We start from the raw sequence: 56,038 nt of genomic DNA, 5'->3' as shown, positions 1-56,038 counted from the left end.
TCTCCGGCAACGAGTTCGACAAGGGCCGCGTGCGGCAGCACGAGGTCGTCATCGACGCCGCCAAGGCGGCCGACGTCACCCTGCTCGCCTACACCAGCGCCCTCGGCAGCCTGACCGCCGCTCTCGCCGACGACCACCGCGCCACCGAGGAGGCCATCGTGTCCTCCGGCGTGCCGTACGTGCTGCTGCGCAACGGCTGGTACCACGAGAACTACACCGAGAACCTCGCCCCCGTCCTGGAGCACAACGCGGTCGTAGCCGCCGCGGGTGAGGGCCGGGTCTCCTCCGCCTCCCGGGCCGACTACGCCGCTGCCGCCGTCGCCGTACTGACCGGCGAGGGGCACGAGAACGCGACGTACGAGCTGGGCGGCGACACGGCGTGGAGCTTCGCCGAGTACGCGGCCGAGCTGAGTCGGCAGACCGGCAGGGACATCGCCTACAACGTCGTCACGCCCGAGGTGCTCACCGGCATCCTGACCGGCGCCGGGCTGCCCGAGCCGCTGGCCGCGATCCTCGCGGGCGTGGACGTCTCCATCGAGAAGGGCGAGCTGGCCACCTTCACCGGCGACCTGAACCGTCTGATCGGCCGTCCGACCACGCCGCTCTCCGAGGCCATCACCACCGCGCTCAAGGGCTGAACTCCCCCCGGCGGGCCCTGAGCGCACCCACCCCCGCCTGTCACGACCGTATAGCGATACGGGCATGACAGGCGGGGGTGCTCGGCGTTACCGTCATGCACGCGTGTCGGACGTGCGAAGGAGGGGCCGTGACCGGGAAGCCGAGAGGTGAACGGCACATAGGACTGCTGAACGGCTTCGCGGCCTACGGGATGTGGGGGCTCGTGCCGTTGTTCTGGCCGCTGCTGAAGCCGGCGGGGGCGGTGGAGATCCTGGCCCACCGGATGGTGTGGTCGCTGGCCTTCGTGGGGGCCGCCCTGCTGGTGCTGCGACGCTGGGCCTGGACCGGCGAGCTGCTGCGGCAGCCGCGCAGGCTCGGGCTGATCACGGTCGCCGCGGCGGTCATCACCGTCAACTGGGGCGTCTACATCTGGGCCGTGAACTCCGGCCACGTCGTCGAGGCCTCGCTCGGCTACTTCATCAACCCGCTGGTCACCATCGCGATGGGTGTGCTGCTGCTGAAGGAGCGGCTGCGGCCCGTGCAGTGGGCGGCGGTCGGGATCGCCTTCTCGGCCGTGCTCGTACTGACCGTCGGGTACGGGAGGCCGCCGTGGATCTCGCTCTGCCTCGCCTTCTCCTTCGCCACGTACGGGCTGGTGAAGAAGAAGGTGGGCCTCGGCGGCATCGAGTCGCTGGCCGCCGAGACCGCGATCCAGTTCCTGCCCGCGCTGGGCTATCTGCTGTGGCTGAGCGCCGGCGGGGGCGCCACCTTCGCCGCCGAGGGACCGGGGCACGCGGCGCTGCTCGCCGCGACCGGGATCGTCACCGCGCTCCCGCTGGTCTGCTTCGGCGCGGCCGCGATCCGCGTGCCCCTGTCCACGCTGGGACTGCTGCAGTACCTGGCCCCGGTCTTCCAGTTCCTGCTCGGCGTCCTCTACTTCGACGAGGCCATGCCGCCCGAGCGCTGGGCCGGTTTCGCGCTGGTGTGGCTGGCGCTGACACTGCTCACCCTGGACGCGTGGCGCTCCGCGCGGAGGCCGAGGATCGAGATCAGCGCGCCCAGGACCACCATGGCGACGGGCACCGTCAGCGCCGTACGGAACGCGGAGAGCGTGTCCGCCGGGCCCGAGCCGGATCCGGCCGACGCCAGGCCGTAGACCGCGGTCACCGCCGAGATGCCGAGCGCCGAGCCGAACTGGATCGAGGTGTGCAGCAGCCCGCCCGCCAGGCCCTGCTCCGACTCGGCGACCCCCTCGGTCCCCGCGATCGTCAGCGGCCCGTACGCCAGCGCGAAGGCGGTGCCCGCGAGGAACAGCGTCGGGAGCATCGCCAGGTACGGCCAGTCGAGGCCGACCGGCAGGTACAGCCCGTAGGCGACGACGGCGAGCAGGAAGCCGCCGACGATGACGCGGGCGTGGCCGTAGCGGGCGACCAGCTTCGGGGTCAGTGTGGGCGCGAGCACGGCGTCGCAGCCCATGACGACCAGCGCGAGCGCGGTCTCCAGCGACGACCAGCCCCGCAGCTCCTGCAGGTACAGCGTCACCACGAACTGGAAGCCGAAGAAGGCCCCGACGAACAGCAGCGCCCCCACGTCGGCCCGTACGACCGCCCCCTCCCGCAGGATGCCGAGCCTGACGAGCGGGGCGGCGCTGCGTCGCTCTACCGCGACGAAGGCGGTGGCCAGCAGCAGCGCCGCCAGGACCGAGAGGGCCGTGAGCGGCCAGCCGTGCAGGCCGTGCTCCAGCCGTACGACGGCGAAGGCGGCCAGCAGCATCGCGCCGGCGGCGGTGATCGCGCCGGGCAGGTCGAACCCGCGGCGGTCGAACGCCGGGGTGTCCTGCCGCGGAATCAGCCGCCAGGCCGCGAGCAGCAGCGCGGCGGCCAGCAGCACCGGCGCGAAGAACACCCAGCGCCAGCCCAGCTGGGTCAGCAGACCGCCGATGACCAGGCCGAGGGAGAAGCCTCCGGCTCCCGTGCCGGCGAAGACCAGCAGCGCCTTGTCACGCTTCGGGCCCTCCTCGTACGACGTCGTGATCAGGGAGAGCGCGGCCGGCGTCATGAACGCGGCGGCGACCCCCGTGACGAAACGGGCCACGACCAGCATCCAGCCCTCGGTCGCGAAGCCGCCGAGCCCCGAGAAGGCGAGGAAGACGGTCAGCCAGACCAGGAACATGCGACGTCGGCCGAGCAGGTCGGCGGCCCGGCCGCCGAGCAGGGTGAAGCCGGCGTAGCCGAGGACGTAGGCGCTCATCACCCAGGCCGCGGTCCCCGTGGCGAGGCCCAGGTCGGAGCGGACGGTGGGGATCGCCACCGCCATCATGGCGACGTCGATGCCCTCCAGGAAGATCGTGCCGCACAGCACGAGCAGCAGCGCCCAGGCACGGGTGCCCATGGAAACACTCCTCAGGTCGGGGGTGGGGATCGGTTACGCGACTGAGGGGCTGTTACGCGGCCGCTGGTCAGTTCCCTCTTGTAACAGGGTCCAGCCTGCGGCAGCATCGGTGGGTATGGAAGAAGGCACTTCGAAGTCACCGAGTAACTGCGCGGGCACCGTGGACTACGGCGACGCCGATCCCTTCCAGTGGGACACCCGGGAGGACTGCGAGGTCCGGCAGATCCTCGACCGGGTCGCCGACAAGTGGTCGCTGCTGGTCATCGCCCTGCTGGACAAACGGCGGCTGCGCTTCACGGAGCTGCGGCGGGAGATCGACGGCATCAGCCAGCGCATGCTGACGGTCACGCTGCGGCAGCTGGAGCGGGACGGGCTCGTGAAGCGGACGGTGCACCCTGTGGTGCCGCCGCGCGTCGAGTACGAGCTCACCTCGCTGGGCCAGACGCTGCACGCGACGATCCAGTCGCTGGTGACCTGGACCGAGGAGCACCAGCAGGAGATCGCGGCGGCCCGGGCGGCGTACGACGCGCGGGAGGCGGAGGCCTCTTGAGGCCTCCTGGCGGAGTCCTCTTGGCGGATGCCTCTTGGCGGATGCCTCTTGGCGGATGCCTCTTGGCGAAGGCCTCTCAGCGGCGCCCGGGCAGGCGGTGCGGCGCGCAGGCCGGCTCCTCCCCCGCGGGTCCCGCTCACGGCACAGTGGAGGCATGAACGCAGACGACAAGAACCCTCTGGCCCGGGCACGGGTGGCGACCAGGCTTCCCGCCCAGGACCTGGAGCGGGCGCGGCGTTTCTACGCCGAGCAGCTCGGTCTGGAGCCCGTCGACGAACGGCCCGGTGGGCTGCTGTACCGGTGCGCGGGCACGGAGTTCGCCCTGTTCGAGTCGGCGGGGGCCTCGCCCGGCACCTTCACTCAGATGAGCTGGGAGGTCGACGACATCGACAGCACCGTCTCGGAGCTCGAGCGGCGCGGCGTGGTGTTCGAAGAGGTCGACCTGCCCGGGTTCCGGACCAGGGACGGGATCGCCGAGATCGCCGGGAACTACCCGAGCAAGGGCGCCCGGGGTGAACGCGCCGCCTGGTTCCGGGACAGCGAGGGGAACATGCTCGGCATCGGCGAGCCGGTCGTCTGAGCGGGCCGCCGCCCTGGTCACGCCTGGTCACGTCTGGGCGCCCTGCGCGCCCGGTGCGCGCGTACCTTCTCCCGGTTTCCGCAGTGCTCCATCGCGCACCAGCGGCGGCGGCCCGGCCGTGAGGTGTCGACGAAGAGCAGGTAGCAGTCGTGGGCGCCGCACTCGCGGATGCGGTCGGCGTACGGGCCGGTGAACAGGTCGATCGCGTCGCGGGCGACGGTCGACAGCAGCCCGGTGCCCGTGGCGCCCGGGGCCCAGCGGCGGGTGCCGTCCGGCTCGATGCGGGCGACGAGCGGGGGCTTGGCGGCGGCCGCGTTGACGACGTCCAGGTGGCGCGGTTGGAGGGGGCGGCCGTGGGCACGGTCGGCGGTGAGCAGGAAGAGCGCGTCGCGGAAGGCGCGGGCCTGCTCCAACTCAGGCTCGTGGACCGTGAGTTCGAGTCCTCCCGGCAGGCTGCTACGGCGGGCCCAGGCCACCAGGTCGGCGGGCTCGTGCAGCACTTCGTAGCGGGCGAAGGCGCCGGGCCCGCCCGTCACCAGCAGCTCCAGGCACAGCGCGCCCGGGTCGAAACGGAAGGACTTCCCGTCGTACGAGGTCAGCGTCAGGCCGGGGATGCGTCCCGGCGTTTCCGTTGCCCACTCACTCACGTAACCAGTATAAGTGGTTACATGACTCAGGCACCCGCACCCCTGCACTGGAAGCTCGTCATCGACGCGGGCGACCCGCACGCGCAGGCCGACTTCTGGGCCGGCGCGCTGCACTACGAGGTCGAGGACAACAGCGCGCTCATCGAGAAACTGCTCGGCTTCGGTGCCGTACCCGCCGACCTCACCGTCGAGTTCCACGGCCGGCCCGCCTGGCGGGACCTGGTCGCCGTACGGCATCCCGACCATCCGGTCGACGTGGAGAGCGGCACGGGACTGGGGCGACGGCTGCTGTTCCAGCGGGTGCCGGAGGCGAAGACCGTCAAGAACCGGCTCCACATCGACGTGCACTCGGCCCCGGGGCAGCGGGACGACGAGGTCGCGCGGCTGGAGAGACTGGGGGCGAGCGTGCTGCGGCGGGTGAAGGAGCAGGGCGGGGAGTGGGTCGTGATGGCGGATCCGGAGGGGAACGAGTTCTGCGTGCACTAGGGCGGCGACCCGGGGGCTGTAGCGCGAAGTCAGTGGCCAAATAGCAGTCTTGACGGAGAGTCAGCACCAGCTTCACCATCCAGGGACCCCATTCACTGTGGACTCCCTGTGACCACCTCACAGGGTCTCCCTGGACGTCGGAGCCCCCCACATGAAGCTCTCCGTCTCCGGGCGCGCGGTGGCGGCCGGTGCCGTCGCGGTCGCCATGCTGGTCACCGGCGGATCCATCGCCGACGCCTCGCCCGCTCCCCGGCGCGCGGCGGCCGCGCCCGACATACCCGTGGCAGGCGTCAAGGCCCACCTGACCCAGCTGCAGTCCATCGCCACCGCCAACGGCGGCAACCGCGCGCACGGCCGGGCCGGCTACCGGGCCTCACTCGACTACGTGAAGGCCAAGCTGGACGCGGCCGGATACACCACCACCGTCCAGCAGTTCACCGCCTCCGGCCGCACCGGCTACAACCTCATCGCCGACTGGCCGGGCGGCGACACCGACCAGGTCCTGATGGCGGGTTCGCACCTCGACAGCGTCTCCTCCGGACCCGGCATCAACGACAACGGCTCCGGCTCGGCCGCCGTCCTGGAGACCGCGCTGGCCGTGGCGCGGGCACAGTACAAGCCCACCAAGCACCTGCGGTTCGCCTGGTGGGGCGCGGAGGAGCTGGGCCTGGTCGGCTCCCGCCACTACGTCAACAACCTGTCCCCGGCGAACCGTTCACGCATCAGCGGTTACCTGAACTTCGACATGATCGGCTCGCCCAACCCCGGCTACTTCGTCTACGACGACGACCCCGCCATCGAGAAGACCTTCAAGGACTACTTCACCGGCATCGGCGTCCCGACCGAGATCGAGACCGAGGGCGACGGCCGCTCCGACCACGCGCCGTTCAAGAGCGCGGGCGTCCCGGTCGGCGGGCTCTTCACCGGCGCGAGCCGGACGAAGACCTCCGCCCAGGCCGCGAAGTGGGGCGGTACGGCGGGCCGGGCCTTCGACCGCTGCTACCACTCCTCCTGCGACACCACCGCCAACATCGACGACACGGCACTGGACCGCAACAGCGACGCACTCGCGTACGCGGTGTGGGAGCTGTCGGAGTAGCGCCGCTGGTCGGCACCTACGGGGTGCGGGCGCGGGCGGTGAGGCGGCCCATGCGGGCCCGGGCGGACTCCAGTTGCCCGATGTCGTCGGCGGCCGGGCCGTCCTCGGCGCTGAGCTCGGTCCACAGGCCGATGAGCTCGCCGCCCAGCTCCAGCCCGAGCAGCGGGTCGCGCACCGCGCGCCAGGCGGTGGCCGCGCTCTGCACGTTGCCGTACGCGGCCTCCGCGTCTCCCGCGCGGCGGCGGATCCCCGCCAGGTCGAGGGAGAGCCGGAAGGCGCGGACCGGGTCGCCCGCCAAGTAGGCGACGTACGCGCTGAGTTCACCCAGCCGGAGCACCTCGGGGTGCTCCGGCCCCAGCGTCCCCGACGCCTCCGCCACGGTCTCCTCCGCCAGCCGCGTCGCCGTCTCGATCCGCCCCGCCTTGACGGCCTCGCTGATCCGCGCGACCGGCTCCGCGAGGAGCGCGGGGGTGTCCCCGGGGGCGGTGAGGGGTTCGTCGCCGAGTACCGCTTCGGCCACGGCGTCGAAGCCGCGGACGGGGGTGGGCTTCGGGTCGGGATCGAGGTCGGGATCGAGGTCGGGGGTGAGGTGCGGGTGTGATGGCCGTACGGCCTCGGGGGCCGGGGCCGACGGGGTGGCCATGGGATCCCTGCGCTCCTTGGGCTCCACGGGCCGCATGGGCGAGGGCGGAGCGTCCATCGGTGGAGGCGGGCCGAACTCCCCCGTCGGCGGCGCGACCGTGCCCGGGGGCGTGTCCTGCGCCCACTCGGGCACGGCCCGCAGCTGGAACGTCGGGAGGGGCTGCTCCGCGGGCGCCTGCGGCTCGGGCACGGCCCCCAGGGGGAACGTCGGGACGGCGTCCCGCACGGGTTCCGGTGCCGCCGGGCGCAGGACGTGGGTGGGCTGGTCGTGCTGGGGCCGGACGGGGTCGGGCGCGGTGGGCTCGGTCTCCGCCGGCCCCGTGCGGACCGGCTCCGCGGTGAAGTGGCTTGAGCCGTCCGGGTCGACCTGGAGGGGGACGACGTAGCCGATGCGCTCGTCGTGGACCGTGGCGTGGACGGTGTGGCCGGTGGCGAGGGCGATGCGGTGGAGGCGGTTCAGGACGGCCTGCTGGATCTCCTGGCCGGGTTCGGCGAACACCGGGACGCCGCCGACCGACGCCCCGCCCGCACCCGTTCCGGAGGCGGGGACCCGGACGTCGATCGGGACCGCCGCCGAGGTCGCCGCGTGCGCGGCCTGCTTCTGTTCCCGCTTGTTCTCGCGGCTGAGTCGGGACATCGTCCCCTCTCTCGACGTCGTACACCTACCGTCGAGTCTGTCCGCTCGCCCGCCGTTCTCACGTCACCGCGGTGTCACAGGCTCGTCCCAAGGGCCGCGGGGCCGGCCCCGGAACGCGCCGGCGAGGCAGGAGAGGAGGCATGCGGACAAGCATGCGAGAGGGACCGGAGATCTGGATCCGCGGGCCGGTGGCCGTACCGGAGCCGGGGCCGCCGGAGCCCGCCCACGCCTCGGCCACGGCACGGCGTTTCTCCTGGGTCGGCACCCACGGCGGCGCGGGTGTCTCCACGCTCGCCGCCGTCTACGGCGGTCAGGACTGCGGCCGCGCCTGGCCGGGCCCGGCCGATCCGCGGTCGGTGCTGCTCGTCGCCCGGACGCACGCGGCCGGGCTGGAGGCCGTGGCCCAGGCGGTGGAGGTGTTCCGGCGCGGGGCGGCCCCACCGGGGCTCGACCTGGACGCGGTGGTGCTCGTCGCGGACGCGCCGGGGCGGCTGCCGCGCCCGCTCGCCCAGCGGATCCGGCCGCTCGAGTCGGCCATCGACGTGTACCGCGTGCCGTGGGTGCCGGCCTGGCGGCTCGGCGACCTCGGCGGGCGCCCGCCGCGCGAGACGCAGACGCTGGCCCGGCTGACGGGGGCGGTGCGCTGACGGCCGTGAGCCCCGGGGCGGCGTCCCTGTCGGCGGAGGAGATCGCCGCGGGCGTACGGTCCCGGACGGTGCGGGCCGTCGAGGTCGTCGCGGCGGCGCTCGACCGGATCGAGCGGGCCGATCCGGACCTGTGCGCGTTCGTCGAGGTGTGGGGCGAGGCGGCGCTGCGGCGGGCGGGTGAGGTGGATGCGCGGGTGGCGGCGGGTGAGCGGCTGCCGCTGGCCGGGGTGCCGGTCGCCGTGAAGGGCCGCCAGGGGCTGCGTACGGCCGGTCCGTTGCTCGCGGCCGGGTGTGTCGCCGTGGGCGCGACCTCCGTGCCCGGGCCCGGAACCCCCTGGCAGACCTGGGGGCTTGGCGCGCACGGCCGTACCGTCAACCCGTGGCGGGCGGACCGTACGCCGGGCGGCTCCTCGGCCGGGTCGGCGGCGGCGGTGGCGGCCGGGCTGGTGCCGCTGGCGACCGGGAGCGACGGGGCCGGGTCGGTACGCATCCCGGCGGCGTGGTGCGGGGTCGTCGGGCTCAAGGTCACGAACGGCCGGTTGCCGTCGAGCGACCGTACGGGGCTCATGGCCCCCGGTGTCCTGGCCCGCTCGGCGTCGGACGCGGCGGCCTGGTGGCGGGTGGTGTCGCGGGAGGCGGGCTCCGCGCCCGCGCCGCGTCCCGGCGCCGCCGTCCGGCCGGCCTCCGCGGCCGTGGCGCGGGCCGGAGGCGCCGATCGGTGCGGCGACGCCGCCGAGCACCCGCCACGCCCCGTCACCGCCGTCTGGTCCCCCGACCTCGGCTTCGCCGCGCCCGACCCGGAGCCCGTCGCCCTCGCGCGAGCGGCGGTCGAGCGGCTCGTGGCGGCCGGTGCCGTACGGCTCGTACGGCCGCGGGTGCCGGTGCGGCTCGCGGACCCGGCGCCCGCCTGGCTCGCCCTGCGCACCCCCGGCGCCGACGCGGCCGACCTGGCCGCGGCCCACCGGATCCGGGCGGCCAACGACCGGCGGCTGGCCCGGCTCTTCGCCGACGCGGAGCTGCTGCTGACGCCGACGACCCCCAACGCCCCGCATGGCCACGACGGCCCGGGCGACCGCTACTCCACCGCCCTCACCTGGGCGTTCAACCTGAGCGGACACCCGGCGCTGAGCGTTCCGGCAGGGCTCGGCGGCGACGGCTGCCCGGCCGGGCTGCAGGTGGTGGCGCCGCACGGGCGGGAGGAGTCGCTGCTGGCCGTGGCGAGAAACATCCCTTGGACATTTGATTGCATGCACATATGATGCATGAGCCTGTAATTGATGCACGCCGACTTTCTGGGGGACCGCCATGAGCCGCCGCTTCCTGTTCGTCCTGGGCAGCGCCCGCCGCGAGGGCAACACCGAGCTGCTGGCCCGCCGGGCCGCCGAACAGCTGCCCGCGGACGTGGAGCAGCAGTGGATCGACCTCGCCGACCATCCGCTGCCCGACTTCGAGGACCTGCGCCATGACAGCGACCACGTCCGCCCGAGGGAGGGCAACGTGGCCCTGTTGCTCGACGCGACCCTCGCGGCGACGGACGTCGTGATCGCCTCGCCGCTGTACTGGTACTCGGTGTCCAGCCTCACCAAGCGCTACCTCGACTACTGGTCGGGCTGGCTGCGCACGCCGGGCCTCGACTTCAAGGCGACGATGGCCGGGCGCACCCTGTGGGGCGTCACCGCGCTCGCGCACGAGGAGCGGGAGGTCGCCGACCCGCTGGTCGGCACGCTCAACAACTCGGCCGCGTACATGGGGATGCGCTTCGGCGGGGTGCTGCTCGGCAACGGCAGCAAGCCCGGTGACGTCCTCAGGGACGAGGAGGCACTCACCCGCGCCAAGACGTTCTTCGCCCAGGAGGCACCGTACGCCCGCTTCCCGTACGAAACCGCGTGAGGGCTAGGCCGTGACGTCCTTCGCCGTGAACCGCGCCCAGGCCGCCGAGCCGAACACCGCCGCGTACAGGGCCTGCAGGCCGAGGTTCCTCAGCAGGTCGTCCCAGTAGACCGGCTCGCGCATGAGGTCGGCGAAGGACAGCCAGTAGTGGGAGAAGAAGTAGGGGTGGAGCGCGTCGAGTTGGGGGATCCGGTCGAGGATCTGGACGGTGATCAGCAGGCCGACGGTCGTCGCCATCGCCGCGATGCCGCTGTTGGTCAGGGTCGACACGAACAGGCCCAGGGCGGCCACGCCGATCAGTGACGCGGCGACGACCAGGGCGATCAGCAGGGCCCGGCCGAGGCCCTCGGCGAAGCCGATGGTGGTGCCGGAGATCGTCGTCAGGTCGCCCAGCGGGAAGAGCAGTGCCCCGACCGTCAGCGCCGACACCGCGACCACGAGCGTGGCCACCAGGCAGAAGGCCAGCACGGTCGCGTACTTGGTGAGGAGGAGCCGGGTGCGCCCCGCGGGGGCGACCAGGAGGTAGCGGAGCGTGCCGGCGTTCGCCTCGCCGGCGATCGCGTCGCCCGCGATGACACCGATCGCCATCGGCAGGAAGAACGGCAGGGTCGCGGCGAGCGCGGTGAAGACCAGGAACAGGCCGTTGTTGGTGATCTGCGAGATGAACGCCGGGCCCTCGCCGCCCCCGCCGCCGGGCGACGAGCCGTCGCTCGTCTCGATCTTCACCGCGATCCCGACCAGGACCGGCACCGCCGCCAGCACGCCCAGCAGGGCGAGGGTGCGCCAGCGCCGGAACGTGGTCAGCAGCTCGTTGCGCAGCAGACCGAAGGTCCACAGCACACTCGGCGTCCGCGCGGTCTCAGCCCGCGACATCGAAGCCCTCCCCCGTCAGCGCGACGAACGCGTCCTCCAGCGAGGGCCGTTCGACCGTGAAGCCGCGCACCCGCACTCCCGCCGTCACCAACGCGGCGTTCACCTCGGCGAGATCGCGGTCGGGCGGTTCCCCGGTCACCCGGTCGTCGGCGACGACGATGTCGCCGGCCCCCTGCTCCTTCAGCACCCGGGCCGCGTCCGACGGGTCCGGTGTGGTCACCACCAGCCGACCGCGCGTCCCGGCGGCCAGCTCGGCGACCGTGCCCTGCCTGATCAGCCGGCCCTGCGCCATCACCGCCGCGTGCGTGCACACCTGCTCGATCTCGTCGAGCAGATGGGAGGAGAGGAAGACGGCCGTGCCGTCGGAGGCCAACTCCCGGATCAGCGCGCGGATCTCGCGCATGCCCTGCGGGTCGAGGCCGTTGGTCGGCTCGTCGAGCACGAGGAGGCTGCGCGGCTGGAGCAGCGCGGCCGCGAGACCGAGGCGCTGCTTCATCCCGAGGGAGTACGCCTTCGCCTTCTTGCCCGCGGCGGCCGTCAGGCCCACCCGGTCCAGGGCCGCCGCGACCCGCGCGCGCCGGGTGCGCGGATCGGCGGCCGGGTCGGCGGCGTCGTACCTCAGGAGGTTGTCGCGGCCGGAGAGGAAGCCGTACAGGGCCGGGCCCTCGATGAGGGCGCCGACCTGAGGCAGTACGGTGCGCGCGGCGCGCGGCATGGGCCGCCCCAGGACGTGCGCCGTGCCGGAGGTCGGCTCGATGAGTCCCATCAGCATGCGGATGGTGGTGGTCTTGCCGGAGCCGTTGGGACCGAGGAAGCCGAAGACGCTGCCCGCCGGGACGGTCAGGTCCAGACCGTCGACGGCGAGCTGTCCGCCGCGGTAGCGCTTGGTGAGCGCACGGGTGGCGATGACACTGCCCCCGGCGTCTCCCGTGTCCGGCTCCGTGGCGGACGGTTCGCCCATCGGCTCCCTCGATTCGTCGTGCCTGGAGGAGTGCTCGCGAAGTACTCGAGAAGTACCCGTGGAGACTCGTGGAGTGCTCGTAGCGGTACCCGCAGGGGGTTGGGGTCTTACTTCCCCGCGTCGGCCGCCTTCACGAGCGCGTCCTTGGTGACGGCGCCCACGTAGACCTTGCCGTCCTCCGTGATCAGGGCGTTGACCAGGCGCGTGCTGAAGACCGTGCCCGAGCCGAACTTGCCGCTCACCTTGTCGCCGAGCGAGTCCAGGAAGCCGCCGAGGTCGCCGCCGGCCCCGGCCGTGGGCAGGCCCTCGCCGCCGGTGTCGAAGGTGGCGATGGTGTTCCAGCCCTCGCCGATGGTCTTCAGGCCCTCCAGACCGTCGAGTTCCTTGGCGAGGTCGCCCTCGGACTTCGGCGCGCGCCGCGGCGCCTCGGCCGCCTTGCCGGCCTCGTGGTCCTCGGTGACCTTCGCGCCCTTGGGCGGGGTGAAGTCGAAGGTCGACGCGGCCGGCTTGGCGAAGCTGACCTGGGTGAAGCCCGCGTCCACGACGGCGGCGCCGCCGCTCGCCGGGGTCAGCGTGAACTTCAGCGGCATGCCGGTCTTCGCGTCCACCGCCACGCTGATCGCCCCGACCGTGGAGCCGGACTGCTTCGGCTTGATGACCAGCTTGTACGCGTCCCGGCCGGCGACCTGCGCGGTGCCGTCGACGGTCACGGAGGTCGTGTCGTCGACCGCCTTCAGGGCCTCCTCGGCGAAGTCCTTGGGCGTGGCCGGAGGCTGCGCCTTCTTGTGCTCGGCGGTGTCGTCGACGGTGCCGTGGTAGACCTCGTTCGACGCGCTGTCGTAGCCCCAGACGTCCTCGCCGTTGTGGATCAGGCTGTACTCGGCTGCGTTCTCCAGCAGCGACAGCTTCTGCCGGTCGGGGCCGTCGGCCGCGACGCGCAGCGTGTGCGTGCCGGTGGCCAGTTCCGTGAGCTTGGCCGACGGGTCGGCGGAGGAACCGCCCTCGCCGTCCGGCCGCGCGGCACCGGACATCAGGCCGCTCTCCAGCCCACCGAGGTCCGGCAGACCGAGATCCGTGCTGATCTTCACCGTGCCGGACAGTTGCTGTACGTCCGACTTCGCGATCTTCTCTATGAGCTGCTGGGCGGTGATGTCCGGGAGGTCGGGGTCACCGGAGTCGGCGATCGCGGGGACGAGCCCGATCGTCGCGGCCGCCACCCCCATCACCGCCACCGGGACCACGTACCGCGCGGCCTTGCGCCGGCCCGCGCGCAGGTCGTCGGCCTCCCCTGCGGTCGTGTTGTCGTCGGATGCGTACGGTGCCATGTGTGCCCTACCTCCGTGTCGGCGGCGGCTGTCCGTCTCGTCTCGCGTTGCGCGACCTCGCACTCTCCCGCAAGCTCTCGACTGCGCTCGAGCAGGGGGACCCCCACTCCCCTGAGCCGCCATTCTCACCCGAATCGGTGAGGAGTGGTGTTTTCCGTGGTGTCCATCTGACCAAATCGGCCGGGGAGATACGTCAGACCCCGGGCTCAACTCCGTGTACTGCTGCGGTATGACACGGCAGGGCGGCGCCTCCCCCGACCCGTAGGGGTCGTACGGGAGACGCCGCCGAGGGTGTTGAGCCGCAGGGTCGGGTTTCCGGGCCGCGCCGCTTCACGGAGACCGGCACGCTTCCGCATCTTGTGGGTCGCGTCACATGCGCGGGGACGGAGTCCCCGGCGGGCGGCAGGGGGCGGAACCTACCCGGCCCGGTGCACCACCGCGTCGCACAGTTCCACCAGTGCCGCCTTCGCCGCGCACTCCGGCAACGGCGCCAGCGCCGCCCGGGCCTCCTCCGCGTACCGCACCGTGTCCCGCCGCGCCTGCTCCAGCGCCGGGTGGGCGCGGAGCCGGCGCAGGGCCTCCGCGTGCCGGGCGTCGTCCGTCAGGTCGGAGTCCAGCAGCTCGCACAGGGCGACGTCCTCGGCCAGCCCCAGCCGGGCCGCCCGCTCCCGCAGCCGCAGCACCGGCAGCGTGGGGATGCCCTCGCGCAGGTCCGTGCCCGGCGTCTTGCCGGACTCGTGGGAGTCGGAGGCGATGTCCAGGACGTCGTCGGCGAGCTGGAAGGCGACGCCGAGCCGCTCGCCGTACTGGGTCAGCACGTCCACGACCGTCTCGTCGGCCCCGGACATCATCGCGCCGAACCGGCACGACACCGCCACCAGCGAACCGGTCTTGCCGCCCAGCACGTCCAGGTAGTGGTCGACCGGGTCCCGCCCGTCCTGCGGGCCGGCGGTCTCCAGGATCTGCCCGGTGACCAGCCGCTCGAACGCGACGGCCTGCACCCGGACCGCCTCCGGCCCGAGGTCGGCGAGGATCTGCGAGGCACGCGCGAAGAGGAAGTCGCCGGTGAGGACCGCGACGGAGTTGCCCCAGCGCGTGTTCGCGCTCGGCACCCCGCGCCGCACGGCCGCCTCGTCCATCACGTCGTCGTGGTACAGCGTGGCGAGGTGGGTGAGCTCCACGACGACGGCCGACGGCACGATCCCGGGCGCGTACGGGTCGCCGAACCGCGCGGAGAGCATCACCAGCAGTGGCCGGAACCGCTTGCCACCGGCCCGCACCAGGTGCTGGGCGGCCTCCGTGATGAAGGGCACCTCACTCTTGGTGGCTTCGAGCAGCCCTTCCTCGACAGCCGCCAATCCGGCCTGGACATCGGCTTCCAGAGCCTGGTCCCGCACGCTCAGCCCGAACGGCCCGACGACGGTCACGAGGGGTCTCCTGTCTGCTGGTGTCTACTGGCGATTACACGGTTTGTCGATAGGTCGCTGCCATCACTCAAGTCAGCGTATCCGGTCACGTTTCGATCACCGCGAGCGCCCGGGGTTACAGGCCGGGCCATATCGGATCACGCCCGTCATGTTTCTGATCAGCTGATAAGAACAGTCATTGATCGCCTTGCCGGGAAGCAGCGATCCACACCCCGGGCCACACCTCGACATGCGGGCCATCCTGCCCGCGCCGCCCGATTTGCCGCAAATAGCAAGCGAATTCCCCTTGAGGGGAAAATGCTCGCCGGGCTCGTGATCAGTGAAGTAAGTCACTTTCGCCTCACGCGCCTCACCGCGCCACACCTCACCGTTTCGCCTTCCCGGGAACGCCAGTTGGGCTTGGCGACCGCAAAGGATCAAGCACCCCATATGCCTCACGGCAAGATCAACCGGCATGTTCTGTGATTCCGGCACTTGTTCCCGGCATGTGCTCTCGCATACGTTCCGGGCCTGCCGGGCGGACGCCGAATCCTGCCGCCGCCCGTGCCCCAATGACCACTTCACTCACGCACGGCAGGAGCGGGGGACCCAGGTAAGTCGCCGTTCCAGGCATGCCCGGAACGGCTAGGGGTGAAGCCGCGCCCGCGGCCGGGCACCTCCCGCCCGAACCCGACAGCTCACCTCGCAGGCGTCGGAGAGGAACTTCAGCATGCCTGGACGAGCTAAGCACCGCCGCCCCAGAACCAACCTGCTCACCCGAGGTGTCGTCGCCGCCGGCACCGGCGGCGCGGCGCTCTCGCTCCCCCTCATGGGCGCCACGACCGCGAACGCCGCCCAGCCGCCCCAGATCGCCCCCGTCGCCGCCCAGGTGGCGCCCCAGGCCGCGCAGGCGGCCAAGTCCCTCACGTACACCGTGGTCAAGGGCGACACCCTCTACCGGATCGCCGACAGGTACGACGTGAGCGGCGGATGGCGTCAGCTCTACAAGGACAACCGCGCGACCGTCGGCGGCGACCCGCAGCTGATCCGCCCGGGTCAGAAGCTGAAGGTGACGACGACGAAGGCGGACGCCGCCAAGAAGGCGAGCGCGGCGGACAAGGCGACCAAGTCGTCCACGGCCGCCAAGCCGGCCACGCAGGCCGCCGGATCCGTCGCCAAGGCCACCCCGGCCGCCGCGAAGACCTACGCGAACAACCTCGACGGCTGGATCCGCGAAGCCCTGGACATCATGGCGCAGAAGGGAATTCCCGGGACGTACGACGGTATTTACCGCAACATCATGCGGGAGTCGTCCGGCAACCCCCTGGCCATCAACAACTGGGACTCCAACGCCGCCGCCGGCACCCCGTCCAAGGGCCTCCTGCAGGTCATCGACCCGACCTTCCAGGCCTACCACGTGCCCGGCACGTCCTGGGACCCGTACGACCCGGTCGCGAACATCACCGCGGCCTGCAACTACGCGGCCCAGCGGTACGGCTCGATCGACAACGTCTTCGGCCCGTACTAGGCCCTACCCGTCGGGAAACAGTCGCTCGAGGACGACGGCGATGCCGTCGTCCTCGTTCGACAGGGTGATCTCGTCCGCCCTCGCCTTGAGTTCCGGGTGGGCGTTGGCCATGGCGACGCCGTGGGCGGCCCAGTCGAACATGGGGATGTCGTTGGGCATGTCGCCGAAGGCGATGGTCCCCGCCGGGCCCAGCCCCAGGTGCTCGGCGGCCAGCGCGAGACCGGTCGCCTTGGTGATGCCGCACGGCTGGAGTTCGACGGTCCCCGGCCCCGACATGGTGACCGTCGCGAGCGACCCCACCACCGAACGCGCCGTCGCCGCCAACTCGTCGTCGGACAGGCGGGGATGGCGCAGCAGCACCTTGCTGATCGGCGCGCACCACAGGTCCTCGCGCCGCCCGACCCGCAGCGCGGGCAGGGTCGGGTGCGGCATCAGATAGCCCGGCTCGATGAGCGTGAGCCCGTCGACCCCGTCCTGGTCGACCGCGGCGTACACCTCCCCCACCTCGGCCTCGATCTTCTCCAGCGCGGTCTCGGCCAGCTCCCGGTCCAGGGTGACGGACCACAGCAGACGGTCCGCGCCGGCGTCGTACACCTGCGCGCCCTGCCCGCACACCGCGAGCCCCCCGCAGCCGAGGTCGTCGAGGAGCGGCCGCACTCTCGGTGCCGGGCGTCCCGTCACCACGAGGTGCTGGGCACCGGCCCGCGCCACCCGCGCGAGCGCGGCGAGGGACCGGTCGGAGAGGGTGTCGTCGCCGCGCAGCAGCGTTCCGTCCAGGTCGGTGGCGATGAGTGAATACGCGGTGGGAGCGGCCATGATCAGAGAATACGGACAACGCGCCCGCCCGACTCACCGCGCACCGGCCCCCGGACGCCCGCCAGTCACGCGCCCACAGGGCGGTTTCCGGCATAGCCGACTACCGTCCGGTTGAAGGTCTCTGCACCAGTTGGCATCAACATGCTCCGCTACCTACCGTCAGGGCGGTCTCGGGCGGTACCTTCCATGTGTCCAGGGGGGACTTGATCGGGGGGTCGGGTTGAGCAGTGGACCCAGTGGCCGCATGCGCGTGCTGAGGCCCGAAGAGCTCGGCGAGGGGGAAAGGGAGCGCTGGCGGGAGCTGCGCGCCGGCTCACAGGCGCCGCGCAACCCGTTCATGGAACCGGAGTTCACCGACGCCGTGGGCCGCGTACGGCCGCAGGCCCGGGTCGCGGTGCTGTACGAGGGACTGGAGCCGGTCGGCTTCCTGCCGTACGAGCGGGGCCCGTTGGGGCAGGGCCGGGCGATCGGGCTCGGGGTGTCGGACAGCCAGGGCGCGGTGCTGCGGCCCGGCCTGCGCGTGGACACCGGCGCACTGCTGCGGGCCTGCTCGGTGTCGAGCTACGCCTTCGACAACCTGGAGGCCGAGCAGCGCCTGTTCGTGCCGTACGCGGCCGAGGAGCACGCCACGTACGTCATCGACGTGGAGAAGGGCTACGAGACCTACGAGTCCGTGCTGCGCGCCCAGTCGCCGAAGTTCCTGAAGACCACCCTCGCCAAGGAGCGCAGGCTGGGCCGCCAGGTCGGCGAGCTGCGGTTCGTCTTCGACGAACGCGACCCGGCGGCGCTGCGCACGCTCATGGGGTGGAAGTCGGCGCAGTACCGCAGGACGGGCCGCCGGGACCGGTTCGCGCAGGAGTGGATCACCCGTCTCGTGGCCCGGCTCGCCGGGACCCGGGCGCCGGAGTGCACGGGCACGCTGTCCGTGCTGTACGCCGCCGGCCGTCCGGTCGCCGCGCACTTCGGGCTGTGCTCGGCCTCGGTGCTGGCCTGCTGGTTCCCGGCGTACGACCCGGAGTTCGCGAGGTACTCGCCGGGGCTGGTGCTGCATCTGCGGATGGCCGAGGCGGCCGCCGGGCAGGGCATCGGCATGCTCGACCTGGGGCGCGGCGCGGCCGAGTACAAGGACGCGCTGAAGACGGGCGAACTGCCCGTGTACGAAGGGGCGGTGACGCGCCCGGGGGTGGGCGCAGCGCTGCACTGGCTGAGCCGCGAGCCCGCGCGCCGCGCGCACAGCTTCGTCCGCGGCCGGCCGCGTCTGGCGTCGCTGGCCACGCGGACCCTGAAGGGCGCGGCACGGCTGCGCCGGTCATGAACAAGGGGGAGGGTGTATGTCTCGCACCACGCGTGCGCAGGAGGAGATACGGCGGTTCCTGAGCATCAGACCGGTGCAGGTCGCCGAACTGGATCTGGACACCGGCACCCTGCGGCCCGGCCCGGGCAGCCCGCCCGTCACGCCCGGCGAGGTGTTCGTCCTGGTCAGGCGGGACGGACGGCCGGTCGGCACCCTGCTCGGGCGGGTACCGGAGGGGGCGGACCCGAAGGGCGTCCTGACGGTGCTCGCCCGCAAGGAGGGTGCGGAGGGTGCGGAGGGTGCGGACACGGCGGCACCCGCACCGCCGGAGACGCGGGTCGCCGCACCGCCGGAGACGGAACGCACCGCACCACCGGAAACGCCGGTCACCGCGCCGCCGTTCACCACCGTCGTCGTCGCCACCCGGGAGCGCGCCGCTCAGCTCGCCCGCGCGCTGGACTCGCTGCTCGCGCAGGACCACCCGCGCTTCGAGATCGTCGTCGTGGACAACGCGCCCGTGACGGGGGAGACGCGGGAGCTGGTCGAGCGGAAGTACGGCGAGCGGGTGCGGTACGTGGGCGAGCCGGTCCCCGGTCTCGCGCTCGCGCACAACACGGGGCTCGGCGCCGCCCGGGGCGAGGTGGTCGCCTTCACCGACGACGACGTCGTCGCCGACCCACGCTGGCTCACCGAACTGACCGCGCCCTTCGCCGCCGACCCCGAACTGGGCTGCGCCACCGGGCTGATCCTGCCCGCGCGGCTGCGCACCCCGGCCCAGGTGCTGTTGGAAAGTCATGGCGGCTTCGCCAAAGGCTTCACTCCAAGGACGTACGACCCGAAGGACCCGCCCGTGGACGAGCCGCTGTTCCCGTTCACGGCGGGCCGGTTCGGTTCGGGCGCCAACATGGCCTTCCGTACGGACGTGTTGCGGGCCGTCGGCGGCTTCGACCCGGCCACCGGCGCCGGAACGGCCGCCCGGGGCGGCGACGACCTCTACGGCTTCGTCCGCGTCCTCGCCCAGGGGCACCGGCTGCGCTACACGCCGTCGGCGCTGGTGTGGCACCACCACCGGGAGACCTGGCGGGACCTGGAGACCCAGGCCTACGGTTACGGCGCGGGCCTCACCGCCTACCTCACCGCGATCCTGGTCAACCGCCCCGCGCTGCTGCCGGCGTTCCTCGCGAGGCTGCCCCGCGGTCTGGCCCACGCCCGCGCGCTGACCGCCGTACGCGAAACGGACGGGGGCGGGACGCCGGGCGGGCACGACGACCGGGCGCATCCGTGGCCACGGCGGCTGTCGCGGCTGCAGCGCAGGGGGATGCTGTACGGGCCCGTGGGCTATGTGCGGGCCCGGCGTGCCCTGCGGACCGCCGGGGGATCGAGATGAGGACGTCGCAGGGGGGTCGTCGGGGCGAGGGGCCGACAGGCCGCGAGGGAAGAGAGTCCGGGCAGGCCGGGAGAACCGGCGCGAGCAGGCCCGTCACGCCGGCCGTCCCCACCGCGACCCCGGCCATCCCCGTGTTCCTGTACCACGCCGTGATGGAGGACCCGCCCGCCTGGATCGCCGAGTTCACCGTCACGCCACGGCAGTTCGCCGCCCACCTCGACGCCATCGTCGCCAGCGGGCGGACGCCCGTCACGATCGGCACGGTCGCCGATCACCTCGCCGGGCGCGCGCCTCTTCCGCCCCGGCCCGTGCTGCTCACCTTCGACGACGGCTTCGCCGACCTGCCCGGCCCCACCGCCGAGGCGCTGGCCGAGCGGGCCCTGCCCGCCACCGCCTACCTCACCACCGGCGCCATCGCCCCGGGCGGCCGCAGCCTGCTGCCGCCCGCCCCGATGATGCCTCTGGCCCGGGCGGCGGAGCTGGAACGTTACGGCATGGAGATCGGCAGCCACACCGTCACGCACGCCCAGCTGGACACCCTGCCCACCCGGCGGCTGGCGTACGAACTGCGTACGTCCAAGGCCGTGCTGGAGGACGCCCTCGGTCATCCGGTGCGGCATCTCGCCTATCCGCACGGCTACAACAGCCCGCGGGTGCGGGCCATGGCGGCGCGGACCGGCTACGAGACGGCGACCGCCGTACGGCACGCGCTCAGCTCCGACCGGGACGAGCGCTACCGCATCGCCCGGCTCATCGTGCGGCGCGGTCACACGATCGCCGACGTCGAGGGCTGGCTGGCGGGCGGCGGCGCGCGGATCGCCCCCTACCGCGACGGCCCGAGGACGATCGCCTGGCGCTGGTACCGACGGGCCCGCGCGGTGGTGCACGGGCCCGAGTTCGCGGGCTGACCCGCGGAAGGGGTCACAGGGAGCCGGGGACCAGGGATCAGGGACTACTTCAGCGGCTGGTTGAGGTAGGGGTCCGCGACCGCCTCACGCAGGCTGTCCCAGGCCGCCTCGTTCGCCAGCGCCAGGTTGCAGTGCGGCCCCGGATCGCGGAAGTTCCACTGGAGCGCGGCCTTGACGCCCTCCAGGCGCTTCAGCACGCGGGGCACCTCCGCGTACCACTGGGCCTGCCGCTCCGGTCGGGCCGCGTCGACGGCGGTGCCGAACTCGGAGAGCATCAGCGGTTTGTCGTCGGAGATGTTCTGGCGGATCCAGGTGTGCGTGGCGGTCTGGGTCTGCGCGAAGGTCAGCCAGTCCGTGTCGTGGCAGCGGTAGTAGTTGTACTGGTTGTAGCCGATCCAGTCGACGTACGCGTCGCCCGGGTACATGCGCTTGATGAGGTCGGCGTGGTCCAGGTACCCGGTGGTGATCCAGGTCCACACGACGTTGTCGACACCCAGTGCGCGGAACCGGTCGTGGATGTGCCGGTACGCCCTGACGAACTCGGCCGGGGTGCCGTTGTCGGGGGTGCGGGTGTCCATCTCCAGGTCGAAGGAGAGGAAGACCTTCCTTCCGTAGTCCTTGATACGCCGGGCCTGGACGTCGATGACCGACGCGTCGAGCTTGCCGTCCGCGATCTGCTTCCAGGTCGGCTGCTGCTTCTTCGTACCGCCCCACCACTTGCTCTCCCAGGACAGCAGCAGAAGATGGTCCTCGCCGACACGCTGTTCCTCGTCGGTGAGCAGCTGGCCCTCCCGGCGGGCGCCCTCCGCCAGGGACATGTCGTGGTACGTGTACACGATGTCGAGCTTGCGGCCCACGCGTTGCTCGTAGGCGCGCACCTTCTCCCCCAGGTCGTCCCGCTCGTGCGGCACGAAGGCGCCGAACCAGGCGCCGCAGGGCGGTTCGAGGAGAGCCGTGGGGCGGCACTTCTCGCCCTGTGCGGAGGGTACGGACCCCGCGGTGTCGCGCTCCTCCGGTCCGGAGGCTTCCCGGAGGGCGAGGGCGGCGACCATGACCGCGGTGACGACCGTGGCGGACGTGATCAGCACGCGGCGCCGGCCCGACGGTGGCGGGCCGGCCTCCCGTCCCCCCTGCTCGCGGGGGGTCGGCCTGCGGTGCTGTCCGGCCGGGGCGGACGTACGGCGCACAGCGGCGGGGATGCGGCGCACGGCCGCGGGGATACGGCGAAAGGGACGGGCGAACCTCACTGAGCGGAACCCTTCAATGTACTCGGCGCGGTCCCCGGGGCCGTCCTCGGCGACGGGGAGGCGCGCAGCCGCGGGCAGAACGCGGCGAGCGTGGTCAGCAGTGCCAGCGTCAGCAGGACGCGCTGCGCGCTGAAGGTGTGCGTGGCGATCAGCACCGTCGCGACGATCATCACGGCGCCCATGCTCAGGAAGACGGCCAGCATCAGCCGCTCCAGCAGGTCGGAGTGGCGTGCGAACTGCGGGTCCCGGCGCTCGACGGGCCGTTCGGCGGGCCGCGCCCGCAGCGCGGGACCGCAGACTCTGACCACGGCCGCGCCCGGACCCGCCGTCAGGAAGGCGACGACCGCCGCGCCGCGCAGCGGCGATCCGCCGGGCAGCGCGAGCGCGGCGAGCGCCAGCCAGCCGCCGAACGGCGGCAGCATCCGGACCACGAGTTCCTGCGGGGTCATCGCTCCGCGTTCCTGCGGGGTCATCGCTGCGCGTTCGTGCGAGGTCATCGCTCCGCTCCCCTCGCTGGTTTCAGTACGTAGACGGCCCCGGCGCTGTTCTCCGCCAGGAGCTGGAACCGCGGCGACGCGGCGACGGACTTCTGGATGCGGTCCAACTGAGCCTGTGTGAGCTGGCCGTTCATCTCGGAGTTAGCCAACTGCCCTCGCGTGAACAGGAGGTAGGCGCGGGCCGGGCGCTCCACCCCGGCCATGTCACTGGCGAGGGTGGCGGCCGGGTTCTTCACGATCTGGTCGACGTGGCGCCGGTCGTCGTCGAGGAACCAGTAGTGGTCGACGCTCCAGTAGGAGTCGTACGCGAACGGGTAGTTCCGGTTGGCGGCGACGACGAGGTCGCCCTCGGCGGCCCGGTCGAACAGCTGCCGTACGAGGGCCACTTCCTGCGGCGGGAAGTAGTTGATGCGGTCCTTGCCCGCGTAGCTGGGGACGAACGCGAGGGTTCCGCCGAGCAGCGCCAGCAGTGGCACCCAGGTGCCGTACGACCGCCGACGCGGGGCAGAGGCGGCCGGTGCCTCCGGTGCGGTGGCCTCGGCGGCCAGTGTGCGGACCTTCGGCAGCAGCGCCGCGGCGGCGAAGAAGGCAGCGCCGGGCAGCAGGAACATCAGCACCCGGAAGATCATCTCGCTGCCGTAGCTGTTCGCCCCGAGCATCGGCAGCGGGATCGCCGCGAGCAGCAGCAGCGGCAGCGCGCGGTGGCGCAGCACCGGCTGACGCAGCACACCGGCCACCGCGAGCAGCAGAACGGAGCCCGACAGCAGCCGGGCCGCCCAGGAGGTCGCCACCGCTCCGGTGCCGGTCGGGGTGGCGCCGTACCCGGTGGAGACGTTGCTGCCGACGTCGCCGACGGAGCGGATCATGTCGGGCAGCGCGGCGGACAGGAAGGGCAGCGCGGCCGTCATGCACCAGGCCAGGAAGATCACCACCGTGGTGACCAGCGGGACCCAGTCGCGGTAGCGGCGGGTCAGGCACAGGGCGAGCAGCGAGACGGCCAGCATGCCCGGGGTGAGCTGGTGCGAGATGACGATCGCCACGACCAGCACGGTGATCACGACCGTCCAGACCGCCGAACGCTGCGCCCCTCCCAGCCCACCGGAACGGCCGTACCGGCGCAGGACGACGGCCAGGACACCCAGGTGCAGGGCGAAGGCCACGGACTGCGGGGAGAAGTAGTCCTGCCCCACCCAGTTGGCGACGAAGAAGAGCCACACCGCGGTCCAGATCAGCCGCCGGTCCTCGGTGAAGGTGCGGTAGATCAGCAGCAGCGGGAGCAGCAGCATCAGGCTGGAGACCAGCGGCCACCACGCCATGTACATCGCCGCGTTGTCCACGCCCAGCATCCGCACCAGCGCGGCCTGGGCGGCGAAGAAGCCCGGCCACTGGTCGTACACCGCCATGTCGCCGACCTGGTCGGCGGTCTGCAGCCGGCCGGCCGTCAGCAGGTGGTCGATGACCGCGTCGTGCTTCCACGCCCAGGCATACAGCGGGGTCGGGTAGAGCACGGCCTGGGTGGCCCGCTCCATCACCAGCAGCCCGAGGACGTACGCCGCCGACCAGGCCTGCGGCCTGTGCGGATCGCGGACCGTGAACCAGAAACCGGCCGTGAGCACCACGAGGCCGAGCCAGAAGGCGGGATGCAGCGCGGTGACCAGTCCGAAGTCGCCGAGCCGGGAGACGTCGGTGTGCCGCACCGCGTAGACCCAGAGCCCGAGCGCCGCGAGCAGCGGACCGCCCGGCCACACGGCCGTACGGCGCCCGGGCCACGCGGGGGGCAGGTCGGAGAGATCCGTCACGGGCTCATGGGCCGGGCTCGATGCCTCCGAGGACGAGGAAGACGAAGACGTGGGAGAGGAGGACGAGGCAGAAAGGGACGAGGCAGAGGAGGACTGGTCAGGCCCGGCCGTTTCCGGCTCCGGCTCCGGCTGTGTCCGGTCCGTGGTCGGGGGCGCGTCCTGAGGGCTGGGCGCCGACGCGGGCTCTGGCGTGGATCTCTCCCGTGGAGTGGTTGGCGGACGCACGGCGGTTCCCCCCTGGCGGTTCTCGGCTCCGGAGCTTGATCAGTCGCTGGATCGGCCGTTGGCTTGTCTACGGTGCGGGAGCCCCATCGCCGATGCGGCGCGGCGGAGCAGCAGGAGCAGGACGAGCACGACGAGCACGACGAGCAGAAGCGGCGCGATGGGCGCGAGCTCCTCCCGCCACACCCAGCAGCCCACCGCGGTGAGATACAGAACCCCCCAGCGCCCCGGCCACGTCAGCCGTCCGCCCGCGCTCGCGAGCAGCGACCCCAGCGGTACGAGGCACAGCAGCTGGCAGACCGGCGGCGCCCACCGCAGCAGCGGTTCGGGCCCGTCGAGCCCCGTCACGTCCGCGAGGAAACCAGCCGTCTTCGAGTACAACGCCCCGTCGACCGGCCGTGGTTCCCAGCCGAGCGCCACGGGTGCGGCGTACAGGGCGAGCAGCGCCGCGGCCAGCGCGGCCGCGGGCAGCCACGGCTCGCGCCGGGCACACAGCGTCACCGAGGCCACGAACACGACGAGCAGCAGAGCGCCCGCGACGAACGCGGGGACCGGGAGGCCCTCCAGCAGCCGACGTCCTGTCAGTGCCGCTTCCGTGGTGCCGCCGAACCAGGGCAGGTCGCGCAGTGACGCCCAGAAAAACACGGTGGCGAGGCCCAGCAAGGACCACAGGGCGCCTCTGAGACGCCGCTCCTGGTCCCGGGGCGCCCCCTCCTGCGGGACTGCCTCCCCGTCCTGACGCGGCCCCTCCCCCTCCTCCGCTCCGGCACGCTCATCGCCCCTGTCGGACCCCTGGGCGGCGTCCGCAGGGCGCGGCGCATCCGGGTCGTGGAAGGCGTCCCCCTGCGGGGCGTCCGAGTGGTGCGGCCGCACGATCAGCGCCAGCGTGTCCGCCTGCAACGCCTCCCGTTCGTATCCGGGACGCCCTATGAACAGGGTGACCGTGTCCCCGTCGTCCCCGTCGTCCCCGTCGGCGTCCTTGGGCTCGTACGCCGCCCGGCGGGCCCAGCTCGTGCCGTACCCGGCGGTGGCGTTCAGCCGGGCCCAGCGGGTGCCGTAGGAGGACGTGGCGGAGTTCCGCTCCTTGGGCAGGTCGTCGCGGCGCAGCGCCGAGCGCAGCCCGACGACGGAGACGACAGCGATCAGCGTCATGCTGAGCAGCACCGCCCAGCCGGCGCCCGCGATCCCGGCCGGGGTGAGCAGCACGGCCGCGCTGCCCAGCACCAGCGTGCACATGGCGCCCTGGAGCGCGGCCAGCACCCCGGTGCGGCCCTGCACGCGCAGCACGCCGATGTACAGCTCCACCACGACCCTCGGCAGCGCGCCGAGGGCGAGGAGCCGCAGCACCGTGGACCCGTGCTCGGCGTAGTCCGGGCTGAAGGGGGCGAGGATCTGCGGCGCGAAGAGCACCAGCACCAGCACCACCGGCACGAGCAGCAGCGTCATGCGTCGCAGCGCCCCGCGGACGCCCTCGGCCAGCTGCCGCGGGTCGTGCGAGGCGTGGGCGGTGAGGGAGGAGGCCATGTTGATGGCCATGAACTCCATCGTGCCGCCGACGGTGTACGCGACGTAGAAGTAGCCGTTCTCCGCGGCGCTGAAGCGGATCGCGACCATCACCGGCAGCAGGTTGATCATCGCCAGGCTGAACAGCGCGCCGAGCGAGTCCCCGGCCAGGAAGCGGCCCATGTCCCGGACCTTGGGCGGCTCCAGGTCGCGGTCGGCCGCCGCCTGGCGCGGGATGAGTCTGCGGAAGATCAGCCAGCCCAGCGGCAGGGTGGAGAAGACGATGGCCACGGCCCAGGACACGAAGATGCCGAGCACGGGCAGGGTGCCGGCGAAGACGACCAGCAGGATCAGTTTGCCGACCGAGAACACCGCGTTCCCGGCCGGCACCCACTCGGCCTTGCGCAGCCCCGTGAGCACCCCGTCCTGCAGCGTGAGCAGCGCCCAGGCCACGCACGCGGCGACGAACACCGCGCCCGCGGCGGGTGTGCCGAGCGGCGCGTACGACGCTCCCCACTGGTCGAGCGTGAGCAGGAAGACGGCGGCGGCCAGGGCGACGACCAGCGAACTCGCCACGTACGTGCCCCACACCAGCCGTCCGGTCCGGCGGCCCGCGCGGGGCACGAAACGGACCACGGCGCCGATCATCGTCGTCGCCGTGATGCTGGCGAGCAGCCGCATCGCGGCGATCGCTGCGGAGCCCTGCCCGACGGCGTCCTCCGAGTAGTACCGCGCGGCCACCACCCAGAAGCCGAGGCCGAGCACGGCGGAGACGCCGGTGCTGAGCATCAGGAAGTAGGCGTTCTTGAACAGCGAGTCGGAGCCGTGCCCGCCGGCGCTGGGCCGCGGCCCGCCGGCGGCGGGTGCCTCGGCGTGCTCGTGCACCTGGACCTCAGCCACGGGCCGGACCCGGCCCTTCGGCTGCCGGCCCGGGCCGCGCCCGTCCTCCCGGCACCTGGACCGGCCGCGCCCCGGATGTCTCCAGCACCTCGACGACGTCCCGGGCCCGCAGCGGATCCACGGGCAGCGCGTGGCGCGCGAACCAGCGGGCCGCCTCCGGGTCGGGCGAGGGGTCGGTGAACTCGGCGCCCGCGTAGTCGTCAAGGGGCGGGTCGTAGAGATACCCGACGACGATGCCCCGCCGCGCCAGCGCCGCGATCGCCGCGTCCCGGTCCGCCACGAACAACGGCACCCGGAACAACGGCTGCCCGTCCCCGGTCGGCTTGGCCCACTTCGTCGACAGCAGCAGCTCCGTGCCCGCCCGGCAGGGTGCCAGCACCTCGTCCAGCCGCTCCAGCTTCCGCGCGATGCGCCGCAGCCGCAGCCGACCGGGCGTCAGGCGGTAGTCGTGCATGTCGACCCGTACCCAGGGATCGTGCGCGTCGAGCCCCGGCGCCGAGTGCGCGGCGCGGGCCAGGGCGTCGGGGCGCAGCGGCATCCGGATGTCCTCGCGCTCCGTCAGCCCCAGCAGCCGCATCGCGGCCCAGGCGGCGCCGCGCAGCCGCAGGCCCCGTACGGCCGCCTCCGCGTACGGCCGGACGGCGTAGGCGAGTTCGGCCGTCGTCCGCCGCGGCAGGAGCAGCTGCGCGCAGGTCCGCTCCACCGCCGCGCGCAGGCCCGGATCGGCGAGGGCGAGCAAGCCGCCCGCCTTGGCGTCGGCATGCTTGGAGAGGCTGAAGACGGAGGCGTCCCCCCACGCTCCGACCGGCCGGCCCCCCACCTCGCTGCCGATGGCGTGCGCCGCGTCCTCGAACAGCGGAATCCCCAACTCGTCACATTTCTTTCGAAGTTCGGGTGCCGGATCAGGATTCCCGTACAGGTTCGTCGTCAATACGGCGGACAGCGAACCCCACATCTCATCCGGCACGGCATCGATGTCGATGGACGCGTCGAGCGGGTTCAACGGCGCCTGCACGGGCCGCAGTCCGGCCGCGAGCACGACGAAGAAGATGACGTCGTCGTTGACCGGCGACATCAACACCCGGCCGCCGGGCGGGCACCAGTGGCGCAAGGCCACGAACAGCCCGAACCGGCACGACGGTACATACACGCATTCCCGGCCCAGACGGCCGCGCATGGTCTCCTCCAGCCGTTTCGGCTGCGAGCCCGGGCGCGCCGCGCCACGGCCGGCCTCCCCAATGGCCATCCGCCCCCCTGGTGTGCCATGGGATCGCCCCCTCCCCGAGGCCTTCCGGCACCCGCCCAGAGTCGCCCCGTTCGCACTACTCCGTCAAGATTGCGTCCCGTTCTGTGGATAACTTCCGGTGCGGGAGCGCCGGTGGTGCACCGCGTGTCGGCCACGCGCCGCCGAGTCCCCGGGACACCCACGCGACTCGTCCGGCCCTGCACAGGACGGGTGTGCCCCACGTAACGTGTGGCCCACCCACGGATACGTGGAGCACATGGCGCACACGAAAGCGAGGCAGCACCCGATGCCCCCCTTCGATGTCCCCGAGGGCGACCCCTTCGGCCCGCACAACCTCCCGTACGGCGTGTTCTCGCTCCCCGGCTCGCCGGACCGGAGGGTGGGCGTCCGGCTCGGCGACCACGTCCTCGACGCCGGCGCGGCGGCCCACGCCCTCGGCTCCCCGTACGCCGCCCTGCTCGCGCAGCCGTCCCTGAACCCGCTGCTGGCGGCGGGCCGCACGGCCTGGTCGGACGTCCGGCGGGCCCTGACCGCGTGGGTGACGGTGCCCTCGCACCGGGAAACGGTCGAGCCGCTGTTCCACCCCCTGTCCTCGGTGACCCTGCACCTTCCCTTCGAGGTCGCGGACTACGTCGACTTCTACGCCTCCGAGAACCACGCCCGGAACGTCGGCCGGATCTTCCGCCCCGACGCCGCCGACTCGCTGACCCCCAACTGGAAGCACCTGCCGATCGGCTACCACGGCCGCTCCGGCACGGTCGTCGTCTCGGGCACGGACGTCGTACGCCCGTCAGGGCAGCGCAAGGCCCCCGCCGACGCGGCACCCGTCTTCGGCCCGTCCATCCGCCTCGACATCGAGGCCGAGGTCGGCTTCGTCGTCGGGGTGCCGTCCCAGGTGGGCAGGCCGGTGCCGCTCGCCGACTTCCGCGAGCACGTCTTCGGTCTGTGCCTCCTCAACGACTGGTCCGCGCGCGACATCCAGGCCTGGGAGTACGTCCCCCTCGGCCCGTTCCTCGGCAAGTCCTTCGCCACGTCCGTGTCGGCGTGGATCACTCCGCTGGACGCCCTGGAGGAGGCCCGTGTGGCCCCGCCGGAGCGCACCCACCCGCTGCTCCCCTACCTCGACGACTCCGAGCAGGACCCCGGCGGCTACGACCTGCGGATCTCGGTCGCCATCAACGGCCACGTCGTCTCCGAACCCCCTTTCTCCACCATGTACTGGACGGCCGCACAGCAGCTGGCCCACATGACCGTCAACGGCGCCTCCCTGCGCACCGGCGACCTGTACGGCTCCGGCACGGTGAGCGGCCCGACGGAACACGAGCGCGGTTCCCTGCTGGAGCTGACCTGGAACGGCCGCGACCCGCTCGAACTCCCCGACGGCAAGCGGACATTCCTGGAGGACGGCGACGTGGTCACCCTGTCGGCCTGGGCCCCGGGCCCGGGCGGGCTGCGGGTGGGCCTGGGCGAGGTCACGGGACGGGTCGTACCGGCCGAGTGACGCCCGGCGGATGCCGGTCGGAGGATGCCGGTCGGAGGATGCCAGTCGGATACCGGGCTGAAAGCCCGCCCCCGCACCTCCTCGATGTCCGCCGACCCCTGCCTCACACCGCCCGTCGCCGTCATACTTGGCGTCGGGCGGTGTGCATGCGCGCGTCACGCACCTCATGCGAGGCGCGCCTGTCGCGCCCGGCACACCGATCGCGCCCGCCGCGGTCGCCGATGCGCACGGCCGCCGCCCAGCACCGCACGACCCGAAGCCGCCCTTCTTCCGACCAGGATCCGGAGCCCGTGGCATGACCGTCTGCCTGCTCCTGCTGAGCGTTGTCGCCGTGACGGCCGCCGTGCCCATTCCGCGCGCGCTGACCCGGGCGGAGTGGCCCGAACGGGAACCCGTGGTCGCCCTGTGGGTGTGGCAGTGCCTGGTCGCCACCGTCCTGCTGTGCTGCCTGGCGGCGCTCGCCCTGGGCGCCGCCGCCGTCTTCGGCACCGTCCGCGCCCAGCTCTTCGCCCCGGCCCCGCCGGCGGTGACCGCGGCGTACGACCTCTCCTCGGCGCCGGCCTGGGCGACCGCGCTCACCGTACTGCTGGCCTGCGGCGCCGCCTGGACGACGGCGATGCTCGCCCGTGAGCTCGTCGAGGCCCGCCGCCGCCGCGCCCAGGCCCGTGCGCACCTGCGGGAACGCGCGCCCGACCTCCCCGCCGGCCTGCCCGCCGCCCGCGGTCCTCTGCTGGTCCTGGAGGACGAGTACCCCGACGCCTGGTGGATGCCGGGGAGCCCGCCCCAGCTGATCGTCACCACCGGCGCCCTGCACCGCCTCACCGACCACCAGGTCGACGCCGTCCTCACCCACGAACGCGGCCACGCCCGCGCCCGCCACGACTGGCTGCTGCACCTCTCCACGGCCCTGGCCACCGGCTTCCCCCGCATCCCCCTCTTCGCCCACTTCTGCGACCAGACGCACCGCCTGGTCGAACTGGCCGCCGACGACACGGCCTCCCGCCGCTGCGGCCACCTCACCACCGCGCTGGCCCTGATCGAGCTCAACCAGCACCGCGGCGTGCTGTCCTGCGCCTCCAGCCACCGGCTGCTGGGCGAACGGGTGGACCGCCTCCTGGAACCGCCGCCCCGACTGGGCCGCCGTCACCGCGCCCTGACGACGACGGTGGCAGCACTGGTCCCCCTGGTACCGCTGCTGATCGTGTTCGCACCGGGTCTTACGGCGCTGTCGTAGCTGCGGCAGCGGCGGGAGGCGGGGGCGACGGCAACCAAGCGCACCCGACCGCGGGAAGCCCGGCGGGAAGCCCATCCGGCATCCCGCGGGGCGGCGCCACGGCACGCCGCCGGCACAGCCCTACATCCACTCCTCCGGCTCCGGCTCGCCCCAGTCCTCCTCCGGAGCCACATCGCTCGACGGCGCGGCATCACCCGACCGCGCGGCATCGCTCGACAGGCCGGCATCACCCGACGGCGCGGCGCCTTCGCCGGGCGGTCCGCCCAAGGACGCCAGCACCGCGAGCACGCCCTCCCCATACGTCACCAGCTTCTTCTCCCCCACCCCGCTGACGCCCCCCAGCTGCCCCACCGAAGTGGGCCACACCGTGACGATCTCCCGGAGCGTCGCATCGTGAAAGATGACGTACGCCGGAACGCCCTGCTCACGGGCCTGCTCGGCGCGCCAGGCACGCAACGCCTCGAACGCGGGGAGCAGTTCCTCGGGCAGCTCGGCCGCGGCGGCCTTGGGCTTGCCCCGTCCCGAGCCCGCCGATCCGGACGAGCCCGAGGACGCCGCCCGCGAGGTCACCGGCTTCTTCGGCTCCTTGCGCAGCGGCACCTCCCGCTCCCGCCGCAGCACCGCCCCGCTGGCCTCGGTCAGCACCAGCGTGCCGTACTCCCCCTCGACCGCGAGGAGCCCCTGGGCGAGCAACTGCCGGATGACGCCCCGCCATTCGCCCTCGGTCAGCTCTTCACCGATGCCGAACACGGACAGCTGGTCGTGGTCGAACTGGATCACCTTGGCCGTGCGCTTGCCCAGCAGGATGTCGACGATCTGCACCGCGCCGAACTTCTGGCCCCGTTCCCGTTGCAGCCGCACCACCGTCGACAGCACCTTCTGCGCCGCGACCGTGCCGTCCCAGGTCTCCGGCGGGGTCAGGCACGTGTCGCAGTTGCCGCAGCCCGCCGGGTCGGGGTCCTGACCGAAGTAGGCGAGCAGCTGGCCCCGGCGGCACTGGGCGGTCTCGCACAGCGCGAGCATCGCGTCCAGGTGGGCCTGGGCCCGCCGCCGGAAAGCCTCGTCGCCCTCGCCCGACTGGATCAGCTTGCGCTGCTGTATGACGTCGTTGAGCCCGTAGGCCATCCAGGCTGTGGACGGCAGTCCGTCGCGGCCGGCCCGCCCGGTCTCCTGGTAATAGCCCTCGACGGACTTGGGCAGGTCGAGGTGGGCGACGAACCTGACGTCCGGCTTGTCGATGCCCATCCCGAAGGCGATGGTCGCCACGACCACCAGCCCGTCCTCCCGCAGGAAGCGGGACTGGTGCGCCGCGCGCGTGCCGGCGTCGAGGCCCGCGTGGTACGGCACCGCCTCGATGCCGTTGCGGGTCAGGAACTCGGCCGTCTTCTCGACGGAGTTGCGCGAGAGGCAGTACACGATGCCCGCGTCGCCCGCGTGCTCCTCGCGCAGGAAGCTCAGCAGCTGCTTCTTCGGGTCCGCCTTCGGCACGATCCGGTACTGGATGTTGGGCCGGTCGAAGCTCGCCACGAAGTGCCGGGCCGCCGGCATGTTCAGCCGCTCGGTGATCTCCCGGTGCGTGGCGTGCGTGGCCGTCGCCGTGAGCGCGATCCGCGGCACGTCCGGCCAGCGCTCGCCGAGCAGTGACAGCGCCAGGTAGTCGGGCCGGAAGTCGTGCCCCCACTGGGAGACGCAGTGCGCCTCGTCGATCGCGAAGACGGCGATCTTCCCTCGGGAGAGCAGGTCGAGCGTGCTCTCCAGCCGCAGCCGCTCCGGTGCCAGATACAGCAGGTCCAGCTCCCCGGCCAGGAACTCGGCCTCGACGATCCGCCGCTCGTCGAAGTCCTGCGTGGAGTTCATGAACCCGGCGCGCACACCGAGCGCCCGCAGTGCGTCCACCTGGTCCTGCATCAGCGCGATGAGCGGGGAGACGACGATCCCCGTGCCCGGTCTGACCAGGGACGGGATCTGGTAGCACAGCGACTTGCCGGCCCCCGTCGGCATGAGCACGACGGCGTCCCCGCCGGCCACCACGTGCTCGACGACGGCTTCCTGCTCACCGCGGAAGACCTCGTATCCGAACACCCGACGCAGCGTGGCCAACGCCTCGCTCTCGGTCACTTCCATCTCGGCGATACCGCCCGTCCCACCCATCGTCGCGTCCCCCGTACGTCGTCCCTCGACCACTGCGTCCACGATAGGGGGCGGCGCTGACAGCCTCCGGAGTTATCCACAGGCTCACCCCCCACTCGTGGGTAATCGGTCGATAACATGGCGCGACGGACAGCACGGCCCGTGGGGAGCGCATGAGCGGCGTACGCCAAGCCCTGGAGTTCGACTGGCCTCTTCCGCCCGACGGTGGCTGGAAGGCCGATGATCTGGACCGCCTCCCGAACCTGCCCCCGCATACGCAGTTGATCGACGCGACCCTTGTCTTCCCATGTCGCCAGTCGGTCTTCCACGAACGCGCCTTGAGCTTCTTCGGCCGGCAACTCGATTCCAGCGCGCCCTCGGGGCACGAGGTCCTCTGCCGGTTCACCATCGACATCGACCAGCAGAACAGGCCGGAACCGGATGTGATCGTCGTGCGGGAGAAAGCCGTGGTAAGCCTCGATCAGACCCGGCTCCCCGCGGCAGCCGTCGTTCTGGCCGTCGAAATCGTGATGCCGGACTCCGTCTCCCGGGACCGTGAGACCAAGCCCCTCAAGTACGCCCGCGCCAAGATTCCCCACTACTGGCGGGTCGAGGACGAAAACGGCCGCGCCGCGGTGCACGCCTTCGAGTTGGAGCCCACGACGGGCACGTACACCAGTGTGGGGATCTTCCGCGAGCGGATGAAGCTGGAGGTCCCCTTCCCGGTCGACCTGGGTCTCACCGAAGTCAAGGCGCGTCTGCAGGACTGACACCACTCCGTCCGAATGCCGAGCGGCCCGGCCCCCACCAAAGGGATACCGGGCCGCCCCGCACGAGCAAGCGCGGCGTCAGCGCACGAACACCCCCGCCTGCCCCGCCAGATCCAGGAAGTACTGCGGCGCCACACCCAGCACCAGCGTGACCGCCACCCCGACCCCGATCGCGGTCATGGTCAGCGCAGACGGCACCGCCACCGTCGGCCCTTCCGGCCGCGGCTCACTGAAGAACATCAGCACGATCACACGGATGTAGAAGAACGCCGCGATCGCCGACGAGATCACACCGATCACGACCAGCGGGGCCGCCCCGCCCTCCGCCGCCGCCTTGAACACGGCGAACTTCCCGGCGAAGCCGGAGGTCAGCGGAATGCCCGCGAAGGCCAGCAGGAACACCGCGAACACGGCCGCCACCAGCGGCGACCGGCGGCCGAGCCCCGCCCACTTGGACAGGTGCGTGGCCTCGCCGCCCGCGTCCCGCACCAGCGTGACCACGGCGAACGCGCCGATCGTCACGAACGAGTACGCGGCCAGGTAGAAGAGCACCGACGACACACCGTCCGGCGTGGTCGCGATGACACCCGCGAGGATGAAGCCCGCGTGCGCGATCGACGAGTACGCCAGCAGCCGCTTGATGTCGGTCTGCGTGATCGCGACGATCGCACCGCCCAGCATGGTGACGATCGCGACGCCCCACATGACCGGCCGCCAGTCCCAGCGCAGGCCGGGCAGGACCACGTACAGGACCCGCAGCAGCGCGCCGAAGGCCGCCACCTTCGTCGCCGCCGCCATGAACCCGGTCACCGGCGTCGGCGCGCCCTGGTACACGTCCGGCGTCCACATGTGGAACGGCACCGCGCCCACCTTGAACAGCAGGCCCATCACGAGCAGCCCGGCGCCGACGAGCAGCAGCGCGTCGTTGCCCATGGTGTCCGCCAGCGCCGGGGTCACGTTCGTGACCGTCCCGTCGACGACCTGCGCGATCGTCGCGTACGACATCGAGCCCGCGTAGCCGTACAGCAGCGCGATGCCGAACAGGGTGAACGCGGAGGCGAACGCGCCGAGCAGGAAGTACTTGACCGCGGCCTCCTGCGACATCAGCCGCTTGCGGCGGGCCAGCGCGCACAGCAGGTACAGCGGGAGCGAGAAGACCTCCAGCGCCACGAACAGCGTCAGCAGGTCGTTGGCCGCCGGGAAGATCAGCATGCCGGCGACGGCGAAGAGCAGCAGCGGGAACACCTCGGTGGTGGTGAACCCGGCCTTCACGGCCGCCTTCTCGCTCTCGCTGCCCGGCACGGACGCGGCCTGCGCGGCGAAGGAGTCGACCCGGTTGCCGTGCACCACCGGGTCCAGCCGCCGCTCGGCGAAGGTGAACAGGCCGACCAGGCCGGCCAGCAGGATCGTGCCCTGCAGGAAGAGCGCCGGCCCGTCGACGGCGATCGCACCCATCGCAGCGATGCGCGCCTTGGTCGTGCCGTATCCGTCCGCCGCGAGCGCCACGACCGCGGCGAAGGCGGCGGAGAGGGCGACGACGGACACGAACATCTGGACGTGGTAACGGAACTTGCGCGGCACGAGCGCCTCGACCAGCACCCCGATGATCGCCGCGCCGACGACGATCAGGGTGGGCGACATCTGCCCGTACTCGAACTTCGGCGCGTCGATCTTCGAGATCGGATCGGCCGCGGTTGTCCACAGGCTGTGGACGGCTGATGCGCTCACTTGGCCGCCTCCACCTCGGGCTGGGGGTCCTTCTTCTGTACGTCGGACATGGTCTGCTTGACCGCCGGATTGACGATGTCCGTGACGGGCTTCGGGTAGACGCCCAGGAAGATCAGCAGTACGACCAGCGGGGCGACGACCACGAGTTCACGCACCCGCAGGTCGGGCATGGCGGCCACCTCGGGCTTCACCGGGCCCGTCATCGTCCTCTGGTAGAGGACGAGGGTGTAGAGCGCGGCGAGCACGATGCCGAAGGTGGCGATGATGCCGATCACCGGGTACCGCGTGAACGTGCCGACCAGGACCAGGAACTCACTCACGAACGGCGCCAGCCCCGGCAGGGACAACGTCGCCAGGCCGCCGATCAGGAACGTGCCGGCGAGCACCGGCGCGACCTTCTGCACACCGCCGTAGTCGGCGATGAGCCGCGAGCCGCGCCGCGAGATCAGGAAGCCGGCCACCAGCATCAGCGCGGCGGTCGAGATGCCGTGGTTGACCATGTAGAGCGTCGCCCCGGACTGGCCCTGGCTGGTCATCGCGAAGATGCCCATGATGATGAAGCCGAAGTGCGAGATCGACGCGTACGCGATCAGCCGCTTGATGTCGCGCTGGCCGACGGCCAGCAGCGCCCCGTAGATGATGCTGATGAGGGCGAGGACGAGGATGGCGGGCGTCGCCCACTTGCTCGCCTCCGGGAACAGCTGGAGGCAGAAGCGGAGCATCGCGAAGGTGCCCACCTTGTCGACGACCGCCGTGATCAACACCGCGACCGGGGCGGTGGCCTCCCCCATCGCGTTCGGCAGCCAGGTGTGCAGCGGCCACAGCGGTGCCTTCACCGCGAAGGCGAAGAAGAAGCCGAGGAACAGCCAGCGCTCGGTGCTGGTCGCCATGTCCAGCGAGCCGTTGGCCCGCGCCTCGGCGATCTCGGTCAGCGAGAAGTTCCCGGCGACCACGTACAGGCCGATCACCGCGGCCAGCATGATCAGGCCGCCGGCCAGGTTGTAGAGGAGGAACTTCACCGCCGCGTACGACCGTTGCGTCGACGCCACCTTCTCGCCGTGCTCGTGGGCACGGTCCCCGAAGCCGCCGATGAGGAAGTACATCGGGATCAGCATGGCTTCGAAGAAGATGTAGAAGAGGAAGACGTCGGTGGCCTCGAAGGAGAGGATCACCATCGCCTCGACGGCCAGGATCAGGGCGAAGAAGCCCTGCGTCGGCCGCCACCGCCTGCTGCCGGTCTCCAGCGGGTCGGCGTCGTGCCAGCCCGCGAGGATGATGAACGGGATCAGTACGGCCGTGAGCGCGATGAGCGCCACCGCGATGCCGTCCACGCCCAGCTCGTACCGCACCCCGAAGTCCGCGATCCAGGCGTGGGATTCGGTGAGCTGGTAGCGGTCGCCGCCCGGGTCGAAGCGCACCAGGACGGTGATCGCGAGCGCGAGCGTGGCGAGCGAGAAGAGCAGCGCCAGCCACTTGGCCGCCGTGCGCTTGGCGGCCGGTACGGCGGCCGTGGCGATCGCCCCGATGGCCGGGAGCGCCGCCGTCGCTGTCAGCAGAGGAAAGGACATCGGTATCAGACCGCCCTCATCAGCAGGGTCGCGGCGACGATGAGCGCCGCGCCGCCGAACATCGAGACCGCGTAGGAGCGGGCGAAGCCGTTCTGCAGCCTGCGCATCCGCCCGGAGAGGCCGCCGACCGAGGCCGCCGTGCCGTTGACGACGCCGTCGACCAGGGTGTGGTCGACGTACACCAGGGAGCGTGTGAGGTGCTCGCCGCCGCGTACCAGGACGATGTGGTTGAAGTCGTCCTGGAGCAGGTCGCGGCGGGCGGCCCGGGTGAGCAGCGACCCGCGCGGGGCGACGGCCGGGACCGGGCGGCGCCCGTACTGCGCCCATGCGAGGGCGACGCCGAGGACCATCACGGCCACCGTGGCGAGCGTGACCGTCAGGGCGCTCATCGGCGCATGGCCGTGGTCGTGACCGGTGATCGGCTCCAGCCAGTGCAGGAAGCGGTCGCCGATGCTGAAGAACGCGCCTCCCGCCACCGACCCGACGGCCAGCAGGATCATCGGGATCGTCATGACCTTCGGCGACTCGTGCGGGTGCGGCTCGCCCGTCGCGGTAGCGACATGATCGGACGCAGCCTCGCCGCGCGTCTCGGCGGCGGGCTCCACGCTCGGCTCCGCCGGGGACGGCGTCGGGGCGTGGCGCCAGCGTTCCTCGCCGAAGAACGTCATGAGCATCACGCGCGTCATGTAGTACGCCGTGATGGCCGCGCCCAGGAGAGCACAGCCGCCGAGGATCCAGCCCTCGGTGCCGCCCTTGGCGAACGCCGCCTCGATGATCTTGTCCTTGGAGAAGAAGCCGGACAGGCCCGGGAAGCCGATGATGGCGAGGTAGCCGAGGCCGAAGGTGACGAACGTGATCGGCATGTACTTGCGCAGGCCGCCGTAGCGGCGCATGTCGACCTCGTCGTTCATGCCGTGCATGACCGAACCGGCGCCGAGGAACAGCCCGGCCTTGAAGAAGCCGTGCGTCACCAGGTGCATGATCGCGAAGACGTAGCCGATGGGGCCGAGACCCGCGGCCAGCACCATGTAGCCGATCTGCGACATGGTCGAGCCGGCCAGCGCCTTCTTGATGTCGTCCTTCGCGCAACCGACGATCGCACCGAACAGGAGCGTGACCGCGCCGACGATGGTGACGACCAGTTGTGCGTCGGGCGCGCCGTTGAAGATGGCACCGGAGCGGACGATCAGGTACACGCCCGCCGTCACCATGGTCGCCGCGTGGATCAGGGCCGAGACCGGGGTCGGGCCCTCCATCGCGTCCCCGAGCCAGGACTGCAGCGGCACCTGGGCCGACTTGCCGCAGGCCGCGAGCAGCAGCATCAGGGCGATCGCGGTGAGCTTGTCCTCACCGGCCGCACCGGCGAGGCCCGCCTCCCCGTGGGTGCCGAGCACCGGCTCGAAGGCGAAGGTCCCGAACCACAGGAACATCAGCATGATCGCGATCGACAGGCCCATGTCGCCGACGCGGTTGACCAGGAACGCCTTCTTCGCCGCCGTGGCGGCGCTGGGCTTGTGCTGCCAGAAGCCGATCAGCAGGTAGGAGGCGAGACCGACGCCCTCCCAGCCGACGTACAGCAGCAGGTAGTTGTCGGCGAGGACGAGCAGCAGCATCGCCGCGAGGAACAGGTTCAGGTAGCCGAAGAAGCGGCGGCGCCGCTCGTCGTGCTCCATGTACCCGACCGAGTACAGGTGGATCAGCGAGCCGACGCCCGTGATCAGCAGCACGAACGTCATCGACAGCTGGTCGAGCTGGAAGGCGACGTCCGCCTGGAAGCCCTCGACCGGCACCCAGCTGAACAGGTGCTGCGTCAGGGTCCGGTGGTCGGCGTCCTGGCCCAGCATGTCGGTGAACAGGACGATGCCGAGCACGAAGGACACGCCGGCCAGCACCGTGCCGATCCAGTGGCCGACGGCGTCCAGTCTGCGGCCGCCGCACAGCAGGACCGCCGCTCCGAGCAGGGGCGCCGCCACCAGCAGCGCAATCAGGTTCTCTGCGTTAGTCACGGTTCAGCGACCCCTCACAGCTTCATCAGGCTGGCGTCGTCGACCGAGGCCGAGTGGCGGGAACGGAACAGGGACACGATGATCGCGAGCCCGACCACGACCTCCGCGGCGGCGACGACCATCGTGAAGAACGCGATGATCTGGCCGTCGAGGTTGCCGTGCATCCGGGAGAAGGCGACGAACGCGAGGTTGCAGGCGTTGAGCATGAGCTCGACGCACATGAACACGACGATCGCGTTGCGCCTGATCAGTACGCCGGTGGCGCCGATCGTGAACAACAGGGCCGCGAGATACAGGTAGTTGACCGGGTTCACTTCGACGCCTCCTCGGTCCGCTTGAAGGTCGCCGGCCCGATCGCCTTGCGCTCCAGGCGCTCCTCGGCCCGCTGCTCCAGGGCACGCAGGTCGTTGAGCGCCTCCTGCGACACGTCACGGATCTGGCCGCGTTCGCGCAGTGTCTTGCTGACGGTGAGCTCGGACGGGGTGCCGTCGGGCAGCAGGCCCGCGATGTCGACCGCGTTGTGCCGGGCGTACACCCCGGGCGCGGGCAGCGGCGGGATGTACGTGCCCTCACGGATGCGCTGTTCGGCCAGCTCGCGCTGCGTCTTGGCGCGCTCGGTGCGCTCCCGGTGGGTGAGCACCATGGCGCCGACGGCGGCCGTGATGAGCAGGGCGCCGGTGATCTCGAACGCGAAGACGTACCTGGTGAACAGCAGGGTCGCGATGCCCTCCACGTTGCCGCCCGCGTTCGCCTGACCGATGCCGCTGAACTCCTTGAGGGAGGCGTTGCCGATGCCCGCGATCAGCAGGATGCCGAAGCCGAGCCCGCACAGCAGGGCCAGCCAGCGCTGCCCCTTGATGGTCTCCTTCAGGGAGTCCGCCGCGGTGACGCCGACGAGCATCACCACGAACAGGAACAGCATCATGATCGCGCCGGTGTAGACGACGATCTGGACGACGCCCAGGAAGTAGGCGCCGTTGGCGAGGTAGAACACCGCTAGGATGATCATGGTCCCGGCGAGGCAGAGCGCGCTGTGTACGGCCTTCTTCATGAAGACGGTGCACAGGGCGCCGATCACAGCGATCGTGCCGAGGGTCCAGAACTGGACGGCCTCTCCGGTGGAGGTGGAGTAGGCGGCGAGCTGGGTGGTCATCGGCCGATCACCTTCTCCGACGCCGGTTCGGTCCCTCCGAAGGTCGAGTCGGCCTCCTGGACGACCTCGCCCTTGGAGTGGGCGACCTGGCGGACCGTGCCGGGCGCGGCCTCGGTCACCAGGCCCCGGTAGTAGTCCTGTTCGTCCGTGCCCGGGTACATGGCGTGCGGCGGCTCGACCATGCCCTCCTCCAGGCCGGCGAGCAGCTGCTCCTTGGTGTAGATGAGGTTCGCGCGGCTGGAGTCGGCCAGTTCGAACTCGTTGGTCATCGTCAGCGCGCGCGTGGGGCACGCCTCGATGCACAGGCCGCACAGGATGCAGCGGGCGTAGTTGATCTGGTAGACGCGGCCGTACCGCTCGCCCGGCGAGTAGCGCTCCTCTTCGGTGTTGTCCGCGCCCTCCACGTAGATGGCGTCGGCGGGGCAGGCCCAGGCGCACAGCTCGCAGCCGACGCATTTCTCCAGGCCGTCCGGATGGCGGTTGAGCTGGTGCCGTCCGTGGAAGCGCGGAGCCGTGGTCTTCTGCTGCTCCGGGTACTGCTCGGTGAGCCGCTTCTTGAACATGGCCTTGAAGGTCACGCCGAAGCCGGCCACGGGGTTCTGGAAGCCAGGCTTCGTCTGCCCGGCCTCCTGGGGCTCCTCAGCCATCGGACGCCTCCTTTCCATCCGTAGATCCACCCAGAGATCCGTCACTCTGAGTATCGGGCCCACCACTGACAATCAGCTCCCGCTCACGACGCGAGCGGCGCCTCGGCACGGGCGGCAACTCCTGTCCGGGCAGCGGCGGCACGGGGAATCCGCCCGCCATCGGGTCGAAGGCGGCCGGCTTCTCGGCGGGCTGCTCGGCCTGCTTCGCCTTCTCGCGGAACATGTCGACGACGAAGGAGAGCACCAGCAGGGCCAGGACGCCGCCGCCGATGTAGAGGGCGATGTCGGCGAAGCCGTAGTTCTCGTTCCTGAGGGCCCGCACGGTGGCGACGAGCATCAGCCACACCAGGGAGACCGGGATGAGGACCTTCCAGCCGAGCTTCATCAGCTGGTCGTAACGGACACGCGGGAGCGTGCCGCGCAGCCAGACGAAGCAGAACAGCAGCAGCTGGACCTTGACGGTGAACCAGAGCATCGGCCACCAGCCGTGGTTCGCTCCCTCCCAGAAGGTGCTGACCGGCCACGGGGCCCGCCAGCCGCCGAGGAAGAGGGTGGTGGCGACGGCCGAGACCGTGACCATGTTGACGTACTCGGCGAGCATGAACATCGCGAACTTGATCGACGAGTACTCGGTGTTGAAGCCGCCGACCAGGTCGCCCTCGGACTCCGGCATGTCGAAGGGGGCGCGGTTGGTCTCGCCGACCATCGTGACGATGTAGATCACGAAGGACAGCGGCAGCAGGAGGATGTACCAGCGGTCGGTCTGCTGCTCGACGATCGTCGACGTCGACATCGAGCCCGAGTAGAGGAACACGGAGGCGAAGGCGGCACCCATGGCGATCTCGTACGAGATCATCTGCGCGCAGGACCGCAGGCCGCCGAGCAGCGGGTACGTCGATCCGGAGCTCCAGCCCGCCAGCACGATGCCGTAGATGCCGACCGAGGCGACCGCGAGGAGGTAGAGCACCGCGATCGGCAGGTCGGTGAGCTGCATCGTGGTGCGCTGGCCGAAGATCGAGACCTCGTTGCCGGCCGGTCCGAACGGGATCACCGCGATCGCCATGAAGGCCGGGATGGCCGCGACGATCGGCGCGAGGACGTACACCGCCTTGTCCGCGCGCTTGACGATGACGTCTTCCTTGAGCATCAGCTTGATGCCGTCGGCGAGCGACTGGAGCATGCCCCAGGGGCCGTGCCGGTTGGGGCCGATGCGCAGCTGCATCCAGGCGACGACCTTGCGCTCCATGACGATGGAGATCAGCACGGTCACCATCAGGAAGGCGAAGCAGAACACCGCCTTGATGACGACCAGCCACCAGGGGTCGCGGCCGAACATCGAGAGGTCTTCAGCGGCGAGGTACGGGCTCATGCCTCCACCTCCTTGGGGGCCTCGCCGGCGAGCGCCGCCGGGCCGATACGGACGAGGGCGCCGGGCAGCGCCCCGGTGTCGGAGGCGACGCCCCCGCCGGTGGAGTTCAGCGGGAGCCACACCACGCGGTCCGGCATCTCGCTGATCCGCAGCGGGAACGCGACGGTCCCCGCGGGGCCGGTGACGGCCAGCAGCTCGCCGTCCTTGACGCCCGCCTCGGCGGCCGTGGCGGCCGACACGCGCGCGTGGGCGGCGTGCCGGGTGCCGGCGAGCGCTTCGTCGCCCGCCTGGAGGAGACCCTGGTCGAGCAGCAGCCGGTGCCCGGCGAGGACGGCCTCCCCGGCGGCCGGCCGGGGCAGCGCCGCCGCGGTCTCCAGCGGCTCGGTGGCCCGCGGCCCGTCCCAGGCGCCGAGCCGGTCCAGCTCCGCGCGCGTGGTGCGCAGGTCCGGCAGGCCCAGGTGGACGTCCATGGCGTCGGCCAGCATCTGCAGCACGCGGCCGTCGGTGGGCGACACACGGCGGGTCATGTGGTCGGGCTTGAGGGCGGCCTCGAAGAAGCGGACCCGGCCTTCCCAGTTGAGGAAGGTGCCGGCCTTCTCGGCGACCGCGGCGACAGGGAGGACGACGTCGGCCTTCTCGGTGACCTCGCTGGGGCGCAGCTCCAGCGACACCAGGAAGCCCACCTCGTCGAGTGCCTCACGCGCGCGTGCCGGGTCGGGCAGGTCGGCGATCTCCACACCCGCCACGAGCAGCGCCTGGAGTTCTCCGGTGGCGGCGGCCTCGACGATCTGGCCGGTGTCACGGCCGTATCGGTGCGGGAGTTCGGCGACGCCCCAGACGGCCGCGACCTCGTCCCGCGCGCGCGGGTCGGTCGCCGGGCGGCCGCCCGGCAGCAGCGACGGCAGGGCGCCCGCCTCGACCGCGCCGCGCTCCCCGGCCCGGCGCGGGATCCACGCCAGCCGGGCGCCGGTCGCCGAGGCGAACCGTGCGGCGGCGGTGAGACCGCCTGCCACGGCGGCCAGCCGCTCGCCGACGACGATCACCGCGCCCTCGGTGCGCAGCGCCTCGGCGGCCCTGGCTCCGTCGCCCTCCAGGCCGACGCCGCTCGCGAGCGCGTCCAGCCATTCGGTCTCGGTGCCGGGCGCCGCCGGCAGCAGCGTGCCGCCGGCCTTCTGCAGGCCGCGCGTGGCGTGCGTGGCCAGGGCGAACACCTGCTGCCCGTGCTTGCGCCAGGCCTTGCGCAGCCGCAGGAAGACGCCGGGCGCCTCCTCCTCGGCCTCGAACCCGACCAGCAGGACGGCGGGCGCCTTCTCCAGGGCGGTGTACGTGACGCCCGTACCGTCGAGGTCACGGCCGCGGCCCGCGACCTGGGCGGCGAGGAAGTCGGCCTCCTCGCTGCTGTGCACGCGCGTGCGGAAGTCGATGTCGTTGGTGCTGAGCGCCACGCGCGCGAACTTGCTGTACGCGTAGGCGTCCTCGATGGTGAGGCGGCCGCCGGTCAGGACACCGGTGCGGCCCCGGCAGGCCAGCAGCCCCTGGGCCGCGATCTGCAACGCCTCCGGCCAGGACGCGGGTTCGAGCTCGCCCTCGGCGTTGCGCACGAGCGGGGTGCCGAGCCGGTCCCGCAGCTGCGCGTACCGGAACGCGAACCGCCCCTTGTCGCAGATCCACTCCTCGTTGACCTCCGGGTCGTAGCCCGCCAGACGCCGCATGACCTTGCCGCGCCGGTGGTCGGTACGCGTGGCGCAGCCGCCCGAGCAGTGCTCGCAGATGGACGGGGACGACACGAGGTCGAAGGGGCGGGAGCGGAATCGGTACGCCGCCGAGGTGAGCGCGCCGACCGGGCAGATCTGGATGGTGTTGCCGGAGAAGTACGACTCGAACGGGTCGCCCTCGCCGGTGCCGACCTGCTGGAGCGCGCCCCGCTCGACCAGCTCGATCATCGGGTCGCCCGCGATCTGGTTGGAGAACCGGGTGCAGCGGGCGCACAGCACGCACCGCTCCCGGTCCAGCAGCACCTGCGTGGAGATCGGGACGGGCTTCTCGTACGTGCGCTTGCGGCCCTCGAAGCGGGACTCGGCGTTGCCATGCGACATCGCCTGGTTCTGCAACGGGCACTCGCCGCCCTTGTCGCAGACCGGGCAGTCCAGCGGGTGGTTGATGAGCAGCAGCTCCATCACACCCTTCTGGGCCTTCTCGGCGACCGGCGAGGTGAGGTGGGTCTTCACCACCATCCCGTCGGTGCAGGTGATGGTGCAGGACGCCATGGGCTTGCGCTGGCCCTCGACCTCGACGATGCACTGGCGGCAGGCGCCGGCCGGGTCGAGGAGGGGGTGGTCGCAGAACCGGGGGATCTCGATGCCGAGCTGTTCGGCGGCCCGGATGACCAGGGTGCCCTTGGGCACGCTGATCTCGATGCCGTCGATCGTCAGCGTCACGACGTCCTCCGGCGGAACCGCCGCCTGCCCCCCACCCGAGGGAGCGCTGGTGGTCACGGTCATGCGTTCACCTCCGTGCGGTCGGCCCAGGCCGTCGACTTGGCCGGGTCGAAGGGGCAGCCCCGGCCCGTGATGTGCTGCTCGTACTCCTCGCGGAAGTACTTCAGCGAGGAGAAGATCGGCGAGGCGGCGCCGTCGCCGAGGGCGCAGAACGACTTGCCGTTGATGTTGTCGGCGATGTCGTTCAGCTTGTCGAGGTCGGACATCACGCCCTTGCCGGCCTCGATGTCGCGCAGCAGCTGCACGAGCCAGTACGTGCCCTCGCGGCAGGGCGTGCACTTGCCGCAGGACTCGTGGGCGTAGAACTCGGTCCAGCGGGTCACGGCGCGGACGACACAGGTCGTCTCGTCGAAGCACTGGAGGGCTTTCGTGCCGAGCATGGAACCCGCGGCGCCCACTCCTTCGTAATCAAGAGGGACGTCGAGATGCTCGTCGGTGAACATCGGGGTCGAGGAGCCGCCCGGCGTCCAGAACTTGAGGCGATGCCCGGGGCGCATGCCGCCGCTCATGTCGAGGAGCTGACGGAGTGTGATCCCGAGCGGAGCCTCGTACTGGCCGGGGCTGGCGACGTGGCCGGACAGGGAGTAGAGCGTGAAGCCGGGAGACTTCTCGCTTCCCATCGACCGGAACCATTCCTTGCCCCGGTTCATGATCGCGGGAACCGACGCGATCGACTCGACGTTGTTCACCACAGTCGGGCACGCGTAGAGGCCCGCGACAGCAGGGAAGGGGGGACGAAGCCGCGGTTGACCCCGGCGGCCTTCGAGCGAGTCGAGCAGTGCGGTCTCCTCACCGCAGATGTACGCGCCCGCGCCCGCGTGCACGGTGAGTTCCAGATCGAGTCCGCTGCCCAGGATGTTCTTGCCGAGGAAGCCCGCCGCATAGGCCTCACGCACGGCCGAGTGCAACCGCCGCAACACAGGGACGACTTCACCACGCAGATAGATGAAGGCATGCGACGACCTGATGGCATAACACGCGATGACGATGCCCTCGATGAGGCTGTGCGGGTTCGCGAAGAGGAGCGGGATGTCCTTGCACGTCCCGGGCTCCGACTCGTCGGCGTTGACAACTAGATAGTGAGGCTTGCCGTCTCCCTGGGGAATGAACTGCCACTTCATTCCGGTCGGGAAGCCGGCGCCGCCGCGCCCTCGCAACCCGGACTCCTTGACGTACGCGATCACGTCGTCCGGGGACATGGCGAGCGCCTTGCGGAGTCCCTCGTACCCCTCGTGCCTTCGGTAGACGTCCAGCGTCCAGGACCCGTCCTCGTCCCAGAAGGCCGACAGCACGGGTGCGAGCAGCTTCTCGGGGCTCGTGTCCTTCAGTTCGGGTGCCAAGGTCATCACTCCCCCTCCTCGGCGGTAGGCCCGGCCGGGTGCGCGGGATCGGATGCCGATGTCTGCTGCGGTGCGTCGTGCGAGCTCAGATGCTCCGACGGTGACGGTTCGTGCGGCGGCTCGTCCTGGGCGGTCTCTCCGCGCGGGTGCACCACGCGTGCGGGAGCGGCCTCCCCCTTGGCCAGCTTCAGACCCACCAGGGAAGCGGGTCCCGCGCTTCCCCCCGCCTCGACGGCGCCCTCGCGCTCGTCGGGGAAGCCCGCCAGGATCCGGGCGGTTTCCTTGAAGGTGCACAGGGGTGCCCCGCGCGTGGGCGTGACCGGCCGTCCCGCGCGCAGGTCGTCGACGAGCCGCTTGGCGCTCGCCGGGGTCTGGTTGTCGAAGAACTCCCAGTTGACCATCACGACCGGGGCGTAGTCGCAGGCCGCGTTGCACTCGATGTGCTCCAGGGTGACCTTGCCGTCGCCGGTGGTCTCGCCGTTGCCGACGCCGAGGTGCTCCTGGAGCTCCTCGAAGATCGCGTCACCGCCCATCACCGCGCACAGCGTGTTGGTGCAGACCCCGACCTGGTAGTCACCGCTCGGCTTGCGGCGGTACATCGTGTAGAAGGTCGCGACCGCGGTGACCTCGGCCGTGGTCAGGCCGAGCATGTCCGCGCAGAACTGCATCCCGGTGCGCGTGACGTGTCCCTCCTCCGCCTGCACGAGGTGCAGCAGCGGCAGGAGGGCGGACCGGGAGTCCGGGTAGCGGGCGATGATCTCGCGCGCGTCCGTCTCCAGACGGGCTCGGACGTCGTCCGGGTAGGCGGGCGCGGGTGGTTGGGGCATGCCCAGGCTGACGCCCCGCTCGGAGGAAGAGGTGGTCACCGGTCGACGCCTCCCATCACGGGGTCGATGGACGCGACGGCGACGATGACGTCGGCGACCTGGCCGCCCTCGCACATCGCCGCCATCGCCTGCAGGTTGGTGAAGGACGGGTCGCGGAAGTGGACCCGGTAGGGGCGGGTGCCGCCGTCGGAGACGACGTGCACCCCGAGCTCGCCCTTGGGCGACTCGACCGCCGCGTACGCCTGTCCCGGGGGGACGCGGAAGCCCTCGGTGACCAGCTTGAAGTGGTGGATCAGGGCCTCCATGGAGGTGCCCATGATCTTCTTGATGTGGTCGAGGGAGTTGCCGAGCCCGTCCGGTCCCAGGGCGAGCTGGGCGGGCCAGGCGATCTTCTTGTCGGCGACCATGATCGGGCCGGGCTGGAGCCGGTCCAGGCACTGCTCGACGATCCTGAGCGACTGGCGCATCTCCTCCAGGCGGATGAGGAAGCGGCCGTAGGCGTCGCAGGTGTCGGCGGTCGGGATGTCGAAGTCGTACGTCTCGTAGCCGCAGTACGGCTGTGCCTTGCGCAGGTCGTGCGGCAGGCCGGTGGAGCGCAGGATCGGGCCGGTGGCGCCCAGGGCCATGCAGCCGGCCAGGTCGAGGTAGCCGATGTCCTGCATGCGGGCCTTGAAGATGGGGTTCCCGGTGGCGAGCTTGTCGTACTCCGGGAGGTTCCTCTTCATCTTCTTCACGAACTCGCGGATCTGGTCCACCGCGCCGGGCGGCAGGTCCTGGGCGAGTCCGCCGGGGCGGATGTACGCGTGGTTCATCCTGAGGCCCGTGATCAGTTCGTAGATGTCGAGAATGAGTTCACGATCACGGAACCCGTAGATCATGATCGTGGTGGCGCCGAGCTCCATGCCACCGGTGGCGATGGCGACCAGGTGGGAGGACATCCGGTTGAGCTCCATCAGGAGCACGCGGATGATCGAGGCCCGGTCCGGGATCTGGTCCTCGATGCCGAGGAGCTTCTCGACCGCGAGGCAGTACGCCGTCTCGTTGAAGAACGGCGTCAGGTAGTCCATGCGCGTCACGAACGTGGTGCCCTGGGTCCACGTCCGGTACTCGAGGTTCTTCTCGATGCCGGTGTGGAGGTAGCCGATGCCGCAGCGGGCCTCGGTGACCGTCTCGCCCTCGATCTCCAGGATCAGGCGGAGCACGCCGTGCGTGGACGGGTGCTGCGGGCCCATGTTGACGATCAGGCGCTCGTCGTCGGCGCGGGTCGCGGACTGGACGACCTCGTCCCAGTCGCCGCCGGTGACCGTGTAGACGGTGCCCTCGGTGGTCTCGCGCGCCGCGGCGGCCGCGGCGGCGGCGTCGGATGCGTGCGACGTGCTCATGAGTACGACCTCCGCTGGTCCGGAGCCGGGATCTGGGCGCCCTTGTACTCGACGGGGATACCGCCGAGGGGGTAGTCCTTGCGCTGCGGGTGGCCCTGCCAGTCGTCCGGCATCATGATCCGCGTCAGGGCCGGGTGACCGTCGAAGACGATGCCGAAGAAGTCGTACGTCTCGCGCTCGTGCCAGTCGTTCGTCGGGTAGACGGAGACCAGCGACGGGATGTGCGGGTCGCTGTCGGGACAGCTGACTTCCAGGCGGATCAGCCGGTTGTGGGTGATCGAGCGCAGGTGGTAGACGGCGTGCAGCTCGCGACCCTTGTCGTTCGGGTAGTGGACGCCGCTGACGCCGGTGCACAGCTCGAAGCGCAGGGCCGGGTCGTCGCGCAGGGTGCGGGCGACGCGGAGCAGGTGCTCGCGCTCGATGTGGAAGGTGAGCTCGTCTCGGTCGACGACCGTCTTCTCGATGGCGTTCTCGGGGAGGAGGCCCTGTTCCTCCAGCGCGCCCTCGAGCTCGTCGGCGACCTCGTCGAACCAGCCGCCGTACGGCCTGCTCGCCGGTCCCGGGAGCCGGACCGAGCGGACCAGGCCGCCGTAGCCGGAGGTGTCGCCGCCGTTGTCGGCGCCGAACATGCCGCGCTGGACGCGGATCTCCTCGCCGCCCTGGCCGCGCTGGCCGGGGAGGTTGGAGGCCGACAGGTCCTTCTCGGGGTTCACCCCGTCCGACCCGTTCACGCCGTTGGTGCCGTTCGCGTCGCTCACCGCAGCAGCCCCTTCATCTCGATCGTGGGCAGGGCCTTGAGCGCCGCCTCCTCCGCCTCGCGGGCCGCTTCCTCGGCGTTCACGCCGAGCTTGGAGCTCTGGATCTTCTGGTGGAGCTTGAGGATGGCGTCCATCAGCATCTCGGGCCGTGGCGGGCAGCCCGGGAGGTAGATGTCGACCGGCACGATGTGGTCGACGCCCTGGACGATGGCGTAGTTGTTGAACATGCCGCCCGAGGAGGCGCAGACCCCCATGGAGATCACCCACTTGGGGTTCGGCATCTGGTCGTAGACCTGCCGCAGCACCGGCGCCATCTTCTGGCTGACCCGGCCGGCGACGATCATCAGGTCGGCCTGACGCGGCGAGCCGCGGAAGACCTCCATGCCGAAGCGCGCCAGGTCGTAGCGGCCCGCGCCGGTGGTCATCATCTCGATGGCGCAGCAGGCGAGGCCGAACGTGGCGGGGAAGACCGACGACTTGCGCACCCAGCCCGCGGCCTGCTCGACGGTGGTCAGCAGGAAGCCGCTCGGCAGCTTTTCTTCGAGTCCCATGACTTAAAGGCCCCTCAGTCCCATTCCAGGCCGCCGCGCCGCCACACGTACGCGTACGCGACGAAGACGGTGAGCACGAAGAGCAGCATCTCCACGAGCCCGAAGATCCCCAGAGCGTCGAAGGTGACGGCCCAGGGGTAGAGGAAGACGATCTCGATATCGAAGATGATGAAGAGCATCGCCGTCAGGTAGTACTTGATCGGGAAGCGCCCGCCGCCGGCCGGCGTGGGGGTCGGCTCGATACCGCACTCGTAAGCCTCGAGCTTGGCGCGGTTGTACCGCTTCGGACCGATCAGCGTGGCCATCACCACGGAGAAGATCGCAAAGCCTGCCCCGAGGGCTCCCAGTACGAGGATGGGCGCATACGCGTTCACCGCTCCTCGCTCCTCTCAGTCGGCACTGACTGCTGGCGGTTTGCGTCGAGCTCACATCCGCCCCATCAGTCCCGCGAAACCCCGCCCGTCCCGGCGAAGATCGGGAACATGTGAAGCAGGTCACAAGCCCAACCGCGTGCATCTTATGCCCGTCGCTCTGTGATCTGCGACACGGGGTATTGCACAAGCTTTGTGATCTCTACCACCTGACGATCGATCATGAAGTCGGATGAGCGCCGACCCTCATACGCGAAGCGTCCACGCGATCACCAAAGGTGACATTTCGGCTCGTCAGGGCAGGCCGAAAGGGCCGTCTCCATATCAAGAGAGTTCCCTTGCATGCAAATTGGCGCTGGACTTGATCTCTTGATAGATGCCGCGTTCACACATCAGAGGGGGTGCCGCGCGGGGTGTGGACGCGTGCACGTTTTCACGATCTTCGCGAGGCCGTGATCCGGCCGTGATCTTGCGCGCGGGACGCGGGTGCTCGGGTGACCGTTCCGTGACCTCCGCCACACTCATGAGAGGTGCCCGAGGAGGGGGCTTGGCCAACCGCCCCAACCAGTGGTAAGCGCGGGGCAATTCGGGCAAAATGATCAAAGGGCGAGATCACAGGCCGGTTACACGGCGTCCGCAATGTCCGTTACGGCGTCAATAAAGAACGACACACCCGGCGTTCGTGGCTTCGATTGAGTAAATGTGGCGCAGCACACGTTTCTTGAAGATATGAAGGAGCCCCTGGTACCGGTTGTTCCCATGTCCCACACCGCTCACATACGCAGCCACCGGAAGCCCCGCCGCAGCGCGTCGAAAGTCGCGATGCGTGCCGGAGTTGCCGGTGGCGTCCTCAGCACCCTGGCAGTGGCCGGGGCGTCGGGTTCGGCGAACGCCGCCGAGCCCGTGACGCAGACCCTGGAGCTGCCCACCCTGACGGCCGACCTGTCCGCCCAGGTCGCCGAGTCCGCGACCGCCACGGAGCTGGCGGCCGCGAACTACCAGCTGCAGGCCGAGCGTGACGCGGCCGCCGCCAAGGCCGCCAAGGAGGCCAAGGCGGACCTCGCCGAGGCCAAGAAGAAGGCCGAGGCCAAGAAGAAGGCCGCGGAGGCCGCCCGCAAGGCCGCCGCCGAGCGTGCCGCGCGCAACGCCGAGCGGCCCACCCTGACCGCGTCGGCGAGCGTCGACGTCTCCACGAACACGTCCACGGCGACGGGCTCGGCCGCCGCGGTGGTCTCCTTCCTGAAGGCACAGGTGGGCAAGGCCTACGTCCTGGGCGCCACCGGTCCCTCCGCCTACGACTGCTCCGGCCTGGTGGGTGCCGCCTTCAAGCAGGTGGGCATCAGCCTGCCGCGCGTCTCGCAGGACCAGTCGACCGCCGGCACGCCGGTGTCGCTGAGCAACCTGCAGCCGGGCGACATCCTGTACTGGGGCAGCGCGGGCAGCGCGTACCACGTGGCGGTCTACGTCGGCGACGGCATGTTCATCGGCGCGCAGAACCCCTCCACGGGCGTCGCCGAGAAGCCGCTGTCGTACGACCCGCCGACCGGTGCGGTGCGGGTGCTCTGAGCACACCGCCGTAGCACCGTACGGAGTGAAGGGCCGCAGCCGCTCGGGGGCAGCGGCCCTTCCGGCGCACGCCCGGACGGTGACCGTGCACGTCCGGGCGCATCGGGGGCACTTCGGGCGATACCGGCTCAGCCCAGGTCGAAGGTGTTGGGCAGACCGAGCCGGTAGCGCAGTTCGTCGACGCGTTTGAGGGGCTCCATCTCGGGCGGCCGGAACAGCTCCTGGATCCGGCATCGTTCGGCGTTTGAATCGTCCGCGTCGAGCAGGGCGTTGACGGCGAGTCGTGCGGACTCGTTGGCGCCCTCCATCGTCGCCAGGTCCACGTCCGTGCGGACGTAGTCGCCCGCGAGGAAGAAGTTGGGCACCTTGGTGCGGGCGGACGGGCGGTTGTAGAGGGTGCCCGTGGGGTGGATGAGGAGCTGTTCGCGGTTCTGCGGGTCGGGGCCGCCCAGGCCCGTCACCGCCGGGTCCATGAACCAGCCGAGGCGGTCCTCGTCGCGCAGGGTCGTCTTGCCGGCGTCGTTGAGCCCGTCCTTCAGCTGGGCCCAGAGTTCGGCGACGACCTCCTCCTTCGTGCATTCCTTGGCCGTCTTGCCGTACAGGATGCCGGGCTTGTCCCACTCCGAGATGATCGCGGAGAGGCAGTCGCGGGCCCGGCCGTCCCCGTAGTCGCGTGGGAAGTCCCGTCCGTCCCAGAACTGGGCCTGGCCGATGGCGGTGACCGACCACGGTGAGTCGAGGCAGTTGATGTGGCCGTGCACGACCGGGGTGGGCGTGCGCAGGTAGAACATCACGCCGGTCATCCAGTCCGTCTGCAGCGCGTCGCACCGCGCGAGCTGCGGGTCGGCGGCGCGCAGCGCCCGGCCCCAGGTCAGGCGGGCGTGTTCGACGGGCAGGGCGCAGACGTAGTGGTCGGCGGTGACGACGCGTTGCCGGCCGCCGTCGCGGGCGGACACCCGTACGCCGGTCACGCGGCCGCCGTCGTACAGGATCTCGTGGACCTGCGTGCCGAGGACGAACTCGACGCCCAGGGAGCGCAGGTACGACTCCCAGGGGTCGATCCACGCCTCGCTGGTGGGGGCGTTCAGCACCCGGTCGATGTCGGCGTCCGGCCCGTCCATCCCCCGCCCCAGCAGGCCCCACAGCAGCAGGGCCTCGACGATGACGCGGCCGACGGTCCTGGTGGAGGCCACCTCGGCGCGGGTGGCCACGAGGTTGCGGGTCTGTCCGATGCCGAGGACGGTCTGGTACTCCTCGCTCATCTCCCCGGCGCGGATGAAGTCCCACCACGCCGTCTTCTCCCACTGGTCCTCGCGGCGGGCCTCGCAGCTGGTGAGGTGGACGAGGACGCGGCCCGCGAAGTAGGCGGCCTCGTGGGCGGGCAGGCGGGTGCCGAGGTCGAGGACGGACAGGATCTGGTCGCGGATCCAGGACGGGGTGAGGTCGCCGGGCCGGGGCGGGGTGGTGACCTTCCGCAGGGGGAAGTGCAGGTCCGGCCGGCCGGAACCGCGCGCGAACAACGCCTCGGTGCCGGCGCGGAGGTTGCCGCGGACGCCGTCGGCGTTGCCGGGGAAGGGGATGCGGCGCATCGTGTCCGGCAGGTTCCGGTAGAAGCCGGGGAAGAAGCGGAAGCCGTGCTCGGCGGGGAGCGGCCTGCGCCCGCCCGCGCCCGTGCCGGGGACGTCCATGGAGCGGGCCTTGCCGCCGAGGGCGTCGTAGTACTCGTAGACGGTGACGGCGTAGCCGCGCTCGGCGAGTTCGTGGGCCGCGCCGAGGCCGGAGACGCCGCCGCCGAGGACGGCGACGCGCTTGCCCCGCGGCGCCGCGGAGGCGACGCCGGGCCTTGAGGCGAGAGCGCCGGCCGCTCCCCCGGTGGCGAGGGCGGTGGTGGCGAGGAAGCGTCTACGGGTGGGGCCGGAGTGCTCCTGAGACGGCTGCGCATGCTGTTCTGTTGTCATGAACACCGGAGGGTAGGGAGGGGACACGGGGGCCGGAAGCCTGATTCCCGGCCACCCACGGCATCCTCACAACAGCAGCCGCCGGACTCGGGTCACGCCTTCGGCGCCACCTTGCTCAGGCCGTTGATGATGCGGTCCATCGCGTCGCCGCCCGTCGGGTCGGTGAGATTGGCGAGGAGCTTGAGGGTGAACTTCATCAGCAGCGGGTGGGTCAGGCCGCGCTGGGTGGCGATCTGCATGACCTTCGGGTTGCCGATGAGCTTCACGAAGGCGCGGCCGAGGGTGTAGTAGCCGCCGTAGGTGTCCTTGAGGACGCGCGGGTAGTGCCGCAGGGCCGTCTCGCGCTGGGCCGGGGTGGAGCGGGCGTGGGCCTGGACGACGACGTCGGCGGCGATCTGGCCGGATTCCATGGCGTAGGCGATGCCCTCGCCGTTGAAGGGGTTCACCAGTCCGCCGGCGTCGCCCACCAGAAGCAGCCCGCGGGTGTAGTGCGGCTGTCGGTTGAAGGCCATGGGGAGCGCCGCCCCGCGAATGGGCCCGGTCATGTTGTCCGGGGTGTAGCCCCAGTCCTCGGGCATGGACGCGCACCAGGCCTTCAGCACCTCGCGCCAGTCGAGCTCCTTGAAGGAGTCGGAGGTGTTGAGCACGCCGAGGCCGACGTTCGACGTGCCGTCGCCCATGCCGAAGATCCAGCCGTAGCCGGGCAGGAGACGGTCCTCGGGCCCCCGCCGGTCCCACAACTCCAGCCACGACTCCAGGTAGTCGTCGTCATGCCTCGGGCTGGTGAAGTACGTACGGACCGCGACGCCCATCGGGCGGTCCTCGCGGCGGTGCAGGCCCATCGCCAGGGACAGGCGGGTGGAGTTGCCGTCGGCGGCCACCACCAGCGGGGCATGGAAGGTGACTTCGCGCTTCTCCTCGCCCAGCTTGGCCGTCACGCCGGTGATGCGGCCGGTGCGGTCGTCGACGATCGGGCCGGAGACGTTGCAGCGTTCGAACAGGCGGGCGCCCGCCTTCTGGGCCTGGCGAGCGAGCTGTTCGTCGAAGTCGTCGCGCTTGCGGACCAGGCCGTAGTCGGGGAAGGAGGCGAGATCCGGCCAGTCCAGCTGGAGCCGCACACCGCCGCCGATGATGCGCAGGCCCTTGTTGCGCAGCCAGCCGGCCTCCTCGGAGATGTCGATGCCCATGGCCACGAGCTGCTTCACGGCGCGGGGGGTCAGTCCGTCGCCGCAGACCTTCTCCCTCGGGAACTCGGTCTTCTCCAGCAGGAGTACATCGAGCCCGGCCCTGGCCAGGTGGTACGCGGTCGTGGAGCCGGCTGGCCCCGCGCCGACGACGATCACATCGGCGGTGTTCTCGGAGAGGGGCTCGGTCACGACACTCACGGCGGGATCTCCCCAAGTTCGAAATCTGCGTGCCGACCGGCACAGGACAGGGGCAGTCTATTCAGCGTCACCGATCACCGGCTGAAGGGCTGCCCCCGTGAACCGAGCTCTCCCCGCAGTACGGCTGCGCGTCCCCACCGACGAGGACGCCGTCGTGTGGCACCGGATCTTCGACGACCCGGAGGTCATGGAGTACCAGGGCGGCAGGGCCGCGGAGCTGTCGGTCTACGAGGAGCTCACCGCCCGCCAGCGCCGGCACGACGCCGAACGCGGCTTCTGCCTGTGGACCATGCTCGACGACTCCGGGCAGGTCATCGGCTTCACCGGTGCCCAGCCGTGGGAGTACGACTGGGGTCCCAAGGGCGAGATCGAGATCGGCTGGCGGCTCGCGCGGGCGCACTGGGGCAAGGGGTACGTCACCGCGGCCGCGCTCCAGACGCTGGAGCGGGTGCGGGCGGCGGGCGTGCCGAGCGTGGTGGCGATGGTGGCCGCCGACAACAAGAGATCCATCGCGGTCACCCAGCGGCTGGGCATGCGCCTGGCCGAGAGGTTCACGGCGCCCGCCTCACGGCGGGAGGGGCACTGCTACCACCTGGATCTGTGACTAGGGGTAACCGATTGTCACAGAACGCCACTTGGCGCTTCCGGTCGGTACGGCGCCGGAGTTACCCTGCCTGTACCGCTGGGGGTGACATCTGTGCGCATAACCCACAAAACACCCGAAGTGCGTGTACCGCGCCTGGTCGGTCTGATGGCCGTGGACGCGCGCGAGACGGCCCGGGCGCAGGGCCTGTCCCTCAACGCGCCGGACCGGCCCGACTTCCACCTCGCGGTCGTCGACTACGTCGTACGCCAGTACCCGCAGCCCGGCGCCGAGGTGCCGCGGGACTCGATGGTCTACGTGTGGTTCGACTTCGGTGAGGGGGAGGGCGGCGGGGGCGTACGCGAGCCGCGGATGCCGAGACCGCCCGGCGGTGGGCTCCAGCGGGAACTGGACGAGCCGGGCGACCCGTACGCGATGCTCAGCTCTCCTTGAAGCCCCGGTGCAGGGCCACCACCCCGCCGGTGAGGTTGCGCCAGGCCACCTTCGTCCAGCCGGCCTTCTTCAGCCGTTCGGCGAGGGCGGGCTGGTCGGGCCAGGCGCGGATGGACTCGGCGAGGTAGACGTACGCGTCGGGGTTGGAGGACACGGCCCGC

Annotated in this window: 49 protein-coding genes, 1 pseudogene and 1 riboswitch (2 of these 51 running past the window's edge); of the genes and pseudogenes, 19 read left to right on the top strand and 31 right to left on the bottom strand. The window is 71.4% G+C overall.

Going from position 1 to position 56,038, the window contains the following annotated elements; genetic code table 11:
- Window positions 1-638, top strand: the 3' portion of a protein-coding gene (locus tag ACYVMZ_RS25835) for an SDR family oxidoreductase (RefSeq protein ID WP_461083593.1). 217 nt of this gene lie to the left of the window's left edge; only the last 638 of its 855 coding nucleotides appear in the window; the start codon falls outside the window, past its left edge; the stop codon is at window positions 636-638.
- Window positions 639-766: 128 nt separating this feature from the next.
- The gene (gene rarD, locus ACYVMZ_RS25830) at window positions 767-1,774 is read left to right on the top strand and encodes an EamA family transporter RarD (protein ID WP_461083591.1); all 1,008 of its coding nucleotides are present in this window, start codon (window positions 767-769) and stop codon (window positions 1,772-1,774) included.
- A gap of 32 nt (window positions 1,775-1,806) precedes the next feature.
- Here the strand turns inward: rarD and ACYVMZ_RS25825 are convergent.
- Window positions 1,807-3,009: pseudogene (locus ACYVMZ_RS25825) on the bottom strand (MFS transporter); the annotation flags it as partial.
- Between the two features lie 115 nt (window positions 3,010-3,124).
- Between ACYVMZ_RS25825 and ACYVMZ_RS25820 the strand changes: the two are divergent.
- Both ACYVMZ_RS25820 and ACYVMZ_RS25815 read left to right on the top strand, forming a co-directional pair.
- On the top strand, window positions 3,125-3,559 hold the full coding sequence (locus ACYVMZ_RS25820; RefSeq protein ID WP_461083589.1) for a winged helix-turn-helix transcriptional regulator: 435 nt from the start codon (window positions 3,125-3,127) through the stop codon (window positions 3,557-3,559).
- Between the two features lie 154 nt (window positions 3,560-3,713).
- Window positions 3,714-4,139, top strand: a complete 426-nt coding sequence (locus ACYVMZ_RS25815; protein WP_461083587.1) for a VOC family protein — start codon at window positions 3,714-3,716, stop codon at window positions 4,137-4,139.
- A gap of 17 nt (window positions 4,140-4,156) precedes the next feature.
- On the opposite strand, the gene ACYVMZ_RS25810 is transcribed toward ACYVMZ_RS25815, so the two are convergent.
- Window positions 4,157-4,786 (bottom strand): CGNR zinc finger domain-containing protein, encoded by a 630-nt coding sequence (locus ACYVMZ_RS25810; RefSeq protein WP_461083586.1) that lies wholly within the window; start codon window positions 4,784-4,786, stop codon window positions 4,157-4,159.
- A gap of 21 nt (window positions 4,787-4,807) precedes the next feature.
- On the opposite strand from ACYVMZ_RS25810, the gene ACYVMZ_RS25805 reads away from it, so the two are divergent.
- Window positions 4,808-5,272, top strand: a complete 465-nt coding sequence (locus ACYVMZ_RS25805; RefSeq protein WP_461083585.1) for a VOC family protein — start codon at window positions 4,808-4,810, stop codon at window positions 5,270-5,272.
- Window positions 5,273-5,423: 151 nt separating this feature from the next.
- Window positions 5,424-6,371: a M28 family metallopeptidase gene (locus ACYVMZ_RS25800; protein ID WP_461083584.1), complete on the top strand. Its 948-nt coding sequence runs from the start codon at window positions 5,424-5,426 to the stop codon at window positions 6,369-6,371.
- A gap of 16 nt (window positions 6,372-6,387) precedes the next feature.
- Here the strand turns inward: ACYVMZ_RS25800 and ACYVMZ_RS25795 are convergent, their stop codons facing one another.
- Entirely contained in the window at window positions 6,388-7,650 is a 1,263-nt protein-coding gene (locus ACYVMZ_RS25795; protein WP_461083583.1) for a tetratricopeptide repeat protein, read from the bottom strand.
- 152 nt (window positions 7,651-7,802) lie between these two features.
- On the opposite strand from ACYVMZ_RS25795, the gene ACYVMZ_RS25790 reads away from it, so the two are divergent.
- Genes ACYVMZ_RS25790 through ACYVMZ_RS25780 form a run of 3 tightly spaced genes read left to right on the top strand, consistent with a single transcriptional unit; the run spans window position 7,803 to window position 10,187 of the window.
- Window positions 7,803-8,297 (top strand): DUF6668 family protein, encoded by a 495-nt coding sequence (locus ACYVMZ_RS25790; RefSeq protein WP_461083581.1) that lies wholly within the window; start codon window positions 7,803-7,805, stop codon window positions 8,295-8,297.
- A gap of 5 nt (window positions 8,298-8,302) precedes the next feature.
- Window positions 8,303-9,556, top strand: a complete 1,254-nt coding sequence (locus tag ACYVMZ_RS25785; protein ID WP_461083579.1) for an amidase — start codon at window positions 8,303-8,305, stop codon at window positions 9,554-9,556.
- 46 nt (window positions 9,557-9,602) lie between these two features.
- Entirely contained in the window at window positions 9,603-10,187 is a 585-nt protein-coding gene (locus ACYVMZ_RS25780; protein ID WP_461083577.1) for a flavodoxin family protein, read from the top strand.
- Window positions 10,188-10,190: 3 nt separating this feature from the next.
- On the opposite strand, the gene ACYVMZ_RS25775 is transcribed toward ACYVMZ_RS25780, so the two are convergent.
- From ACYVMZ_RS25775 to ACYVMZ_RS25760, 4 genes are all read right to left on the bottom strand, one after another.
- Complete coding sequence (locus ACYVMZ_RS25775; RefSeq protein ID WP_461083575.1) at window positions 10,191-11,060, bottom strand: ABC transporter permease; 870 nt, start codon at window positions 11,058-11,060, stop codon at window positions 10,191-10,193.
- Window positions 11,047-12,021: an ABC transporter ATP-binding protein gene (locus tag ACYVMZ_RS25770; protein ID WP_461083573.1), complete on the bottom strand. Its 975-nt coding sequence runs from the start codon at window positions 12,019-12,021 to the stop codon at window positions 11,047-11,049. Before ACYVMZ_RS25770 ends, ACYVMZ_RS25775 begins: the two co-directional genes overlap by 14 nt.
- 107 nt (window positions 12,022-12,128) lie before the next feature.
- The gene (locus ACYVMZ_RS25765; protein ID WP_461083570.1) at window positions 12,129-13,346 is read right to left on the bottom strand and encodes a LolA family protein; all 1,218 of its coding nucleotides are present in this window, start codon (window positions 13,344-13,346) and stop codon (window positions 12,129-12,131) included.
- Window positions 13,347-13,762: 416 nt separating this feature from the next.
- On the bottom strand, window positions 13,763-14,773 hold the full coding sequence (locus tag ACYVMZ_RS25760) for a polyprenyl synthetase family protein (RefSeq protein WP_461083568.1): 1,011 nt from the start codon (window positions 14,771-14,773) through the stop codon (window positions 13,763-13,765).
- Between the two features lie 551 nt (window positions 14,774-15,324).
- Window positions 15,325-15,479, top strand: a riboswitch (cyclic di-AMP (ydaO/yuaA leader).
- 3 nt (window positions 15,480-15,482) lie between these two features.
- Here ACYVMZ_RS25760 and ACYVMZ_RS25755 point away from each other — a divergent pair.
- Complete coding sequence (locus ACYVMZ_RS25755; protein WP_461083566.1) at window positions 15,483-16,280, top strand: LysM peptidoglycan-binding domain-containing protein; 798 nt, start codon at window positions 15,483-15,485, stop codon at window positions 16,278-16,280.
- A gap of 3 nt (window positions 16,281-16,283) precedes the next feature.
- Here ACYVMZ_RS25755 and ACYVMZ_RS25750 read toward each other — a convergent pair whose 3' ends face one another.
- On the bottom strand, window positions 16,284-17,096 hold the full coding sequence (locus ACYVMZ_RS25750) for an HAD family hydrolase (RefSeq protein WP_461083564.1): 813 nt from the start codon (window positions 17,094-17,096) through the stop codon (window positions 16,284-16,286).
- A 244-nt stretch (window positions 17,097-17,340) separates the two neighbouring features.
- Between ACYVMZ_RS25750 and ACYVMZ_RS25745 the strand changes: the two genes are divergently transcribed.
- The 3 genes from ACYVMZ_RS25745 (at window position 17,341) to ACYVMZ_RS25735 (ending at window position 20,685) form a co-directional block, all read left to right on the top strand.
- The gene (locus ACYVMZ_RS25745) at window positions 17,341-18,411 is read left to right on the top strand and encodes a GNAT family N-acetyltransferase (protein ID WP_461083562.1); all 1,071 of its coding nucleotides are present in this window, start codon (window positions 17,341-17,343) and stop codon (window positions 18,409-18,411) included.
- A 16-nt stretch (window positions 18,412-18,427) separates the two neighbouring features.
- The gene (locus ACYVMZ_RS25740) at window positions 18,428-19,777 is read left to right on the top strand and encodes a glycosyltransferase (protein WP_461083560.1); all 1,350 of its coding nucleotides are present in this window, start codon (window positions 18,428-18,430) and stop codon (window positions 19,775-19,777) included.
- Between the two features lie 152 nt (window positions 19,778-19,929).
- Window positions 19,930-20,685 carry a polysaccharide deacetylase family protein gene (locus tag ACYVMZ_RS25735; RefSeq protein ID WP_461083558.1) on the top strand — a complete coding sequence of 252 codons (756 nt, stop codon included), beginning with the start codon at window positions 19,930-19,932 and terminating at the stop codon, window positions 20,683-20,685.
- A 44-nt stretch (window positions 20,686-20,729) separates the two neighbouring features.
- Here the strand turns inward: ACYVMZ_RS25735 and ACYVMZ_RS25730 are convergent, their stop codons facing one another.
- The 5 genes from ACYVMZ_RS25730 to ACYVMZ_RS25710 form a co-directional block, all read right to left on the bottom strand.
- A complete protein-coding gene (locus tag ACYVMZ_RS25730) occupies window positions 20,730-21,893 on the bottom strand; it encodes a glycosyl hydrolase (protein ID WP_461083556.1) in 1,164 nt (387 codons plus the stop codon).
- A 35-nt stretch (window positions 21,894-21,928) separates the two neighbouring features.
- Entirely contained in the window at window positions 21,929-22,429 is a 501-nt protein-coding gene (locus tag ACYVMZ_RS25725) for a hypothetical protein (protein WP_461083554.1), read from the bottom strand.
- Window positions 22,426-24,228 (bottom strand): glycosyltransferase, encoded by a 1,803-nt coding sequence (locus ACYVMZ_RS25720; RefSeq protein WP_461083552.1) that lies wholly within the window; start codon window positions 24,226-24,228, stop codon window positions 22,426-22,428. Before ACYVMZ_RS25720 ends, ACYVMZ_RS25725 begins: the two co-directional genes overlap by 4 nt.
- Window positions 24,229-24,492: 264 nt before the next feature.
- The gene (locus tag ACYVMZ_RS25715; RefSeq protein ID WP_461083550.1) at window positions 24,493-26,853 is read right to left on the bottom strand and encodes a lipopolysaccharide biosynthesis protein; all 2,361 of its coding nucleotides are present in this window, start codon (window positions 26,851-26,853) and stop codon (window positions 24,493-24,495) included.
- Window positions 26,846-28,099, bottom strand: a complete 1,254-nt coding sequence (locus ACYVMZ_RS25710; protein ID WP_461083548.1) for a DegT/DnrJ/EryC1/StrS family aminotransferase — start codon at window positions 28,097-28,099, stop codon at window positions 26,846-26,848. Before ACYVMZ_RS25710 ends, ACYVMZ_RS25715 begins: the two co-directional genes overlap by 8 nt.
- Window positions 28,100-28,385: 286 nt before the next feature.
- On the opposite strand from ACYVMZ_RS25710, the gene fahA reads away from it, so the two are divergent.
- A complete protein-coding gene (gene fahA, locus ACYVMZ_RS25705) occupies window positions 28,386-29,600 on the top strand; it encodes a fumarylacetoacetase (protein WP_461083546.1) in 1,215 nt (404 codons plus the stop codon).
- A gap of 295 nt (window positions 29,601-29,895) precedes the next feature.
- Window positions 29,896-30,834 carry a M56 family metallopeptidase gene (locus tag ACYVMZ_RS25700; RefSeq protein ID WP_461083544.1) on the top strand — a complete coding sequence of 313 codons (939 nt, stop codon included), beginning with the start codon at window positions 29,896-29,898 and terminating at the stop codon, window positions 30,832-30,834.
- A gap of 120 nt (window positions 30,835-30,954) precedes the next feature.
- Here the strand turns inward: ACYVMZ_RS25700 and recQ are convergent, their stop codons facing one another.
- Window positions 30,955-32,985: a DNA helicase RecQ gene (recQ, locus tag ACYVMZ_RS25695; protein WP_461083621.1), complete on the bottom strand. Its 2,031-nt coding sequence runs from the start codon at window positions 32,983-32,985 to the stop codon at window positions 30,955-30,957.
- Window positions 32,986-33,137: 152 nt separating this feature from the next.
- Between recQ and ACYVMZ_RS25690 the strand changes: the two genes are divergently transcribed.
- The gene (locus ACYVMZ_RS25690) at window positions 33,138-33,734 is read left to right on the top strand and encodes a Uma2 family endonuclease (protein WP_461083542.1); all 597 of its coding nucleotides are present in this window, start codon (window positions 33,138-33,140) and stop codon (window positions 33,732-33,734) included.
- Between the two features lie 78 nt (window positions 33,735-33,812).
- Here ACYVMZ_RS25690 and nuoN read toward each other — a convergent pair whose 3' ends face one another.
- The 14 genes from nuoN to ACYVMZ_RS25620 are packed head-to-tail and all read right to left on the bottom strand — an operon-like array spanning window position 33,813 to window position 49,935.
- Window positions 33,813-35,462, bottom strand: a complete 1,650-nt coding sequence (gene nuoN / locus ACYVMZ_RS25685; protein WP_461083540.1) for an NADH-quinone oxidoreductase subunit NuoN — start codon at window positions 35,460-35,462, stop codon at window positions 33,813-33,815.
- Window positions 35,459-37,030 (bottom strand): NADH-quinone oxidoreductase subunit M, encoded by a 1,572-nt coding sequence (locus tag ACYVMZ_RS25680; RefSeq protein ID WP_461083538.1) that lies wholly within the window; start codon window positions 37,028-37,030, stop codon window positions 35,459-35,461. The genes nuoN and ACYVMZ_RS25680 overlap by 4 nt, the downstream gene beginning before the upstream one ends.
- 5 nt (window positions 37,031-37,035) lie before the next feature.
- On the bottom strand, window positions 37,036-39,036 hold the full coding sequence (gene nuoL / locus ACYVMZ_RS25675) for an NADH-quinone oxidoreductase subunit L (protein ID WP_461083536.1): 2,001 nt from the start codon (window positions 39,034-39,036) through the stop codon (window positions 37,036-37,038).
- Window positions 39,037-39,050: 14 nt separating this feature from the next.
- Window positions 39,051-39,350 (bottom strand): NADH-quinone oxidoreductase subunit NuoK, encoded by a 300-nt coding sequence (nuoK, locus tag ACYVMZ_RS25670; protein WP_004927567.1) that lies wholly within the window; start codon window positions 39,348-39,350, stop codon window positions 39,051-39,053.
- Window positions 39,347-40,189, bottom strand: a complete 843-nt coding sequence (locus tag ACYVMZ_RS25665; protein ID WP_461083533.1) for an NADH-quinone oxidoreductase subunit J — start codon at window positions 40,187-40,189, stop codon at window positions 39,347-39,349. The genes nuoK and ACYVMZ_RS25665 overlap by 4 nt, the downstream gene beginning before the upstream one ends.
- The gene (gene nuoI / locus ACYVMZ_RS25660; RefSeq protein WP_461083531.1) at window positions 40,186-40,836 is read right to left on the bottom strand and encodes an NADH-quinone oxidoreductase subunit NuoI; all 651 of its coding nucleotides are present in this window, start codon (window positions 40,834-40,836) and stop codon (window positions 40,186-40,188) included. The genes ACYVMZ_RS25665 and nuoI overlap by 4 nt, the downstream gene beginning before the upstream one ends.
- Window positions 40,829-42,205 (bottom strand): NADH-quinone oxidoreductase subunit NuoH, encoded by a 1,377-nt coding sequence (gene nuoH / locus ACYVMZ_RS25655; protein WP_461083529.1) that lies wholly within the window; start codon window positions 42,203-42,205, stop codon window positions 40,829-40,831. The genes nuoI and nuoH overlap by 8 nt, the downstream gene beginning before the upstream one ends.
- Window positions 42,202-44,706 carry an NADH-quinone oxidoreductase subunit G gene (locus tag ACYVMZ_RS25650; RefSeq protein WP_461083527.1) on the bottom strand — a complete coding sequence of 835 codons (2,505 nt, stop codon included), beginning with the start codon at window positions 44,704-44,706 and terminating at the stop codon, window positions 42,202-42,204. Before ACYVMZ_RS25650 ends, nuoH begins: the two co-directional genes overlap by 4 nt.
- On the bottom strand, window positions 44,703-46,049 hold the full coding sequence (nuoF, locus tag ACYVMZ_RS25645) for an NADH-quinone oxidoreductase subunit NuoF (protein ID WP_461083525.1): 1,347 nt from the start codon (window positions 46,047-46,049) through the stop codon (window positions 44,703-44,705). Before nuoF ends, ACYVMZ_RS25650 begins: the two co-directional genes overlap by 4 nt.
- The gene (gene nuoE / locus ACYVMZ_RS25640; RefSeq protein WP_461083523.1) at window positions 46,049-46,909 is read right to left on the bottom strand and encodes an NADH-quinone oxidoreductase subunit NuoE; all 861 of its coding nucleotides are present in this window, start codon (window positions 46,907-46,909) and stop codon (window positions 46,049-46,051) included. The genes nuoF and nuoE overlap by 1 nt, the downstream gene beginning before the upstream one ends.
- A complete protein-coding gene (locus tag ACYVMZ_RS25635; RefSeq protein ID WP_461083521.1) occupies window positions 46,906-48,252 on the bottom strand; it encodes an NADH-quinone oxidoreductase subunit D in 1,347 nt (448 codons plus the stop codon). The genes nuoE and ACYVMZ_RS25635 overlap by 4 nt, the downstream gene beginning before the upstream one ends.
- A complete protein-coding gene (locus ACYVMZ_RS25630) occupies window positions 48,249-49,010 on the bottom strand; it encodes an NADH-quinone oxidoreductase subunit C (protein WP_461083519.1) in 762 nt (253 codons plus the stop codon). The genes ACYVMZ_RS25635 and ACYVMZ_RS25630 overlap by 4 nt, the downstream gene beginning before the upstream one ends.
- The gene (locus tag ACYVMZ_RS25625; protein ID WP_018528252.1) at window positions 49,007-49,561 is read right to left on the bottom strand and encodes a NuoB/complex I 20 kDa subunit family protein; all 555 of its coding nucleotides are present in this window, start codon (window positions 49,559-49,561) and stop codon (window positions 49,007-49,009) included. The genes ACYVMZ_RS25630 and ACYVMZ_RS25625 overlap by 4 nt, the downstream gene beginning before the upstream one ends.
- 14 nt (window positions 49,562-49,575) lie before the next feature.
- Entirely contained in the window at window positions 49,576-49,935 is a 360-nt protein-coding gene (locus ACYVMZ_RS25620) for an NADH-quinone oxidoreductase subunit A (RefSeq protein ID WP_003974383.1), read from the bottom strand.
- Between the two features lie 756 nt (window positions 49,936-50,691).
- Between ACYVMZ_RS25620 and ACYVMZ_RS25615 the strand changes: the two genes are divergently transcribed.
- The gene (locus tag ACYVMZ_RS25615; protein WP_461083517.1) at window positions 50,692-51,498 is read left to right on the top strand and encodes a C40 family peptidase; all 807 of its coding nucleotides are present in this window, start codon (window positions 50,692-50,694) and stop codon (window positions 51,496-51,498) included.
- Between the two features lie 128 nt (window positions 51,499-51,626).
- Here the strand turns inward: ACYVMZ_RS25615 and ACYVMZ_RS25610 are convergent, their stop codons facing one another.
- Complete coding sequence (locus ACYVMZ_RS25610; RefSeq protein ID WP_461083515.1) at window positions 51,627-53,456, bottom strand: hydroxysqualene dehydroxylase; 1,830 nt, start codon at window positions 53,454-53,456, stop codon at window positions 51,627-51,629.
- 92 nt (window positions 53,457-53,548) lie between these two features.
- Window positions 53,549-54,841, bottom strand: a complete 1,293-nt coding sequence (locus ACYVMZ_RS25605; protein WP_461083513.1) for a geranylgeranyl reductase family protein — start codon at window positions 54,839-54,841, stop codon at window positions 53,549-53,551.
- 97 nt (window positions 54,842-54,938) lie between these two features.
- Between ACYVMZ_RS25605 and ACYVMZ_RS25600 the strand changes: the two genes are divergently transcribed.
- Together ACYVMZ_RS25600 and ACYVMZ_RS25595 are read left to right on the top strand one after the other, a co-directional pair.
- Window positions 54,939-55,445 carry a GNAT family N-acetyltransferase gene (locus ACYVMZ_RS25600; RefSeq protein ID WP_461083511.1) on the top strand — a complete coding sequence of 169 codons (507 nt, stop codon included), beginning with the start codon at window positions 54,939-54,941 and terminating at the stop codon, window positions 55,443-55,445.
- Window positions 55,446-55,565: 120 nt separating this feature from the next.
- Entirely contained in the window at window positions 55,566-55,877 is a 312-nt protein-coding gene (locus ACYVMZ_RS25595) for a PASTA domain-containing protein (RefSeq protein WP_461083509.1), read from the top strand.
- On the opposite strand, the gene ACYVMZ_RS25590 is transcribed toward ACYVMZ_RS25595, so the two are convergent.
- Window positions 55,864-56,038, bottom strand: partial view of a demethylmenaquinone methyltransferase gene (locus ACYVMZ_RS25590; RefSeq protein ID WP_461083507.1) — the 3' end only. It continues 521 nt past the right edge of the window; the window shows 175 of its 696 coding nt (coding positions 522-696); the start codon falls outside the window, past its right edge; it ends in the stop codon at window positions 55,864-55,866. The two genes, ACYVMZ_RS25595 and ACYVMZ_RS25590, sit on opposite strands and share 14 nt — an antisense overlap.

It is taken from the genome of Streptomyces deserti (assembly GCF_054782695.1).
The sequence above is the reverse complement of the archived record's forward strand: the minus strand, read 5'-3'. Positions and strand labels throughout refer to the sequence as shown.

What these genes read in the sequence shown, in the direction of transcription:
- ACYVMZ_RS25690 (WP_461083542.1), top strand. Translation starts at nt 33,138, where the DNA reads ATGAGCGGCGTACGCCAAGCCCTGGAGTTCGACTGGCCTCTTCCGCCC.
- ACYVMZ_RS25680 (WP_461083538.1), bottom strand. Translation starts at nt 37,030, where the DNA reads ATGTCCTTTCCTCTGCTGACAGCGACGGCGGCGCTCCCGGCCATCGGG.
- nuoF (WP_461083525.1), bottom strand. Translation starts at nt 46,049, where the DNA reads ATGACCTTGGCACCCGAACTGAAGGACACGAGCCCCGAGAAGCTGCTC.
- ACYVMZ_RS25800 (WP_461083584.1), top strand. Translation starts at nt 5,424, where the DNA reads ATGAAGCTCTCCGTCTCCGGGCGCGCGGTGGCGGCCGGTGCCGTCGCG.
- ACYVMZ_RS25700 (WP_461083544.1), top strand. Translation starts at nt 29,896, where the DNA reads ATGACCGTCTGCCTGCTCCTGCTGAGCGTTGTCGCCGTGACGGCCGCC.
- ACYVMZ_RS25790 (WP_461083581.1), top strand. Translation starts at nt 7,803, where the DNA reads ATGCGAGAGGGACCGGAGATCTGGATCCGCGGGCCGGTGGCCGTACCG.
- ACYVMZ_RS25725 (WP_461083554.1), bottom strand. Translation starts at nt 22,429, where the DNA reads ATGACCTCGCACGAACGCGCAGCGATGACCCCGCAGGAACGCGGAGCG.
- ACYVMZ_RS25635 (WP_461083521.1), bottom strand. Translation starts at nt 48,252, where the DNA reads ATGAGCACGTCGCACGCATCCGACGCCGCCGCCGCGGCCGCCGCGGCG.
- ACYVMZ_RS25735 (WP_461083558.1), top strand. Translation starts at nt 19,930, where the DNA reads ATGGAGGACCCGCCCGCCTGGATCGCCGAGTTCACCGTCACGCCACGG.
- ACYVMZ_RS25820 (WP_461083589.1), top strand. Translation starts at nt 3,125, where the DNA reads ATGGAAGAAGGCACTTCGAAGTCACCGAGTAACTGCGCGGGCACCGTG.
- ACYVMZ_RS25650 (WP_461083527.1), bottom strand. Translation starts at nt 44,706, where the DNA reads ATGACCGTGACCACCAGCGCTCCCTCGGGTGGGGGGCAGGCGGCGGTT.
- recQ (WP_461083621.1), bottom strand. Translation starts at nt 32,985, where the DNA reads ATGGGTGGGACGGGCGGTATCGCCGAGATGGAAGTGACCGAGAGCGAG.
- ACYVMZ_RS25815 (WP_461083587.1), top strand. Translation starts at nt 3,714, where the DNA reads ATGAACGCAGACGACAAGAACCCTCTGGCCCGGGCACGGGTGGCGACC.
- ACYVMZ_RS25610 (WP_461083515.1), bottom strand. Translation starts at nt 53,456, where the DNA reads ATGACAACAGAACAGCATGCGCAGCCGTCTCAGGAGCACTCCGGCCCC.
- ACYVMZ_RS25755 (WP_461083566.1), top strand. Translation starts at nt 15,483, where the DNA reads ATGCCTGGACGAGCTAAGCACCGCCGCCCCAGAACCAACCTGCTCACC.
- fahA (WP_461083546.1), top strand. Translation starts at nt 28,386, where the DNA reads ATGCCCCCCTTCGATGTCCCCGAGGGCGACCCCTTCGGCCCGCACAAC.
- nuoI (WP_461083531.1), bottom strand. Translation starts at nt 40,836, where the DNA reads ATGGCTGAGGAGCCCCAGGAGGCCGGGCAGACGAAGCCTGGCTTCCAG.
- ACYVMZ_RS25740 (WP_461083560.1), top strand. Translation starts at nt 18,428, where the DNA reads ATGTCTCGCACCACGCGTGCGCAGGAGGAGATACGGCGGTTCCTGAGC.
- nuoH (WP_461083529.1), bottom strand. Translation starts at nt 42,205, where the DNA reads ATGAGCCCGTACCTCGCCGCTGAAGACCTCTCGATGTTCGGCCGCGAC.
- ACYVMZ_RS25795 (WP_461083583.1), bottom strand. Translation starts at nt 7,650, where the DNA reads ATGTCCCGACTCAGCCGCGAGAACAAGCGGGAACAGAAGCAGGCCGCG.
- ACYVMZ_RS25615 (WP_461083517.1), top strand. Translation starts at nt 50,692, where the DNA reads ATGTCCCACACCGCTCACATACGCAGCCACCGGAAGCCCCGCCGCAGC.
- ACYVMZ_RS25780 (WP_461083577.1), top strand. Translation starts at nt 9,603, where the DNA reads ATGAGCCGCCGCTTCCTGTTCGTCCTGGGCAGCGCCCGCCGCGAGGGC.
- ACYVMZ_RS25750 (WP_461083564.1), bottom strand. Translation starts at nt 17,096, where the DNA reads ATGGCCGCTCCCACCGCGTATTCACTCATCGCCACCGACCTGGACGGA.
- ACYVMZ_RS25770 (WP_461083573.1), bottom strand. Translation starts at nt 12,021, where the DNA reads ATGGGCGAACCGTCCGCCACGGAGCCGGACACGGGAGACGCCGGGGGC.
- ACYVMZ_RS25625 (WP_018528252.1), bottom strand. Translation starts at nt 49,561, where the DNA reads ATGGGACTCGAAGAAAAGCTGCCGAGCGGCTTCCTGCTGACCACCGTC.
- ACYVMZ_RS25765 (WP_461083570.1), bottom strand. Translation starts at nt 13,346, where the DNA reads ATGGCACCGTACGCATCCGACGACAACACGACCGCAGGGGAGGCCGAC.
- ACYVMZ_RS25745 (WP_461083562.1), top strand. Translation starts at nt 17,341, where the DNA reads ATGCGCGTGCTGAGGCCCGAAGAGCTCGGCGAGGGGGAAAGGGAGCGC.
- ACYVMZ_RS25805 (WP_461083585.1), top strand. Translation starts at nt 4,808, where the DNA reads ATGACTCAGGCACCCGCACCCCTGCACTGGAAGCTCGTCATCGACGCG.
- ACYVMZ_RS25775 (WP_461083575.1), bottom strand. Translation starts at nt 11,060, where the DNA reads ATGTCGCGGGCTGAGACCGCGCGGACGCCGAGTGTGCTGTGGACCTTC.
- ACYVMZ_RS25710 (WP_461083548.1), bottom strand. Translation starts at nt 28,099, where the DNA reads ATGGCCATTGGGGAGGCCGGCCGTGGCGCGGCGCGCCCGGGCTCGCAG.
- ACYVMZ_RS25665 (WP_461083533.1), bottom strand. Translation starts at nt 40,189, where the DNA reads ATGACCACCCAGCTCGCCGCCTACTCCACCTCCACCGGAGAGGCCGTC.